Below are 57,671 nucleotides of genomic sequence, written 5' to 3'. Positions count from 1 at the left end.
ACGAAATACAGTGAAATTTAGTGCAGAAGTTTTATGCACTCTAAATGGAATTTTTTGAAAAAAACTTTTCTCTAACTCATAAAAAAGCCTCTTTAAAAGAGGCTTTGTTCATTACAAGTTATTTAACCGAGATTCAGCGAGGCGTTTAGCCGAAGAATCAGGGTAATCATTTACAACTTGTTGGAACAGCTGACGCGCTGTTGAACTGTCTCCCGTTCGCTCAGCAATGACACCTAGTTTTAATAAGGCGTCAGGGCGCTTGGCAGAATCGGTAAAGCGATTAGCTACAATATTAAATTGCTCACTTGCTTCGCTCCACTGCTGCTTATTAAACAACAGTTGCCCTAACCAATAGTGCGCGTTTGGTGCGTAACCACTGTTGGGAAAGCGCGAAATGAACGACTGAAATGCAGGAATGGCTTTATCGTACTCACGTGACTTAAGGATCAGATTCACTGCATTTCCATACGCTTCATCTTCACCTGCTTGCGGCGCTTGCGTTGGCGTAGATGCTGCTGGAGAGCTTACAGAGCCCGAATCAACACCTGCACTTGGCATAGCACTACCCTGTAGCGCACCACTTTGCTTGAGGGCTTCTACGCGCTTATCTATTTCAAGGTAAAGCTCACGCTGACGCTCAAGTACTTTTTGAAGTTCGTTGGTATTAACTTCAACCGCGCCACGCAGCTGGTCGACTTCCATTTGCATGTTATCTAACTGCGTTTGCAACCTGTGCTGCATTTCAGTTCGACTCTTAACAATACGCTCAAGCACTACAATACGCTGCTCTAATTCACTGCCGCCATTGGCGTCTACCACAGGCGCTTGCGCAAATGCGGTAGAAACAGCAAGGGCGGCACATAACGTGACGCCCATTTTTAATGTCTTATTCGTTAGAATAGTCATTAGCGGTAAACAACCACTCCGCGACGGTTTTGAGCAAATGCGTACTCAGTAGAACCCATCACTGCTGGTTTTTCTTCACCGTATGAAACTACTGTTACTTGGCTGCTGCTTACGCCAGCATTAAGTAGGTAAGTTTCAACAGACTGTGCACGACGTTCGCCTAGTGCAATGTTGTACTCTGGCGTACCACGGCTGTCAGTGTGACCTTCAATAGTCACTTTAGTGCTTGGGTTTTTCACCAAGAACGCCGCGTGCTTGTCTAGAATACGCTGAAACTCTGGCTTGATGCTTGAGCGGTCAAAGTCAAAGTAAACGGTTTGTTCGTTCTTCAGCGCTTCCATTTCTTGCTGAACCATTTCTTCTTGACGTTTCATACGCTGTGCAGCTTCTGCTTTAACACGCTGTGCTTCTGCTTCACGTGCTTCCGCTTCCGCAGCCGCTTGTTCTTGCGCAAGACGGTTACGCTCTGCTGCCAATTCTTCTTCGCTAGGGCCTGAAGAACATGCCATCATTGTCACTACTGGCAATGCGATAATGAAGCTCTTCATCACTTTATTCATTTGCATCCTACTAATCCTTAAATTTTATTGTTTAGTCGTTAAATTGTTAGAACAAAAATGGTGACCAACTTGGCGATTTAACTTGCCCATTGGCTGCTGGTAACCTAGCTTTAAAACGCCCATCTAAAGAGACCAGTGATAGTACTTGAGTCCCCTCGTGAAGGGTGCTGTAAATAATCATGCTTCCATTCGGCGCTACACTTGGTGATTCATCTAAGTACGTCCGTGTCAGTACTTGAGGAGATCCACCATCCAAAGACTGCTTAGCAATGTGATAGTTCCCATTAGTTTGGTTAACCATAATCATTTGCTTACCGTCAGGGGTTAGCGTACCGCCAAGGTTTTGCTCACCTACGAAGGTAACGCGCCTTACTTTCCCAGAATTTAAATTTACGCTATATATCTGGGGTTTACCACCCCGTTCCGAGCTAAATATTAAACCGCTGCCATCGGGTAGCCACGCAGGCTCCGTATCAATCGCTCTATTGCGTGTAACTCGGCGAAGATTTTTCGTCGCTAAGTCCATCACATAGAGTTCAGGGTTTCCATCTTTCGATAAAACCATTGCAAGTTGCTTGCCATCTGGTGAAAACACCGGGCTACTATTTATTCCAGGGAAATCAGTAATGCGCGCACGCTCGCTGGTGTAGATATTCTGAATGAATATTTGCGGTCTACGATTTTCAAAACTCACGTAGGCAAGCTTCTCGCCATCAGGCGACCACACTGGCGACATAAGCGGCTCGGGAGAAGACAGCAAGCGCGTTTCATTTTCACCATCGTAGTCTGCAATCACTAATTGATAAGGTTTTTCAACCGTATCGCGGTCGCGAACAATGACATAAGCAATTTTCGTTAAAAATGCACCGCGAACACCGGTCAATTTTTCATACACGATGTCGCTAATTCGATGCGCATACTGGCGAAAATCTCGGCCGTTTATCACTGCCTGACGGGCAGCTAGTACGTGGTCATTACTCGATACCAAATTACCGTCTTTGAGTACTTTAGCCTGGCCATTGTCAACCTGCCCTTTAAGTACATCAATCAACTCATAGGATACAAGAAAGCGGTCGCCTCCTTGTGGCTCAATGCTTCCTACTAATACGGTATCAACACCAAGTGTTGCCCATGCAGTGAAAGACACTTGCTCCGCTGTCTCTGGGTACTGTGGCATTTTATCGACAGATACCGGGTTAAACTTACCACTACGCATTAAGTCGGCCATCACCACTTTAGAAATATCGCCAGGCATGCTGCCCTGACCTTTCCATTTAAATGGCACAACCCCGATTGGACGTGCACTATCTACGCCCTCGGTTATCACAATTTCTAAGGATGCAAACACGTTGGCACTGAATGCCATCGTAATAAGCGCTATCCATAAACCTAGTTTTTTCATACCACTATAATTCCACTTTTAAAGTAATGTCTTTTAACTGCTCGTAAACGTCTGGCGCATCAGATACCGGTAACTTTTCGGCCCTGCGAACCGCGCTTTCAGCCGCTCTACACAGCGCATCATTGCCGCCGAGTACACGAATACTCGTAACAAACCCTGTCGTTGCTAACCGAATATTCAATCGACAGGTTTTACCTTGATAGCTGTCGTCTGAATACAAATTGCGCTTAATGGTTTGCTGAATAAGCGCGGTATAACGCTCTACTTCAGTAAGTACCTGTTTTCGCCTACGTTCTTGCTGAGCAGCTTGTTCTTTCGCTAACTGCTCTTGCATGATCCTTTCCATTTCAGCGCGTTCAGCGGCTTCTTTTTTCTTTCGCTCAGCCTCAGCTTTCACTTTTGCTTCGCGCTCCTTACGCTCTTGTTCCTTCTGCGCCGCTAAGCGCTCCAAGTCTTTTTGACGTTTCGCTTCAGCCGCTTCTGCTTCACGCTTTTCTTTCGCACGCTTGGCTGCTAGCTGCTGCTGGCGTTTTTTCTCTGCCGCGGCTTCTGCTTTTCTTTGCCTTTCTTGCTCTTCGGCTCTTGCTTGAGCTTCAGCTTGTGCCTGCTCCCTTTTTTGATCCGCAATCGCTTGCGCATCAATAAACGTCGCTTCTATCACAGGCGCATTCGACGGCATACTTGGCAAAGGGTCAGGAGAGAAACTGACGCTAATTAGCAACAGCGCAGCAATAAAAAGATGCAAACCAATGGACTTGTACAAACCTACTTGTTCTGGGCTTATACTGCTGGCTTGCTTGGCACTTTTGCCGTTCTTTTTATCACCACTTACACCGTTACTTGCGTTATTCGAGTGGCTAGCGGTTGACGTGCTTTTCGACACTTCAGGTTTCGACATATCTATATTACTCAACCGGATCCGTCATTAACCCTACTGAAGGCACACCCGCCTGCTGTAATAACACCATTAGCTGTATCACTTCGTTATACGCTACTTGTCCATCGCCTTTTACCACTACGGGCGTATTGGGCTCTTTGGTCAATTGTGCTTTTACAATAGCGCCAAGCTCATCTTCGCTAATTGGCGATTCCTGGTCCTCGCCTACATTAAGGAAGTAGCGACCTTTAACATCCACTGACGCAATAATAGGTGGTGTATCTTCTTGCTCTATCGGGTTGGCACTTGCTTTAGGCAAATCTACCTTTACCCCTTGAGAAATAAGCGGCGCCGTTACCATAAAGATAATAAGCAACACCAACATCACGTCGATGTAGGGCACTACGTTTATCTCTGATACGGGCCTGCGGCGTTTTCTTACATACATAACAAGTCCTCCGTTTGGAATGTAAACGCTTAGGCTTGTTGTTGTGCTTGCGCAGCAACGGCTTGGCGGTGAAGGATTGCAGAGAATTCTTCCATAAAGTTACCGTAGCTATTTTCAAGCTTCTCAACCTGATGGCTGAAACGGTTGTAGGCAATAACCGCAGGGATAGCAGCAAACAGGCCGATAGCAGTTGCAATAAGTGCTTCTGCAATACCCGGCGCTACCATAGCAAGGGTAGCTTGCTGTACTTCACCTAGTGCGATGAAGGCATTCATGATCCCCCACACAGTTCCAAATAGACCGATGTAAGGACTAATTGAGCCCGCCGTGGCTAAAAAGGGTAGACGACTTTCTAGTTCTTCGACTTGACGAGACATAGAAACGCGCATGGCACGGTATGTACCATCAACTATGCCGTTGGTAGCGGTGTTAGACTTGCGCAGGCGAACAAACTCTTTAAAGCCTGAGCAAAAGATGCTGCCCATGCCTGTTAGGTTAGTTCTGGCGGAAAGCTCTTGATAAAGTCGGTTAAGGTCAGCGCCTGACCAGAACTTGTCTTCAAACTGACGCATTTCGTTGCGTGCCGCCGACAAAGCTTTGCTGCGTTGGAAGATAAACGTCCACGACGCTATCGACACGCTTAGCAACAAAAGCATAACTAGTTGAACAATAAAACTCGCTTGTAAAAACAAGCCAATAAAAGTGAGATCAGATGACACGCGAAATTTCCCCTAACAAAGTACGTGGTAATCTTTTTGGCTTCATAACGGCCAAATCGACGCAGGCAACCTTGATATCTCCCGATACCAATGTAACGCCTTGTTCATTTTTAATAATTTGTTGAAACGTCATACTAGCGCCTTTCAATTCTACAACGCGAGTTTCAATACTCAACAGTTGATTGAACCGTGCAGGCGCATAGTTATGCATTTCAACGTGTTTGACGACGAAAGCGATGGATTGTTCCATCAGCGTGTCTTGTTCAAAACCTAGCTCGCGAAGCCACTCTGTACGGGCTCGCTCCATAAACTTTAGGTAATTCGCATAATAGACGATACCGCCTGCGTCGGTATCTTCGTAATACACTCTTACCTGATGTAAATGCATAACTATTCCTTTACCAAAAATTTAATAATCCAAAGCGAAGTTGAAATAACTAATTGGCGCGATAAAATGCAGAACAAAAACACTCCACAAGCCCCACCGACGCTAACATTTAATCAAAAGTAAACCAATATTAAACACCTGATTAACACATTAGTTTTTCTAATTCAAAAAAACAATTTTACTCAATTGTAGTTTTTTCTGCTCTCCCTATAATGCTCAGCATCAGTCGTACAGAGCGTGATGGTGCTTAGCACGGTCATGCAAGAGTTTTTCTCCTGTTAGACATGAGTTCCCTGGATTTATTTCCTTCAACACTTGTTGTTTTAGCCCGCTCAATGAGCGGGCTTTTTTTTGCCTGTGATTTAGCTTCTATACAAAGCAGAAATATTGGCTTCTTGTACTCATCAAACGCGTAACACTAATTGTTCAAATACGCTTCAACAGCGCAAAACTAATAACGTGCCCCATCCAAGCATTCACTTGTTACGTTTGAAACGCCTTCTGTATTTTCTGTGTGGCCAAAAAAAGCCCAGCAATCCTGCTAGGCCTTTAAAGCGAATCTAAACCTTTTTACAGCGGGACGGTAAATTATTCAGACGGAGCGAAACCAAAATGAAGATAAGCGCGCTGCGACACAATACGACCCCGTGGCGTGCGCTGTAAAAAGCCCTGCTGAATCAGGAAGGGTTCAATCACGTCTTCTATGGTTTCTTTCTCTTCACCAATGGCTGCTGCCAAATTGTCTAAGCCTACTGGCCCACCATCAAACTTTTCGATAATAGCTGTAAGCAATTTGCGGTCCATGTAATCGAAACCTTCTTTATCAACGTCAAGCATATCCAGTGCCTTCGCTGCCGTATCGGCTCCCACCGTGCCGTCTGCTTTAATTTCTGCGTAGTCTCGAACACGGCGTAACAAACGATTAGCAATACGCGGTGTGCCACGCGAACGACGAGCCACTTCTTGCGCACCTTCATCGTTCATGTCTAAATTCAGGTAGCTCGCGCTTCTTGCCACAATACTGGAGAGGTCTTTTACGTTGTAAAACTCTAATCGTTGAACAATACCGAAACGGTCGCGTAATGGCGACGTTAGCGAGCCTGCGCGGGTGGTAGCGCCTACCAGCGTAAAAGGAGGAAGGTCTAGCTTAATTGAACGGGCGGCCGGCCCCTCGCCTATCATAATATCAAGCTGGTAGTCTTCCATAGCAGGATAGAGAATCTCTTCTACTACTGGGCTTAAGCGATGTATTTCATCAATAAACAATACATCGTTGCGTTCAAGGTTGGTAAGCAGTGCAGCCAAGTCCCCAGCTTTCTCAAGCACAGGGCCTGACGTGGTTTTAATGTTCACGCCCATTTCATTTGCCACAATATTGGCAAGCGTGGTTTTACCCAGTCCTGGCGGACCAAAAATAAGTAGATGGTCTAGCGCATCGTCGCGATTACGCGCAGCTTGAATAAAAATTTCCATTTGCTCACATACGTGAGGCTGCCCCGTATAGTCTTCGAGCATTTTAGGGCGAATGGCGCGGTCGATGACCTCGTCTTCGGTGCTTGCTTCAGGCGTAATCAGTCTGTCGGCTTCAATCATGATAGTTCTACTTTAAACGGTGACGTGAAGACAGGCAGACTAAGAACCGCTGCCTTCGTTGAGTGCCATTATATGGCCGCTTTTAATGATTCGCGAATAAGGGCTTCACTTTCCATGCTCTCTTTGTATACGCTGTCGACTAACTTGCTCGCTTGAGCAGGTTTATAGCCTAGTGCAATAAGCGCACTTTGCGCTTCTTCCCGCGCGTCGTTCACTTCAACTATAGTATTGGTGGATAACAAGTCGCCACTTGGGGGCGGTACAGCAATACTCTGCGCCTTGCCAAATTTTGCTAAGCGGTCTTTAAGCTCTACCACTAAACGCTCTGCGGTTTTCTTGCCTATACCCGGTAAGCTGACGAGCGCAGAAACGTCTTCATTTTGTACGCTCGCCAAGAACTGGCTTGCCGACATTCCAGACAAAATAGCTAAGCCCAGTTTAGGGCCTACGCCATTGGCTTTGATCAATTCGCGGAAAAGCCCTCTTTCCATTTTATCAGCAAAACCAAACAGCAATTGGGCGTCTTCGCGAACCACAAAGTGTGTATACACCACCACTTCTTCACCTACCGCGGGAAGCTGGTAGAAACTGGTCATAGGCATATGAATTTCGTAGCCAACGCCGGCTACATCTACAAGAATTTCTGGAGGCTGTTTCTCAGCCAACGTACCGCGAATTCGTCCAATCATGAATTATCTCTGTAAAAGCGTGAGCTTTAAGCAGTACTAGCGCAAACGACCACGAACGGTTTTTCGGGCTTGCCCTGCCATGTTTATCAGGCTCTGTTCGGTGTGTGCATGACACAAGGCAACGGCTAATGCATCGGCAGCATCGGCCTGTGGCGTGCCGCTTAAGCTAAGCAGGTGTTTTACCATGTGCTGAACTTGCGTTTTATCTGCGCCACCTTTTCCAACTACCGACTGCTTAATTTGCCTTGCGCTGTATTCAGCAACAGGAAGTTGCGCTTGGGTGGCTGCCACAATGGCGGCACCTCTGGCCTGACCAAGCTTCAGCGCTGAATCAGGGTTTTTCGCCATAAATACTTGCTCAATAGCAAACTGGTCGGGTTTATATTGACGAATAATATCGCCAACCCCGGTAAAGATATTAGCAAGACGAGAAGGCAAATCTGCCGTTCCAACGCGAATGCATCCGCTTGCTACATACACCAGTTTACCTTGCTTGCGTGCAATTAAACCGTAGCCTGTGATCCGAGAACCTGGATCTATACCCAGTATAACCATTAAGGCACACTCGGTACAAACAAAGATACCGCTTCTTTATTCGAAGGAGACCATAAACGCGCGAGTGCTTCGTCTTTCGACACCCATTCGTACTGCAAGTGCTCTGTTAAGACAATGGGTAAATCGCTGTTTATTTGAAGGGAAAATACATGTTCTGTGTTGTGCACAGTACCAGGAGGATAGCGATGTAGCCAGCGGCTACGAATTTCATATTGGTTTTGCTTATCGTGGTCGTTAACCACAAAGCCGTGCGCTTTGGCATCGATGCCAATTTCTTCACACACTTCACGATATGCCGTTTCTAAGGGTAACTCCCCCTCTTCTAACGCGCCGGTTACCGACTGCCAAAAGGTAGGGTCGTCTTGTCGTTGCAAAAGCAGCACTCGGTAGTGTTGGTCATACAACACTACCAGTGCAGATTCAGGCTTCTTATACGCCATAAATTACGATTGCTTTTTCACCGTTGCAATAGCTAGCTCTTCAAGCTGCTGTGGGTTCGCAGGGCTAGGCGCCGATGTTAACGGACATGCCGCTGTGGTCGTTTTAGGGAATGCCATAACATCACGAATAGACGTCGCGCCAGTCATAAGCATTACAAGACGGTCTAGACCAAACGCAAGACCTGCATGCGGCGGCGCACCAAAACGCAACGCGTCAAGCAAGAAGCCAAACTTGTTCTTCGCCTCTTCATCGTCAATGCCAAGAATGTTGAATACCGTAGACTGCATGTCTTCATTGTGAATACGTACAGAACCGCCACCTAACTCAACACCGTTCAATACCATATCGTAAGCATCAGATAAGGCTTCAGCAGGGTTAGCTTTAAGCTCTTCTGGCGTTAAACCACGTGGCGCGGTAAACGGATGGTGGATAGCGTGAAGCTGACCGTCAAATTCTTCAAACATTGGGAAATCAACAACCCAAAGCGGCTTCCACTCGCCTTCAAGAAGCTCAAAGTCTTCACCAAGCTTAAGACGAAGTGCGCCCATCGCTTCGGTAACCACAGTGTAGCTGTCTGCACCGAACAATAAAATATCGCCGCTTTGTGCGCCAGTACGCTCTAGTATGGCGTTAGTGATGTCTTCCGTTAGGAACTTAAGGATTGGCGACTGCAGGCCTTCAAGTCCAGCACCAGCATCGTTAACTTTAATCCAAGCTAGGCCTTTCGCGCCGTAAATACCTACAAATTTGGTGTATTCGTCAATTTGCTTACGCGAAAGTGACGCACCGCCCGGTACGCGAATTGCCGCAACGCGACCTTTAGGGTCGTTCGCAGGGCCGCTGAATACTTTAAAGTCAACGTTAGCAAGCAAGTCGGCAACGTCTGTTAACTCTAACGGGTTACGTAGGTCTGGCTTATCGCTACCAAAGCGCGTCATGGCATCGGCGTACGTCATGCGCGGGAAGTCGCCAAGGTCAACGTTTAGCATTTTGTTGAACAAGTCGCGGATCATGCGCTCGGTAATAGACATTACGCCATCGGCATCTAAGAACGTGGTCTCAATATCGATTTGGGTAAATTCTGGCTGACGGTCGGCACGTAAGTCTTCGTCGCGGAAGCACTTAACAATTTGATAGTAACGGTCCATGCCCGACATCATCAGAAGCTGTTTGAAAAGCTGTGGCGATTGCGGAAGTGCAAAGAACTCACCTTTGTGCGTGCGGCTTGGCACTAGGTAGTCACGTGCACCCTCTGGCGTTGCCTTAGTAAGAATAGGGGTTTCAATATCAAGGAAACCTTCTTCTTCTAGGAAGCGACGTACAGCACCTGTTACTTTTGCACGGAATTGTAAACGTTGGCTCATTACAGGACGGCGAAGGTCTAGATAACGATAGCGAAGGCGCTGTTCTTCTGAGTTTTCTTGGTTCCAGTCCAGTGGAAGTACGTCAGATTTGTTGATCACTTCAAGGCCTGTGCCTAGGATCTCAATCTCGCCAGTGCGCATGTCTTTATTTACTTGACCTTCAGGGCGCGCACGTACTTTACCCGTTAGCTTTACGCAGAACTCGCTACGCAACGTGTTAGCTACCGATAGCACGTCTGGTAAATCTGGGTCGAACACCACTTGTACGATACCTTCGCGGTCGCGTAAGTCGATGAAAATTACACCGCCTAAATCGCGACGCTTATTAACCCACCCGCAAAGGGTAACTTCTTGTCCAATGTATGATGAATCGATATTCCCACAGTAATCTGTGCGCATGGTCCTTGACCCCTGATGTTTTTTCTTGCTTCGCATGCAGTGAATAGGCGTTTAAAACCGCTTACTTTTGGGCTTAAGACTTTGCCAAAAATCGCGTAAACTCGCTGGCCAATTAACTGGCCCGCCCACAACATGCATAATGTAATGATTTAAAGGCCGCATAGTATAAACAAATGCTTGATAAAGCCCAATGACAAATATGCACAAATCAGCCATATCACAAGGAAATCTCTACATTGGATTGCCAATGTGGCAACACAACCATTGGCCAAGCACCTGGTTTGCTAATTATCCCAAGTCTGATAATGGATTGTCGCTGTATGCCAAGGAGTGTAATACGGTTGAAGGGAATACCACATTTTACTCTCTTCCCCACCAAGACGCGGTAGCGAGATGGTGCGCTTCAGTACCCAGCCACTTCAGATTTACTTTCAAGTTTCACCAGAACATTACGCATGTACATCAATTACAGCACTGTGATGAAGAGGTTGCCCAACAGCTTGCTTTATTAAGCCCGTTAAAAGAAAAGCTAGGAGTCATGATGCTGCAACTGCCCGCTTCTTTCGGGCCAGAAAAGCTATCCATTTTGGATACCTTTTTAGCGGCGTTACCTCAAGAATTAAACGTAGCAGTTGAAGTGCGCCACTTGGCGTTTTTTGCAAAGGGTGACGAGGAAAAGGCGCTTAACCAACTTTTGATTCGCCATGGTGCGAATAGAATCATTATGGACACCCGAGCTCTTTTCACTGGCTCTTTAAACGCAGGGGGAACCGATAGAGGTGCGATGCTCGAGGAAGTACGAGAGAAAAAGCCCCGTGTACCGGTAAACGTTATCGCTACAGGCCATACTCCCATTGTGCGCTTTGTAGGCAATGATGTTGATGATGACAACCAACGCTGTTTATTGCCTTGGGTGAAAAAAGTGAAGATTTGGCAAAGTGAAGGAAAAGACGTGTACTTTTTTTGTCACCGCCCCGACAACAAAGACGCTCCCTGGTTAGCGCAGCAGTTTATCGATTTGTATAACAACGATAACCCATTACTCGTGCTAGAAAATCTGTCTATCAAAAGCCTGCCAGAGCAGAGTGCCCTGTTTTAATCAGTCGCCATTAGTGATTAATCGATTAAGTTTAATTTTTAATAGATAGCGTTTTTCTAATTTAGCGGTAAACTATTGCTCTTATCTATTTTGGTACTACACCATTATTTACCGTGAAATAACCTCAATGAACCATGAATATGAGAAAGCGCGTATTGCTGCGCTTGAATCGTTAGATATTTTAGATACTTCCCCAAGCGAACAACTTGACGAGCTCACCAAAGCTGTACAAGAAGAGTTTAATGCTAAAACCTGCTTAGTAAGCCTCGTTGCAGAAGATCGTCAATGGTTTAAGTCTCGCCAGTGTATGGATGCTACAGAGACACCGCGTAATATCTCGTTTTGCACCTACGCGATAGCCGAAGAAGAATACTTAATTGTTCCCGACGCTAAAGCCGATAAGCTATTTGCTAATAACCCGCTGGTCACTGGCAACCCTTTCATAAGAGCTTACGCTGGTGCTATCTTACGCAACAAAGATGGCTATGAATTGGGCACGTTATGCCTACTGTTTGATGAACCACGTGACTTTTTAGACGTTGAGATAGAAAGCTTAAAAAAACACGCTCGTGCTGTTGAAACCATTGTTTTTTCAGAACATCTTCCAGCATAACCCCTGCCTTACGCTTTTCCTATCGCAAAACAAAAACGCATCACTAAAAAGTGATGCGTTTAATAACTCTCTAAACTCGACTATGTCTATCTGAAATCAGCGGCGTCTAACTCGTGCTTTTTCATAAGTTTATGCATGTCTGTACGGTTTCTTCCTGCAAGCTCTGCCGCGCGCGTTACGTTGCCGTCGGTCATTTTAAGAAGCTTGTGCAAGTATTGCTGTTCAAAGGCATCGCGCGCTTCTGTAAGCGTAGGCCAGCTTTGTTTAGTGGCAGACAAGGCCTGCTCTACTAGGTGGAGCGGAATAACAGGCGTTTGCGTTAACGCAACACACTGCTCAACCACATTCACAAGCTGACGTACGTTACCCGGCCAAGATGAGGTTACCAGCTGTTGCATAGCGTCATCAGAAAATTGGCTTACATTCACGCCATGACGCTGTGCGCTTTGTTGCAGCAGAGAGCGAGCCAAAAGTGGAATATCTTCACTTCGCGATTTCAGCGACGGAAGTTTTAGGTTCACCACGTTTAGGCGGTAATATAAATCTTCGCGGAAGGTGCCTTCTTCCATTTCTTTATGCAAGTCTTTGTGCGTTGCAGAAATAATACGCACATCGATATCTACGTGCTTGCTGCTACCTACTGGACGAATTTGGCGCTCTTGTAATGCACGCAGTAGTTTTACCTGCAGCGTCATCGGCATATCGCCAATCTCATCCAAGAACAAGGTACCACCGTCGGCTTCTCTAAATAAACCTGGGTGAGCGGCTACAGCACCGGTAAACGCCCCTTTAGCATGACCAAATAGCTCAGATTCAAGTAAGTTTTCAGGCAATGCTCCACAGTTAATAGCTACAAATGGCTTGTCGCTGCGGTTACTGGCTTTATGAATGGCGTTAGCAAGCAGCTCTTTACCTGTACCGCTCGCACCGCTAATAAGTACAGATACTTCTCTTTGCGCAATACGAAACGCTTGGTCTAGTACGTTTAGCATTTCCGGTGAGCGAGTAATAATGTCTTTCGCCCAATCCCCCGGCTGTGCAGCCTGAGATTGACTTAACGCTTTTTGCAAGAGCGCACGCAGCTCATCGTGATCCACTGGTTTCGGTAAGAAACCAAATACCCCGCGCTGCGTGGCCGCTACTGCATCAGCAATGGTGCCGTGGGCCGTCATTAAAATTACAGGAATGTCTTTTCTGATCCCCATTATTTCTTCGAACAAGCTTAAGCCATCTAAACCCGGCATGCGCAGGTCACTTAAAACAACGTCATAATTGTCGTTTTGAAGCTTTCTTAACGCCGACTGACCATCTTCCACTGCGGTCACATGATAACCCTCGCCTTCAAGACGAATGGTTAACAAACGCAATAGGCTTTTATCATCATCAACCAACAATAAGTTAGGGTTACTACTCGCCTTTTCGCTCACTGTTGTGTACTCCTGTTTTTATCCATCAGTGTTGCTTCAATTTGCAACAATTCTTCTAATTTTTTGCGCAAGTTAACGGCATCTTTTTCAAGCGCTTTTAATTTCTCTCCACGAGAAGTATTTTCTTGCTCCAACACCACCATGGCAGACTCTAACTGCATAATGTGATTGTTGTGTGATGCGGCAATCACATTTATCACTTCCTGAGCGGTTTGGGTAAAGGTTCCCGCAATATCATTAAGCGCCAACTGCCCACGCAATCTATCTTGATAAGGGGTATCGGTGGGAAGCGTCAGTAGGTAGGCATGAAGCGTATCGAACGCTGAATCTCCTAGCGCTTCTATACTCTGCTTGCGTTTTAACCAAGGCTGGTTTGCCGCGGCAATCCACGAATTAAGCCAATAAGTCGTATCACAATTGTGATCAAAGCCTTTCGGCGGTTCGTCAAATAAACAAAAGCCACGTTCTATCTTTGCTACAGGGTTTACCGTTTCAGGTTCGCCTGCGTTGCCGCTATTTCTGGTTATACTCTGACATCCTGTCAGTACCAGTAAAGCGACAATTAAACCACTTGTTTTCATTTTATTTTTCCTGTCGCGGAATGGTCACTCTAAAGCAAACATCGGCATAGTCTACATCTACAACACGCACATCACCATGCATCAGTCGAGCGCAATCGGCAACAATTGATAATCCTAACCCCGTTCCAATAACGTTGTCGTTTCTTGGCTCGGTCCCTCGAATAAAAGGCTCAAATAGCGTGTGTACTGATTCTGGTGCAATGCGTTTACCACGGTTTGCTACGTCCAATACAAGGTTATCATTTTCGTTATAAAGGCTAATGTTAATGGGTCTTCCTATCGCTCCGTGCGCAACAGCATTAGACACCAAGTTATCAAGTATTCTTCTAAACAACTCCTCGTCAACTTGTACTTTAGGCGCAGAAATATTTACGTCCACCTCTCTTTCTTGAATGGCAAGAGCATAATCGTCAAGGCAAGCCGTAACCAGCTTGCGTGCATCACTTTCAACTATTTTGGGTTGCGCTTGTTGCAATAACAAATTGTAGTCGAGCAGTTTTTCAACCAAAGTATTGAGGCGCTGTGTGCTGCCGGTGAGTAATGACAACACTTCTCGCTGTGCATTATTTAATTCACCAACCACGTTTTCCGATAACAAACTACAGCCTTCTTTTATACTCGCTAACGGAGTTTTAAGCTCGTGAGCGGCATGCCGTAGTAAAGCAGTTCTGATGTGTTCTAGCTGTTGTAAACGATCATAGAGCCAGTGCAAATCCTTTTCGACATCTATAAGTTCTCTGGGGGCCTGCTTAGATAGTGGCGGAAGCTGGCCATCGCTATGCGCCATGATCCGTATTATTTTTTTGAGGTTATTGACAGGGTTCACAATCAATTGGCTCCCCATCAATATAAGCAGTAACGACACGCTTACCAACATTGCTGTAGACCATGCTTGTTTTGCCTGCATAGCATTCAGGTCATCTTGCTGAACTTTTACCCGCTCCGTAATAGCGGCTTCAACGTCGTCGCGCAATTGGTCTACGCTATCACCAACCGACGCTAAATACGCGTTAAGCAACAATTGATCTTCGATGGCTCGGTATTCAGCAAGTTGGTTGAGTTGTTCGGATAGTCGAGAACATGTTGCAGGAACAGATAGTGCCTGACATAAGTTATCAGCTGCAACGGCAAATTGATCGATTGCATTATCGGAGAGCTGCGCTACGCGCTCACTACGTAAAACCGTAAATTGTCTGATACTGCGCTCAACATCAACAACTGCGTTATCTAAACGCTGCATGTCGCTAACAACATCGACCACAAAACGCGTTTCAAGCGTTGTCATTTGACCAACTTTAGCCAAATCGCTTTGACTTTGCCATAGAAGCGCAATGAGCGGAATGAGGGCCAGTACAAAACTACCTAACGTTAACTGTCTTAGTGAACCAAGTTGTACCAAGCGTTCACCAAACGATACCTTGTTTATCAGAACCTTACCCTCATCGATGTTGATATTCTTATCTACTCACCTGCAGTGAGTTTTTCATTACCCGGAGTAAGCTTACTCTTTGCCATTTCTGCCTCAGAGAGCTTTCCGTCTTCGTTGTCGTCAATCAAACCAAAGTTACGCAGTAATCCCGTGTGTCTTACCGCTTCCTTAAGAGAAATCAAGCCGTCTTTGTCTGTATCTAACTGTTGCATGAGCGAACGCGCCGGTGTGGCATGCGCATCTGCTACTGAAATGGCTTGCACTGCTGCAACAGCACAAAGTGCTAAAAAAACTTTTTCGAGACGTTTCATCATGAATCCTCCGCTAAACGCTTGTTAAAATCCTTCTCAATTCGCCAATTTCTATCCTATGGCTTCTGCCACTAATGTATGATTAAGGCATATGGATATTACCATTAGTCTTCAATCAACCACATCATTAATGCATCTAAACTAGCTATGCTATTTTCAGACCACAATAAATATAAACTTTAAAAACATAAAGTTAAGAAAATAACAATGCTTTAATATGGGTAATCCATGGACAGGTGTTGCAATAAAGAAACACTGGTAGTGAGTGCATGTCGGCAACAATACCGACATGCATATTTCAGCATCAGTTGAATTGTTCAGCCTTATAGTGGCTGGGTGAAGTAACGAGCACATCAATTGGAACTGGCTTGCTGAACATGAAACCCTGTACATTGTCACAACCGTGCTCTTTGAGATACTGCCACTGCTCAAGATTTTCTATTCCCTCAGCGCACACTGAAAGGGATAACCGTTTTGCCAAATCAATTATAGCGCCTGTTACTAAGCGACTGCGTTCAGATGATTGTATTTCCGTCACAAACTGCCTATCGACTTTAAGCGTATCAATATTGATTTGAGTGAGATAACTCAAGGAGGAATATCCCGTGCCAAAATCGTCGAGGGCAATCGCACATCCCATATTACCAATGCGTCTGAAAAACTTATTGGAAAGCGCAAAGTTTTCAAGATACGCGCTTTCAGTCACTTCAAATTCGATGTTCTCGGGGTTTATATCGTAAAGCGTAAAAGTGTTGTAGATATAGTCGAAGAGTTGATTACTTCTCAGGTCGTGGCCAGATAGATTAATTGAAGCTCTAAAAGCGCCCACAGCCCAACGTCTGAGTTCAGGCATATCTATACACACACGATTTATTACCCATCGAGTAATCGCGGTAATTTTTCCACCTTGCTCTGCTATAGGAATAAATTCGTTTGGCATAACCAGGCCAAATTCAGGATGTAGCCAACGTATTAATGCCTCAACGCCAATAACATTTCCGTCGTTGTTGACTTTTACTTGGTAATAGACAACAAATTCATCATTCGCTATCCCTTGCTCTATGCCGTTAGCCAAATGAAGTTTACGTTTGTGAGATTCCACCATATCTGGCGTAAATAGTGTGTAACTTCCCCTTCCTCTCGCCTTCGAACGATACATGGCCAGGTCGGCATTACTCATAAGTTCACTTAAATCGTAGCCCGCATCAGAAGCAGTAGCCACGCCTACGCTCAAGCCAACAGTTAGAGAAAGTCCTCTAAGCTCAAAGGGTTCATCAAACGCTGTAATTAATCTCATTGCGAGACGTTTTGCCTGGTCGGTCGTTGCATCTCGATCTGGAAGTACTAAGAATTCATCGCCACCTAAGCGAGCAAACAAATCGCCATCTCTGAGTAGACACTGCACTCTATCAGCCACTTCTATGAGAATTAAATCGCCTGTCTCATGCCCTAAAGAATCATTTATTCCTTTAAATCCATCAAGGTCAAAAAATAAAAGCAACAAATCTTCATCATTTCTTTTCGCTCTTGCTAATTCCAACCTAAGGTTATCAAGAACAAATTGCCGATTGGGAAGGCCTGTTAGGCTATCAAAATTAGCAAGGCGAGACATAGTTTCTTGCTGGTCGACCAAGGTTTGCTTTTGTTCAAAGTTAACCAGAAGCTCAACTTCGATCGCGTCTAGTAAGCTGTTAATGTTGCTAGCTATTCTACCTATTTCATTAGATGAGTGAATTGAGCTTCTAAGCGCATAATCTTTGGTTTCAAAGACTTCCTGGGTAAATCGACCTAATGAAGCAAGCGGTGAAATCAAGCGATATAGAATAGAAATACACACCCCGGTACACAATAACCAAAGAGCAAGCATGACGGGGGCTTGTTCCAAAATTTGTCGAGCACTATTCGCAGACTGTAAATTGTTGATGTCAATATAAATGACAATGTGGCCCATAGGATAGAGGCTACTTCCCACGATTTGGTGATCAACGATAACCCCTTCGTATTGCGAGATGCCAAAAGGAACATTTTGTGGTGATGTAGGTAGGGATGCGTTGCTTATATCGAGCACTCTCTCAGGCTGAACAGCCGAAATCACATTAAAATGATTATCGTAAAGGAACGCGGATAAAAGATGCTCGTGCTCTTTGATTGACTGAAAAAATGAAGAGAACAACGCGTTGTTACCAGGGTTTCTTTCCATCATCACTGACAATTGTAGTGCGAGAGAGTTACTCAAGGCGGCGGTATTATTTTTCACGACGGTAACAACAGATTCGTGATGGTCTAGCCTATTGATCAAGGCAACTGCGATGATCAAAACAGACATGGATAAGGCAATAGTGAGCCCAATCGGAATTTTTAACGTTCTAAACACTCATGTGTCCTTGCTTTACAACTCTTCTTATAGCGGAATAGGCAAGGAATATTTATCCAAACCCTACCACTTATTTATTGTTCTGAGCGTAATAGTAAGTCACGTGCTTTGAAATTAACAACGTATTTTTGTTTAGATAGACAACACTGTTCTGGAAGTGGATTATTTAGAACCTTCTGCAATCTCAAGCTTAGTCTTAATGAATTGGCTATGAGGTACATACAACAATTCAGCTATTTGTCTTATGGTACTTTCTTCTAGTGGCGCTAAGGATTTATCGGCATAGGCTATTGCCCAAAGACCTTTGATTACGCTGACCTTTTCTTCTGCAGAGTAATGTTTATTGAGCACCTGAGTAAAATGCACAAGGTCAACAGCATCATCAGCCGTTTCCCGTCCTTGTTCTAATAGCAATGCCATTGCTTCATCATCAACATTAACAAGGCGCTTTAGCTGCTTTTTATATTCTTCCTTTTCAGTTTGAGTTACCTGATTGTCAGCGTTGACTAATTCGCTAAGTAAGGCAGCTGTGGCAAGTTCAATCGTGTAAGCAGGCTTTGCTTTGTTGTGTGACTCTTCAAATAGTTTCAAAAAAGATTTCAGCATGATGCCTCTGGTTAGTGGCTTTAACAGCGCAGCTATTCGATTAAGATAAATGAGTATTTAACTATTTATTACTAAGGAAAAGAGGATTTCGATTAGTTGTTTAAAAACGTGGATGGTTTAGCTTAGCTGCCGCTCCCTTTCCACGCAAAGCTAGTTTCCTTACTGCTAACGAGTACTAAGTAAGCAAATAACTTTACTACCATTCTTTTCAAACCAGACTCGCTCACACAGTGTTTGAATTAAAGGAAGGCCTCGGCCAAAGCATTCATCACTAGATAAACGCACTCCCGGTAAATACGCTTTGTTTTCCCACTGAAATCCATTTCCACTATCTTCTACCGAAACGAGCACTTTTCCCCTATCTGGTAAAGATTCTACTCTAACGATAATTCGACCACGGCTTAAAGCTTGTAGAGATGCCTCCCTATTTTCGTAGTATTGGTGAAACCCAGCGCTGTCTTGTTTAAGTTTCGAGTCAAGCTTTAAAATACCGTGCTCAAGTGCATTATTAAAAATCTCTGATAACACTGTGAATATAATCGAACGGATACCTTGCATCTCTTCACACTGGCCTGCCAGCTGCAGTACACGTGGAAGGACATCAGGCTGCTTTAGGTGCTCGGCATCCAGTGTAACCTCATGCACTGACGGAAAAGCGTACGCGACTTGGTTTCTCAGGTGCATATTTATTGGTTTTGAGGTGAATACCACTAAGGTTACATCATCTTGAAATGTAGACGTTGCACAGTTCGCCTTAGCTCGCTCAAATAATGATTTAGCGTCGACAACGCCTTCTTCTATCATTTGATTTTTCACTATCTCTGCAAGTCCTTCTTCCAGCAACATATCACCATCATCATTTGAGATTTCAATAAGCCCGTCACTGCAAATAATTAACTGTTCATTGTGTCCTAAATTAACAATGTCTATGTCGGTGTTAAGCTCATGTTCTTCCAAAACCCCTAGGGCCATGTGACGAGAACATATTTTACGTGCCCCCATGTTTGACGTCGCAGGAATAATCGCTGCTGGCATCCCGCCCTGCCACAAATTTATGCGGTTTCCCGCCGCGTTAATCTCACCGACTACGGCAGCCATAAACATGTCACTGGGCAAAAATTTAGTTAGGATCTGGTTTAATTCACTAACGATTTCAGATACCGATACACCTTGTTGACTTAGCTCTTGAAACACACGAGTAACGGGTAACGCACCAATAGCCGAAGCAAGACCGTGTCCAGTAAAGTCCCCCACAATGAAATAAATGCCCCCACTAGGGCTTGCTTCGCATAAAAATAAATCGCCGTTAAAGGTTTCGGCAGGTTGAAGAAAGCAATCGAAATGCGCCTGCACTTCCGGGTGGTTAACTATGGCATGACTGAAAATATGCTCAACAATGGCGTGTTCCCGTGCCACCCTTTGATTAAAAAGTCGCAGGCTCTTGTTCTGTTGTTCTACGTGCTCACTTAACGCACGTATTTTTAAGTGCGCCCGGATTTTTGCAATTAAGATATGACGGTCAAAAGGTTTTGTAGCAAAATCGTTACCCCCTACTTCTAAACAGCGCACTAAACTGTCTTTGTCCTCTAGGGCAGTGATAAACAAAATAGGAAGATAAGGCCCTTTTGCAAGTTTACGGATTTTTGGAGCAACATCAAAACCAGACAATCCAGGCATAACAACATCGAGCAAAACCAAATCTGGCTGCTCTTCAATAAATGTTTCAATCGCCTCTTTACCATCCACTGCTTCAACACATTCTGTATAGCCGGCGTTATACAGCATGTTGGTCAAAAGAGTACGGTTAATAGCCTCGTCATCAACAATGAGGATTTTCAACAAAAAAAGTCCTATTCAGGCTACTTAATTTCGAACTTTTTTTCGAACCGGGATATTTTGAGAATTTTTGCCACCTGAGGTCTGGCGTTCTCAATACTGTAAGAGAGTTCTTTGTCTGCCAATGTTTTCTGCATATTCAATAGCATGCCTAGTGCTGAGCTATCCATATACTCGGTACGAGACAAGTCTACAGCGATATGAGTTGCACCGTCATTTAGTTCGCTGTATGCGTTTCTAAAATCTTCAACTTTACTGAAATCAAATTTTGTTCCTACATCGATTACCAATACTTTCCCCTGATTCTGGTAGCTTGACGTTATTTCCATATGCTTTCCTTAAAATGTCAGCAGAAATGCTTCAATACATGCTTTTAACTTTGCTATCCTTATCTTAGTTGAACTTTTTCACATCGCCATCAATAAGTGCTTAAACTTTCGTATGATTGAGTTTTAACAAGCATAATAACGATGGTTTTACGGATTTTATTGAGGTATCTATGCAAGATTGGCAAGACGCTCTTTTGGTCTACAGTACAGAGAGCGGCAAAATAAAGCCTGAGCAAAAATCAGAGCAACGTTCAGTTTCTTCAGACGGCGTAGTTCGTATTCACAGAGAAACGAAAGGTCGCAAAGGAAAAGGCGTGTCGTTAATTAAGGGGCTAGACCTTCCTTCTGACGAACTAAAGAAACTTGGCTCAGAATTAAAAAAGAAATGCGGTTGCGGCGGAGCGGTAAAAGACGGCGTCATTGAAGTACAAACTGATGACAGAGAAAAACTGCGCTCGCTGCTAACTGACAAAGGGTACAAAGTTAAGCTTGCGGGTGGTTAGTGATTGAAGACCACTTGTACGCTCTCACTTTTTCATAAACATATAACAAAAAGAGTCTGAAATGGAAAAGCTGTCAATTTCTGATTTACATATTATTTTGGTTGAACCATCTGACACACAACGAAAAATTATCACTACGTTGCTGTTGAAAGAAAACGTTAAGGAAATTGACCCAGTCAGTACCCTTTCCGAAGCCCGTTCAGCGGTTAAAGCCCATGGCGCCGACTTAATAGTCAGCGCAATGTATTATGAGGACGGAACCGCACTAGAGCTTCTCAAGTTTATAAAAGAAGACGACGCATTTAAGAGCATTCCATTTATGCTCGTCTCTAGTGAAAATCGATTGAGCAAATTGGAAGAATTCAAACAGGCGGGTGTCGCAGCAATTCTTCCTAAACCCTTTGAGCCTCTTCATTTATCACGTGCCTTAAATGCGAGTCTCGACCTAATCAACCACGATGAGTTAGAACTAGAATTGTTTGATGTGCACGACGTTCGTGTTCTGCTTGTTGATGACAGTAAACTTGCTCGGAACCATATTAGACGAGTACTCGAAGGAATGGGATTACAGAGAATCCAAGAAGCTGAAAATGGCGCAGCTGCGCTTACTTTGATAAAAGACCAAGCTTTCGACCTTGTGGTTACCGACTACAATATGCCTGAAATGGACGGCCGAGAGCTGTCTGAATTCATTCGCTTTAATCCAGAAACCACGCATATCCCTATTATTATGGTGACATCTGAATCGGCAGACAGTGCCCATATGGCCAACATTCAGCAAACCGGTGTAAATGCATTGTGTGACAAGCCTTTTGAGCCAAATGAAGTACGCCAAATGCTGTCAGCGCTGTTAGGTAATTAGCCTTCACAGCATGCTTTTTAAACGAATGCTACATATCGGTGAAACTGCGCGATGTGTAGCAAACTCATTTTTAGTTCTTTTTCAAGACCCTCATATCAAAAACAACTATACATTTTGTAAAAATGGGTTGACACACATAGGGGTTCGACATACATTCAGGTTCATGAAACAGATAATAAAGCACGTAGTATTTTTCTTTTTTGCGTTTACATCCTTTTATTAGGGAGGCGCAGCTACATGCATGAAAACCTCCCACTTGGGAGGTTTTTTTTTAGCAACATTTATTTATAAGATACGCACGGGAATGATATGTCAGACAATGCATTAGATACTGTTAGAGAGCGCATTACCGCTCTTGACAGTGAGTTACTTACACTACTCTCAGAACGCAGAAAGTTAACCAACGAAGTGGCTGAGACGAAAATAAAGCACCACATTCCTGTACGAGATCAAAAGCGTGAAGAACAGCTATTAGTGCGGTTAATAAAAGAAGGCCAAAGCATTGGTTTAGATCCTCATTATGTAACACAAATTTTTCACGTTATTATTGAAGATTCAGTTTTGAACCAGCAGGCCATGCTTGCCGAGCGCGCGAACCCTGGCAGCACACTACCGTTAAACCGAGTAGCCTTTTTAGGCGACAAAGGCTCTTACTCATACCTTGCTACACAGAAATATTTTTCACGTAGACCTGGCGAGCTGTTAGAAATTGGCTGCCAAAGTTTCGCTGAAATTATTCATAAGGTAGAGAGTACAGAAGCCGATTACGCGGTGCTACCCATTGAAAACACAACCTCTGGCAGTATCAATGAAGTGTACGACCAACTTCAGCATACACAGCTAAGCATTATTGGTGAGCTTACCCACCCTATCCGCCATACTTTGTTAGTGGGAACCAATACCAGCATCGATAAAATTAAAACGCTTTATGCACACCCTCAAGTGTTCACTCAATGTAGCCATTTCTTAGCCGAGCTAGGTAACGTCGAAGTAAAGACTATGGACAGCACAAGCTCTGCCATGTTGACGGTTAGCGAACTTCAGCGCGACGACGTAGCGGCGATTGGAAGTGAAGCAGGCGGTAATCTTTATGGACTGATGGCAATTAAGAGTAACTTAGCTAATCAAAAAGAAAATCACAGCCGCTTTATCGTTGTTGCACGTAATCCAGTGGTGGTTCCACTTCAAGTACCAGCTAAAACAACCCTTGTTATGTCTACCATTCAAAAGCCAGGGGCTCTTGTCGAGGCCTTATTGGTGCTTCGAGAGAACAGCATCAATATGACGAAGCTTGAATCGCGCCCTATTCCTGGTAATCCATGGGAAGAGATGTTTTATATTGATGTAGAAGGAAATGTTGAAGATGGTCCTGTGCAGAATGCGTTAGATGCATTACGAGGCATTACGCGTTATATCAAGGTACTGGGCTGCTATCCAAGCGAAGAAATTAGCCCGACCAAAGTGGCTGCCGCGAGTGCGCTGGCTGACTAACATAAAAGAAGCGAGCTTTTAGCTCGCTTCTAACTCTTAACCCATCCTAATGAACACTACTTGTCTCTTAAAAGCTGACCATCATCGGCTTTTAACAACATCTGTTTGCTGTCTACTAAACACTTCTTCGCATAGTCTCCGAACCACGCGCCGACTTTCATAAACTGTTCTACAAACCCTTTTTTATCGCCACTTTCAAGTAATGATAGTGCAATCCCGAAGCGTTCGTAAAAGCGCCGTAGAAGTGCAAAGTTATCAGGGTTATTGAAGATAATGTCGGCATACAATTGAGGAGACTGTGCGAATAATCTGCCTACCATTGCCAGCTCTAAACGATATATTGGAGAGCTAAACATGGTAAGAGATTCAAGATTAGGATCTTCACCTTTTAGGTGTTGTCCGTACACAAAGGTGTTGAAGTGGCGCATAACCTGAATGTATGCCATGGCTTGGTCGTGTTCTTGCGCGCTGGAGTCGTGAATTGTGGCTCCCCAAATTCGCATTTGTTCAATCAGCCAACTGTACTTGTCGCTGTCACGACCGTCGCACACTACCACTACCTGCTTAATCATGCCTGGTGCGTCTGGACCAAACATGGGGTGTAATCCAACGACAGGGCCGCTATGTACGGCAAGCATTGCCTCAAGAGGCTTAGCCTTGATACTGGTTATATCGGCTAGCACACAGCCTTTTGGCAGCATAGTTAGCTTGCTAATCACAGACTCTGTTAGATTAATAGGTACTGCAACAACAACCAGCGAAGCACAGCTTAGTAGTGATGTTGCTCTGCCATTTTCCCAATCGTCTTTTTCAACGACCGAAACCTTGTAATTACTTCGTTCAAACAAGCTCACAAACACGCGGCCAAGCGCCCCTGCTCCACCAATAACAACAACGTTATCAATGTCAGGTTTTACACAGCGGTATTTGTTGTTTTGCGTGTGATAAGACTCTCGCATTACGCGGCGTAAAAGGTCTTCAGTGAGATCGGGAGAAACACCTAGCGCTTCGGCCTGAGCTCGGCGAGAGGCGATCAGCGCTTTTTCACGCTCTGGCACATATACGGGCATGCCTGCTTCGGCCTTTATTTGACCAACTTGGGTAGTAATTTTATTGCGTTTTGCGAGTAATTCGACAAGCTGGGTGTCCAGCTCGTCGATACCTTCACGCAGCGTATCTAACTGTTTTAAGTGCTGCGATAAATCGGCCATTCTGTCTTATCCTTGAATCAAATGGCACGGGCTTGTGGCCAACATTACCTGGCCACATTTGGCGTTACTTGGATTTACGCCACCGTGCGCTTATTTTGGCGTAAGGGTAACACAGTTATTAACTTATCTCTGGTTTGAGATATCAAGTTCTCTGTTGTTTCCCAATCGATACATCCGTCAGTAATTGAAATGCCGTACTCAAGCTCTTCGGGTTTCTTGCCTTCTGCTTTTTGATTACCAGGCTTCAAATGACTTTCCAGCATAACGCCGATGATAGATTGATTGCCTTCTAGAATTTGATTGACCACGTTCTGAGCAACCAACGGCTGGCGGCGATAATCCTTCGAGGAATTTGCATGGCTGCAATCCACTACCAAGCCTGCTGTCAAACCCGCACCCTGCAGTTCAATTTCGCATTCTGAAACGCATACCGAGTCATAGTTTGGCTGCTTTCCACCGCGAAGAATAATATGTCCATCTGGATTACCACTCGTTCCGATAATACTTACCTGACCTTGCTTGTTAATTCCCATAAAACGGTGGCCCGATGCCGCAGATTTAAGCGCGTTAATAGCAATATCCAAGCTTCCATCTGTGCCGTTTTTAAAACCTACCGGCATAGAAAGGCCGCTGGCCATCTCACGGTGAGTTTGCGATTCAGAGGTACGCGCACCGATTGCAGCCCAGCTAAATAGCTCAGCAAGATATTGTGGACTAATTGGATCCAGAGCTTCTGTTGCAACAGGAAGCTCTAGTTCAGCAAGCCAAATTAACAGCTCTCTCGCTTTACGCAAGCCGGTCTCGATATCAAACGTTCCGTCGATATGAGGGTCGTTGATTAAACCTTTCCAACCAGTCGTGGTACGCGGCTTTTCGAAGTAGACGCGCATTACGATAAATAATGTGTCTTTGCATGACTCGTGAAGTTCTTTGAGCTTAAGTGCATATTCTTTAGCTGCTTCAATGTCATGTATCGAGCATGGTCCACACACTACGAGTAGTCGATGGTCTCGGCGATGAATGATGTCAGATACGATTTTTCTAGACTCAGAAATAGCCTCTAACGCTTTGTCTGAAACAGGCAGTTCAGCACTAAGCGCTTCTGGGGTAATAAGTACGTCTTCTGTACTTACGTGAACATTATTTACGGTGTCCTTGATCATGGGAGCTCTCTTACTCTCTTAACTACAAATAAAAACGGAAAATTAAACGCCAAAAGAGTGTGCAATCTGCATGTAAACTTTATTGTACAACCAGTTTTTCTATATTTCTTTAACGTCATTGACTTTTTAACAACTTAAGCATAATAGCGCAAGCAATAACGAATAATACTTTAATCTAGGCTAGATTCGAAGTGAATGAGCATGACTGAATGGCAATAGCGCGCCCCAAAAGCTCATTTTTCAACCAACAGTGAGGTTTATTCCACATAACCTCTTTGACCAAGCACTTTGTATCTGTAATGTATGCTTGAGCGTCCAATCCCCCGAAGATTTAATGAGATAATTGACCAACATAAATAAGCTAAATTTCTCATCTATCGACAGACTTCGGTATCATAGCGCCATTAGAATAAAAACGAGAAAACGATGCAAAATTTAGCCCTCACGTACACTGGTAATGTCGCTATTCTAACCATGAAAAATGGTGAAAACCGTCACAACCCTCTCTTTGCGAAAGAGATGCTTTCAGCGTTAGAAACCATCGAGCAAAATGAGAGCTGTAAAGCGCTAGTGCTCACGTCAAACGATGAGAAATGCTTTAGTCTAGGTATAGACACAGACTGGCTTATGCCGGCAATGAAAACGGGCCGTACTGAAGAAATAAAGCAGTTCATGCATGACATGGACGAGGTATTCAAAACGCTGTTGCTTTACCCCCTCCCTGTTATAGCGGCTATCAATGGTCACGCTTTTGGCAATGGTGCGATTTTGGCGTGCGCTTGCGACTTCAGGTTTATGCGTTCAGATAAAGGTTTTTTCTGTTTTCCGGAAGTCGACCTTTCAATTCCCTTCCTGCCCGGTATGATTGAGTTCGTAAAAAAAGCGATGCCGTACCATAGATTTAACGAAATGAAACTTTCAGGAAGACGGGTTTCTGGCAAAGAGTTAGAGCAAGATCACGTGGTAGAAAAGGCTTATGATTCACAAGAAAGCTTACAGGAAGGCGCGCTGAATTACGCTAAAACTTTCGATAAGAAGCGCGGCATTTTTGGTGAGCACAAAAAACGTCTGCACAAACATATTATTGATACTATCGACAACGAAAATAAGCCTTTAATAGAAGCACTTTCACTTATGGCGTAGAGGTGAAACTTGATGGGGTGAAGTGCCTCTCGTGGTGCTTCACCGCACTCTACAGCTAGGACATGCGTGTTACTGCTTTGCTAGTTAGGTTCTGTTGGGTTTAGGCGTTCTTTTCCTGAACAGGTCTATTTTCACGCCCCAATGAAGTGATGCAATCCTTAGTAAAACAGTGATGAAAATTGAGCCTAGAATGCACCAAAGATAGGAAATATCTAAAGTAAACAGAGCGGCATAGGTAAGCCCTCCTGCAAAACATGCACTTGCATAAACATCGCCACGCATAACGTAAGGTACTTCTCTACACACCACATCGCGCATCAGACCGCCGAAGATACCGGTTGTCATACCCATCGTTAAGGCGACAATCATTCCGGTTCCACTAATTAAAGCCTTTTCAATACCCATTACGTTAAAGATAGCTAACCCTATCGTATCAATAAGAATAAAGTAAAAATTGGATGGCGACGGCATATAACGTACAAACAGCACGGTGGCGAAAACGGCAGAATAGGTAGCAAGAAGGTATTCTGGCGTTTCGACCCAAAAGATAGGTTTTCCTAAAAGTAAATCTCGTAGTGTGCCGCCACCGATCGCTGTCATTACGCCGACAACCACTATACCAAAACCATTGATGTTTTTATCGTGTCCAAGCAGTGCGCCAGATACGGCAAAAAAAGCGACACCAACAATGCCTAGCACAATAAAATAATCTGAGCTCATTCTTCACTCTATTAAAAAACATTAATCTTTGTATCCAATAAAGTAGAAAAAGGATCGAATTTCAGGCACAAAAAAGCCCGCTTGAAGCGGGCTTTTTCGAAGTTAACAATAACGCAAGGATTAGTAATCTTAGTTAAGCTTCTCTTTGATACGTGCAGATTTACCTGAACGCTCACGTAGATAGTAAAGCTTAGCACGACGAACCGCACCGCGACGTTTAACTTCAATTGAAGAAACTGCCGGGCTGTGTGTTTGGAACACACGCTCAACGCCTTCGCCGCTAGAAATTTTACGCACGGTAAAAGACGAGTGCAGACCACGGTTACGCTTAGCGATAACAACACCTTCATATGCCTGAAGACGCTCTTTGTCACCTTCGGTAACGCGAACTTTAACAACTACTGTGTCACCTGGACCAAACGCAGGAACATCAGTCTTTAGCTGTGCTTCTTCGATTTTTTTGATGATATCTTGACTGACTTTGCTCATCATATCCTCTCGTCCTAGTTAACTGTCATCTTGCTGCAGTTGCGCTTGGAATAATTCAAGCAAACGCTGCTGCTCCTCAGTCAGAGCTAGGTGATTTAACAATTCAGGGCGACGCTGCCAGGTTCTACCTAATGATTGCATCAATCGCCACTGCCTAATTTTTTCATGGTCCCCACTTAACAACACGTCAGGTACCTTTTGACCATTGAGTATTTCGGGCCGCGTATAGTGCGGGCAATCCAAAAGACCGTCAGTGAAAGAATCTTCAACTGCTGAAGCTTTATGCCCCAACACGCCAGGAACTAATCGAGCAACCGCGTCCATAAGGACCATTGCTGGTAGCTCACCGCCGCTTAGCACGTAATCACCAATAGAGACTTCTTCATCTACATGGCTTTCGATTACTCGCTCGTCGATACCTTCATATCGGCCGCAAATTAAAATTGTGCGGTCAATGTTAGCAAGGCGCTGTACGCCTGCTTGGTCAAGGGGTTTCCCTTGTGGTGATAAGTAGATCACCTTACTTTTTTCGCCACCAACTTTCTTGGCAGCTTGTATTGCGTCGGTTAGCGGTTTTACCATCATCAGCATACCGGGCCCGCCTCCGTAGGGGCGATCGTCTACTGTACGATGGCGATCATGTGTAAAGTCACGGGGGTTGAAGGTGTCAACCGATAACGTTCCAGACTTAACTGCTCGACCTATCACACCCTGTTGGGTAAAAGGGGCAAACATATCTGGAAACAGGCTAACAACGCCGAACCACTTTTCCGGTGTCACTTAAAACCCCGGGTCCCAGTCAACTTTAATGACCTTCGCTTCCTTATCCACCTCTTGTACGACTTCGTCGAACACAAAAGGTAATAGTCTTTCTTTTTGACCAAAAGCATCGCCTACATTCGCTTTAACGTGAATCACGTCGTTAGCACCTGTATTAAACACTTCTTTCACCACACCTAAGTCGTAACCTTGCGTTGTTACTACTTTCATGCCGGTGAGCTCACGCCAATAAACCCCTTCGTCGCCTAAATCAGGCAGCTGTGAAGCATTTATGTTGATATCCAAGTTTTTGATGCGCTCTGCATCATCTCGACTATCAACGCCCACAATCTTTGCAACGAGGCTTTTACCGTGCGGTCGCCACTGGTCAATTTGGTATTCATTTTCTTCACCAAGAAACCAAGGCGTGTACTCAAAAATACCTTCTGGCGTTTCTGTATAGCTGTTGATTTTGACCCAACCTTTAACACCGTACGGTGCGCCAATTTTGCCAACAATCACTTTGTCAGACGCTAGACTCATCTATACCACCAGTTAATAACAGCTTACGCTGCAGATTTTTTCGCTTCTTTTACCAAGCTAGAAACGCGATCTGATAAGCTCGCGCCTACGCCAACCCAGTATTCAACACGCTCTAGATCTACGCGAAGACGTTCCGCTTGACCTTGTGCAGTTGGGTTGAAGAAACCGATGTTTTCAATGAAACGACCGTTTCTTGCACGACGGCTATCAGCCACCACTAGTTGATAAAATGGACGCTTTTTCGCGCCACCACGCTGTAAACGAATAGTAACCATAAATGCCTCAAACTCGTTGTAGCGTTACCGTTAACTTAAGCCTTCAATCAACGTCTAAAAATTAGACGCCAATTGGAAGGCCGCCGAATTATACGGATATCGCCACCCAATGCAAGCAAAACCTGACTTTTCCTGTATTTAGATAAGCTTTTATTTACAAGCGCATTACTGACGCCGAAATGAGTTTATAACTAACCTATTTCTCGTGAATTTCTGTTAAACATGCGACTCTGGTGTATGGTTAATAGTGCACCGGTTTGTTGTGCTAATTGAACAGCCACATGCAGTTTTAAGGATGGCTGCTTAAGATAAGGTTAATTTTAACTAAAGCTTTTGTCTGTCGTAGACATCAGTTTAGGTTTCACGGAGAAGGATTATTCAAATGAAATTGCCATCGCTCTTACTCGCTACTGCCATTGCTCCTCTTTTCGCTTGTACATCAGTATCGGAAGTCATTGACCAACAAGCTAACGTTCAACCCAATGAAGCACGTATAGATTTTTTCGCGAATCGCGGCGAAGCTTTTGACAACAAGCGAGAGTACGTAAAACTAATGTGCTTTAATCAGCGTCCAACAAATGCATCAGCTCTGCGGGACGTTGAAGAAGGGGAACATGTTCTATTTGTTCGCGCCATTGTTGTAAATACTGATCTTACTGAAGGTAACACGCGAGAGGCTATTGTTCGACTCGATGTAAATCTAGAGGGCGGTAAGCGATACTCCCTTAACCAGACCCGCGACAACCGCGATATGAAAGTATGGCTCCAAGAGACGGATACTGGCGTTCCTGTTAGTGAAATTGTAACAACCCGAGTTGAATACCCAAAATCGGTGGGAGATTTACGCCTTGAACAATGCAAGGAAGGCACAGTTTAAAGAAGAAGCTTCTCGCTAGGCCGCCTTCTATCATGCAAGTCACGCAAAATGACGCAGGGTTGCGCTTGCGTCTTTACCTACCCCAAACAGGTAAATTTTTCACTCAACTAAACGCTTCGCGTATTTTATTCGCCACTTCTTTTGTTCATTTGATTCTCATCCCAGCGTAAATACTGTCGCTGTAGTCGCATTGGTTACGTCCAATGTACACGCTTTACCGTATAATCCAATCATCAAAGTCGAATGGCGCTATAGAGACAGCGCTATAAAGAAGTAACGCACGCAACGAGGTAATTTTGACGACACAGCTACCAACCGTATCAACGAAGCAAGTCTTACAGTGGATTGGCTCACATTTACTTCAATATAAAACGCGAGTTGTAGGCGCTGTCTTTGCCCTTTTTACCGCAGCTATCGCATGGCTTCTGCTTGGACAAGGCATTAAATACGCGATAGATAGCGGCTTTATCGAAAATGCTGCTGATACCTTAAACAAAGCTACGGTTATGGTGCTTGCTATAACTATCATCGCCTGCCTCGCGACCTATGCGCGCTTCTACTTAATGACCTGGCTTGGCGAGAGGGTTAGCGCTGACATTAGAAACCAAGTATATGCGCACCTTCTCTCACTGCCTCCATCATTTTTCGCGGAGCTTCGAACAGGTGAGGTAATTTCTCGATTTACCAGCGACACTACAATCATTCAAACCGTAGTGGGAATGAGTTTATCGATGACCCTACGCTCGGTTGTGACTTTTGTCGGCGCACTCGCGCTTATGACGTTTTCTAGCCCCCTACTCACATTTTGTGTGATCGTCGCCGTACCTGCGGTACTCGTTCCAATTAAGGTACTCGCCCCCCAGGTCCGTCGCTATGCAAAAGAAAGCCAAGACAAAGTGGCAGACCTAGGCGCGCGAATAGATGAAAGTCTCCATGAAATCATGACCGTACAGGCCTATACTGCTGAAAATGCCGAACGACTGCATTTCTCCAAAAAAGTAGAGCTTGCCATGGACGTAGCTAAAAAGCGTATTCACTATCGCTCACTACTAATTGGCTGCATCATGTGCATCAGTATGACGGCAATCATCTTTATTGCTTGGGTAGGGGCAAGACAAGTATTAGACGGCACTATGACCGTAGGTGAACTTTCAGCTTTCCTTTTCTATGCCGTAATGGCGGGCGGCAGCGTGGCCACAATCAGTGAAGTCATTGGTGAAGTACAGCGAGGAGTTGGTGCAAGTGAGCGTTTGTACGAGCTATTTACCACTGAGCCTTCTATTCGATCTTTGAATGCTGACACAGCTGAAGACTATGCTTCTTCAACGTACTCAGCATCAAAAGGAGCAAGTGCTAAACCGGTAATTTCCAAAGCGGCACCAAAAATAGAATTAGAAAATGTCAGCTTTGCTTACCCCAACAGCAAACCACTGTTTGATAATTTGAACATTAACATTCGAGCAGGAGAACGTCTTGCTTTGGTAGGAGCAAGTGGCGCAGGCAAAACAACGCTATTTCAATTATTAATGCGCTTCTACGACCCAAGTGCCGGACAAATACTGTTCAATGGTGCGCCAATCAACAAGATGCCCGTAGACGTTTTGCGCCAACATATTGCCATCGTTACCCAAGAGCCCGTGGTCTTCGCTGATACCGTGTTGGAAAACATTCGCTATGGCAGCCCACATGCAAGTGACGACGCCGTGATAAATGCGGCGAAGCAGGCATTTGCCCACGAATTTATCGATAACCTCGATGAGCGCTACAACACACAGTTAGGTGAACGAGGCGTAAAACTTTCTGGGGGTCAAAAACAACGTATAGCTATTGCTCGCGCTATTTTGGCCGACCGTCCAATTTTACTTTTAGATGAAGCGACGAGCGCGCTTGATGCGATGAGTGAGCGTATGGTTCAACAAGCCATAGATAGGCTTATGGTAGGAAAAACCAGCATTGTGATTGCTCACCGACTTGCAACGGTGCAACATGCCGATCGCATATTAGTTATGGATAAAGGAAAGATTGCGGGTAGCGGCGACCACGCATCATTAATGAAAAACGATACCCTGTACAGGGAATACGCTGAACTACAATTGCTTAGCTGAACCGCCTGTGGTGCTATACGTTACAAATAACACGGTTAACCAATCGGCTACGAATCATCCGGTTTGGTAATACAAAAATAAAGAGCCAGCAGGTTTTTCTGCACAGGTTCCAATAACGCTACGGGTTTAAAATGAAAAATTCATTCTATGGTGCAATGAAGACATGGACAGGTCTTTGCGCTCTTTTTTTAATGATGGTGCCAACTGCAAATGCGCAGTTTATGGGAGACAGGCAAGCAAAGCTTGTAGTAACCAAGCCTATTGAATTTATGAACGAAACGCGAAAAGTGGAAGCAGTAGGTAGTGCAGAAGCCGTTCGCTCAATTGTGTTGTATCCTGCCGTCGCTGATGAAGTAACAGAAATTAACTTTGTCCCTGGGCAAACAGTAGAAAAAGGAAAGGTGCTTGTTCGTCTTGATGATAGACGTCAGCAAACGGCATTAAAACGAGCCAAACTCACTTTGGAAGACGCACAGCGCACCGTAGAACGATTAGCATCAAGCTATAAGCAAGGCGCTGTGCCGGTCAGTGAATTGGACTTAGCACGCACTCAACGTGACCTTGCAGAAGTTGCATTGGAAGAAGCTCAAGCCGATTTACAAGACAGACACATTATTGCTCCTTTTGACGGTATAGTTGGCATTACTGATGTTGAAGTGGGTGACCGTATTAACGAGCAGACGGTTATCACTACCTTGGACAATCGAAGCAAGCTTTTTATCAATTTCAAAGCGCCTGAAGCTGCGCTTCCGGTTTTACTTAATGCACCTAACGTCACGCTGGAACCATGGAGCGATAAAGAGCAAAAGGTAAAAGCCGAAATAGCACAAATTGACTCTCGCATAAACGAAGCAGACCGCACACTTCGTGCTCGCGCATTGTTAGATAACTCGTCTGACAAATTTCGCCCAGGTATGAGCTTTAGGGTTAATCTTAGTATTGAGGGCGAACGCTACGCAGCCGTTCCTGAAGCTGCATTACTGTGGGGAGCAACAGGCGCCTATATATGGCTTGCTGAAGATGGAAAGGCTAAACGTGTAGATGTAAGCGTTCATCAACGCTTAAGAGGAACCATCTTAGTTTCAGGCGATATTAAAGAAGGCGACACATTAATTTCGGAAGGTGTTCAGCGCTTACGCACTGGACAAGAAATTACCACCGAACTGGCCGGAGGACCCAAAGGTGAGTGATCCAAACCTTTCTTCTTCGGTGAGCGATTTGCCCTCACTTTCTATACGACGCCCAGTTTTAATTGTCGTTTTAAATTTGCTTATTGCTATTGCAGGTCTTGCTGCGTTAAGCGGTCTCGAAGTGCGTGAACTTCCTGATGTTGACACGCCTCGCGTCACGGTAACAGCGCAATTTCCAGGCGCGTCACCTGAAACTGTAGATGCCGAAGTGACGGGTCGCCTTGAAGGTGCCGTAGCGCGAGTAAGTGGTGTGAAAGACATTTACGCGCAAAGTGAAGAAAACTCAGCCCGTGTTCGCGTTGAGTTTCGCCCCGGTGTTAATTTAGAAGATGCCGCCAATGAAGTACGTGAATCAGTTAGCCGCGTACAGCGTCAACTTCCCGATGACGTTGAACAAGTAGCGATTATCCGCGCAGACAGCGACGCTCAAGCGGTAGTTAGCCTTGCCATCTCTAGCGACACACTGGATATGGAAACCCTCACTGAGCGCGTTGATACCGACGTAGCGCCTCTATTTTTAAGTATTCCCGGCGTTGCCGATGTTACGTTAAATGGCGACAGAGAACGCGTATTGCGCGTGTCAGTTGACCCGTTGCGTTTAACCAGTTTCGGGCTGTCAATGAGCGACATAGCAGATGCACTCGCACTGGCTCCTTTTGATGTACCCGCTGGCAGTATACAGTCGGCTGAACAGGCGCTTATCGTACGCGCTGATGCAACATCAGTATCAGCAGAAGATGTGGGCAACATTGTGGTTAGCGGCGACATACGTGTTAATGACGTTGCCAGTGTTTATTTCGGTCCGGCCGACACCACTAGTGTAGTTCGCTTAGATGGCACACCAGTAATAGGGGTTGGCGTTATTCGCCAAGCAAGCTCTAACACCATCGAGATTTCTGATGAAGTGCTAGCTATGGTCAAAGACCTCGATAAGCGTTTTGCCGACATGAACATCGTAGTGACAGCAGATGACGCAGAATTTATTCGTGATTCTGTTAAAGAAGTCGTGATATCGCTTAGCCTTACTGTAGCGTTAGTAGTAGTGACATTACTGATATTTATTGGTTCGTGGCGCGCTACCATCGTTCCTGCACTATCTATCCCTGTATCATTGGCTGGCGCGCTGGCAATTATTTGGGGCATGGGCTTTTCAATTAATATCCTTACCCTACTTGCCCTTGTGCTTGCCACTGGCATGATAGTGGACGACGCGATTGTCGTGTCTGAAAACATTCAGCGACGCAGAAGTATGGGTTTAGGTGCTCGCGCTGCCGCCGTAGTTGGCACCCGGGAAGTGTTTTTCGCTGTAGTGGCAACTACAGCCGTGCTCGCTTCCGTATTTATTCCTATCGCTTTCCTTCCATCAACTGCAGGCCGACTATTTAGAGAGTTTGGTGGCGTGTTAGCTGGCGCTGTCGTGATTTCTTCTTTTGTTGCGCTTTCCCTAGTGCCTGCGCTTACCGCACGCCTTAAGGTGAAAGGGACCAAAAGCGGCGGGTTATTTAGTAAAACCTTTGGACGCTTTGGTAATGCATGCCTTGATGTATATCAAGCGTCGCTACTAAAAGCCCTTAAATACGGTTGGGTAGTTGGCATACTAAGTCTAGCCGCTGGCGGTGGTGCTTATATATTGTCACAAAATATCGATAACGAGCTTCTGCCAAGTGAGGATAGAGGCACAATTCGTATATTTGCACGCGGCCCTGATGGCGCAGGTCTTAACTTTATGGATAGACAAGCTGAAAAAATGGAAGAGCTACTGTTACCTTATGTGGACAATGGCACCATTGACTCTATTTACACCGTGGTTGGCTCATGGGACCCGAACATAGTATTTATCACTGCTCCGCTTAAACATTGGGATGAACGGGATAAATCATTGCAAGATGTCGTAAACGAAATACGGCCTAAATTACAGCAAATACCCGGCGCACCCGGCAATGCTTTTGGCGGCAACAGTCTTAACTTGCGCGGCCAAGGCGGTGGTTTAGAAATTGCTCTGACTGGCGATACCTATGAGAATATCTTTCTAGCAGCGCAAAATTTTTCTCGCCAACTAGAAGAAAACTTACCAGAACTCGGTAGACCGAGAATTAGCTACGACCCAACTCAACCACAAATGCGCGTAAACATTGACCGTCGCCGTGCTGAGGAATTAGGCGTACCGCTAACTGATATTGCCAGCACGCTTCGGGCTGCGGTTAATGGCGATGATATCGCCGACTTAAATGTAGGCGATCAAGCAATTCCAATTATGCTACAAACCAACAATCGTAGCACTTTAGACCCGTCTGACCTTACCAGTCTTTTCGTAAAAAGCACCGATGGAAACCTAGTGCCTCTATCAAGTGTGGCCTTTATTAGTGAAGAAGGCGTTGCTGCTGAGTTAGAGCGTCAAGCGCAGCGACGGGCAATAAAAGTTGAAATGGAGTTGCCAGAAGAAGTGGCACTTAGCGAAGTGGTAGATCAAATACGCACGCTAGCGTTAGATACTTTGCCCGATGGCATTGGACTGGTCTTTTTAGGTGAAGCGCAAACCTTTGAAGAAACGTCTAAGCAGGTTGCCCTCACCTATATTTTAGCATTCGTTATTGTATTGCTTGTATTAGCAGCACAATTTGAAAGCGTAAACAGTGCAGTTGTGGTTATGCTTACCGTTCCGTTTGGTATTGCTGCTGCGGTCTACGCACTATTTTTAACAGGCACGAGCATTAATATTTACTCGCAAATTGGACTGGTTATGTTAATTGGTCTTCTCGCTAAAAACGCGATTCTTCTGATTGAATTTGCCGACCAGCTTCGCGATAAAGGCTATGAAATTTATGACGCGATTGTTGAGGCAGGGAAAGTGCGTTTACGCCCCATTATGATGACCTTAGTTTCTACAATTCTAGGTGGCCTACCGTTGATACTATCAACAGGAGCAGGTGCTGAAGCACGCAATGCGATTGGTTGGGTTGTGTTTGGCGGGCTGGGTATCGCGGTGGTATTTACTCTTTACCTCACGCCAGTTTTATATCTAGCTCTTGCCCGCTTTACCAAGCCTCGTGCGGATGAAAGCGCTAAGCTTGAAAAAGAAATGGAAGAAGCGAACGCACAGCACTCATAGTATTGCACCGCTTAAGTTAGCAATCTGTTGGCTTACATGGCGCTGTGGCGACCGAACTGTTCAATGTACAGCCAAATTTGCTTTAAGAAAGAGAAGTACGCCCAACCTCATTAAGGATTAACAGCCATAAACGCTGTTACACGCTTTTTGGCTTGGGCGTTTTTGTAAAACCTTGTAAAGGGGGTTGCAAGAAAATGAACCTAACAATTAGCTCCCTAAGCACCTAATAAGTTTTACAGAAGGCTTTGACTTTAGCTTTACCAGTGAAAGCGAGTAGCTGATCGACCATCCTATCAAAGTAAGGATTGTAGGTTAACCTTGCATACACCTTGTCTTGCTCACTGTTAACTAACGCTTCATCAGCGTTGTCGGGCTCAAATCCCCAAGGCCCGTACCACACTTCTTCGCCAGCTTTGCAGCGCGCTTCAGCGTCGCTACCTTGGCCGTTATCACATATGCGAAAGTCACTCGCAGTTCCATAGAGTGAGTTCTTATCTGAGAAAAGTGTACTCATATGAGAAGCAGCACTAATCCGCTGATCGGGAACATTCATGATTTGCATGATGAGCTTATTTGCAGGCACATCGGGGGCGTTCTCACCCTGCCAAATTAAACACTTTTGTGGGTGAGTAAAGTTATCTCTGAATTGCTCAGCAATCTTTGTAGTATCAACGACACTATCTTTTTCTGCCACTACCATTAGCACGGGCAGATTTATTGTTCGCTTTGCTATTTCCGATTGAGAAAATAAGTCTTGAAGCACATTTACACTCTCTTGATAGGCAGCGAACCCCGGCATTGCAGTGGAGTTATAGCGGCTTGGATTGTCTTCTTCTTCGACATTAGGCCAAGGAAATAATGAGTCGATATAGGGCGCTAAACGGGACACAAAGAAGCGTGACTTAAAGGCTGGTGAAAAATGCATTAGCCCTTTTATACCAAGTTCTTCAGCCATCGAAAAACTTGCTATTGTGGTCAAATTAGCCCCCGTCGAAAAGCCACCAATGTAGAGGTTGTCTACTTCTTCAGAAAACAGCCGTATGTGATGATTCGTTTCTGACTGCCACTGCTCGTAGCTTACGGATAGCATGTCTCCGGGTTTTGAGCCGTGTCCTGGTAACAGGATGGTTCTAACGTGAATACCCTCACTACACATGGCGTTGGCAACATCACGAAAAAAGTAAGGTGAATCGCCCAACCCATGAACTAACAAGACGCCAATATTGCGATATTTAGTGCCGCATTCAAATGGCATGTTCATGGACATTTCTTGTGCTTTATTGTCAGTAATGAACGTCCTGTGCTCGTACAAGTAACGTTCTACTTCATCAAGGTAATTATCGAAAGGCTGCACACCAACCGGAAAGGCCTGTGCACTGGCGCTGAACTGAGAACTGTACGACGAATGGCATCCGCTCATAAAGAACAGCGCGGAATAAGCAACATATGCACATGCTGCTTTAATAGTGAAGTTTGGCATGTTTACCGTGTAAATCTATAACAATAAAAAGATTATTGTAGTGTATCTTTACCCGAAACTAATGCCTTAGCGAGTAGTTTATGGGTTAGCAATGATAGCAACTCGGTTTCTTCTTCGCTTCGCTCGCCATCCACACCGGTAATCGCCATCGCAACTTCTAGTGTTTTTTCTGCGTTAAACGATAGGTCGTTTTTAAGACTTTTTAAGAAAGTAACAGTGTCGCCTGTGTCGATGGCCTTTCGAGCTTGATAAATTGTGTCGTTTAGAAAGGCTTCGCGGCAGATTGGGCTTTGCCAATCTAAAGATTCAACCATTGCGTTTAGGTAGTCTTGCTCAGTCAATGTGACCATTCCATCAACCTGATAGAGTAACACTGAAAGTTTGATAAGGGCTTGGTTAAAACTTTGTTGTTCTGATAATTGCATAACACTCTTCCTCTTCGTACTGTACGCGGCAGTACCACAACATGCTCTGCATCCTAGCAGTAGCGATAAATTTCAGTGTCTACATTGCCAATTAAACATAAAAAGTACTAAAGCCGCTGATTTACTGCCAAAGGCTTGAAACCCGTAAACATGGTACAAGGCTTAACAGCGCTGTTAATGTAGACCACTGAATTGACGGTAACATTACGCAGCGATGAAGCTTTTAGTTCACTATGTTAAATAAGTGTAAACACCTATTGCATTATAGGTCTTTTTTGATAGGTTCCAAGTGCCACACATCGCAAATCTTGGTGTATAGAGAATGAAAGCGTAAGTGATAAAGCACAGAAACTTTCGTTTAGCTTTGGAAACCTGGTGTTGAATGAAAGTCTAGCCCTTTATAAGAAAGGGCCAGACCTACATTTGAAATGGATGGGAAAAACTAAGTCTGTGCCTATCTCAAGCCCAGAGTGATATCATTTATGTAGAAATTGCCCGTATAGATTTTATCGTTATTACCGTGAGATTCTAATGCAAAAAACTGCTTATCTTCATCGTTTAGGGCTTGATACCCCCCAATCACCTGATAGATCCACACTTCAGGGTCAAAGTCTAAGGCGTGTTCTTCAAAGTAATCCAGCGCAGTTTTAGGCTGACCAGAATCGATGACGTCACAGAAATACGCCTCTACCGCTTTCTGCAACGGATCTTTCTCAAGCGACAAGGTCGATTGCTCAGTCACATCAATATCGACCGGCTTCGTGTCTTCGTGCTTAGTCTGACGTTTGTGTACGTGGGTTAACGACGCCACTATATTTTGGTAATCGGCTTCATGCTCAACGTTGTTCACGTCTGGAGCAGCGTTAGCGATAATCGCGTCCGATTGGTTAAACAACACAGGTACGTTAGTCAGGTTAGCGTAGTTGCCTGGCGCAAAATCAGGCTGCTGCTCCATGTGTAGCAAGAAGCCTTTAAGCAAACGTGTCCGACCTTGGAACTCTCTGAACCGGCCCAACAAGTCTAATAAGCGTGCCTGTACGACTGATAACTCCTGCGCGGCTTTGGCAAAGCGCTGCTGCAGTGACACTACCAGCAAGTGACGAAGCTCACGGTTAGAACCTGCCAGTTCACTCAACTCATCGAAGCGGAAACACTCAAGCTGGGCAAGTAAGTCGGTTACCTGCCCTTGCGCTAGTTCATTTTCGCGAATTTTAGCTTCAACCGAAGACACATAACCGAATTCATTGTTAATACGGCCAAACATGACACGCACGCTATTACTCAATGATTCTGAAAGTTGATAGACATGCTCGGTCAAATCGCCCATGTGGGCTGCCGCTTCATTGTACTTGTTGTAGTGAAGGGCTTCCTTATAGTGCTCGGTTAACGTTTTAAGACTAGCCAGCGACGCACCAATATTCGCATTAATTGTACGGTTACGTTCGTCTTGCAAGCTTCCTTCTAAAAGCGTTCTTACCGCACTTTTTAAGCGCAATTCACTTTGCGCTTCGGGACGCCATAAGACTCCCAACTGAATAAGCTGCTCCAATACCTTTGGGCTGTGGTCGCGCTCTTTCACTGAACCATTTACATACGCCTGCATGATAAGGTCGCTGTGACGACCCAACGCATTTAATAGTTTAGTCCCCGCCTGAATTAACACCTGGCTCATATCAAGCTACCTTGCGAAATAGCGGCCTCCGCCTGCTCAGATAAACTCAGCGCTTCAGTTTCATCAATGAAACGTAGCATTTCGTAAAGGTGTTCAATTTTACCGGTGCCCAAATAAATCTGTTTATCTGGGTTTGGCTTGATCAGATAACCCATTTCGGTCAAGCGTTTAAAAACCTGCTTTAGCTGTCCATCTAAGTTCACGCTGGTAGAGCCGAACATACGATAGCGCGAAATTTTCTCTAGTTGCTCTGCATAAGCCGGCGTGTCTTCAATGGTTGTTTGCAGCTCGTTTAATCGAATAGCGCTACCCATGGTAATTGGCATGTCAGATTCATTGGCTTGCTGAACCAGCAGCAACCACTCTACCAGAGGTACTAGGTTAGATGCTGTATCTTGGAACTGCTGTGTAAGCACTTTGCGCTCGTTCTCACCAATGGTGAGAAAGCTGGCAAAGAATACGTCACCCTCAGCGGTGGTCGATAATGTACGATTTAATAACGCTAAATGAGGTTCTAACTGCGCAGCGTTGTCTCTTGATTTAAGAAAACGCCATGCCTCTTCATCGGTCACCTGACAAATAAACGCGCCTTGTAAAAGTGCACTCAGTACACGGCCTTGCTCTGTCATCATGCTGATGTCTCCTCACCTGCTACTTCACCGTTCTTTTCTGCTTCTTTTTTCTGTTTAATGCGCGCCCCTATAGAACTTGCTTTGGGCTGAACCACCTGCAGTTGACGGGTTACCTTATCTATCAAGTAGCGGTTTTCAAACAGTGTCAGTACTTCCGATTCTGGGTTAGGGAATGCGCCGACTACACTAATATTATTGTTTTGACACGCTTCAAAGATTTTCTTCACGTTGTTTTGGTGAAGTGTACCTAGTTCATCGATCGGCCAATGCACTGTGGCGTCAGCATCGCCGCGCAGAAGACGGGTGAAAGCGAGTAAGAATTTACACAAAATAAGGTAGGCCATACCGTGGCTTGATGACTCGTTAAGCTGACGGTCGGTACGAATAACAAGGTCACTTTTACCCTCACGTAGGTGTAGCTCGATATCAAGTAGCTTGCTAATGCCGCCCGTAAGCGCTGCACGGCCAAGAATATCAAGAACCCGGCGCATACTTTGACCGTACTCTTCCTCTGGTAACTCGTTAGCCCCCTCTTCCATCCAGTGCTCATAGAGCTTTCTGAATTGCTCAAGTTCGGGCCAGAATTCAAGTTCACTTATACGTGAGCGAATTTTAACAGCCGAGTCTGATACACCGTCAAGAGAAAGGTCGCCGTCGACCTCTTGGGTAATACGGCGGCTTTGCGACACAATGCGTTTGTCGATATCGGCAAGTACAAAGTAGTATTGCGAAAGATCGGCACCAAAGATACGGCCTTGCTCACGCAAGCCCTGTAGCTTCTGCGGAACAATCACGTTTAGAAGCTGTGCTAAATGCGACACCATACGGCGGTGATCAAAGCTCTTCACGCCATGGGCGTTCAGCGTTGCGCACTCTTCACGGGCGCGCTCCCAAGTGTCAGATAGACCTGTGCCTGCTTGCGCTGCTATAAGCTGATCAAACCGTTCTACATAAGCTCGCACATCGCTCAATAAATTTTCGCGCTCTTGAAGCTGGCTTTGCACTTCAGAGATACGCTGACCAATACTGACATCGTCGTGCTTAATTTCAGCCGTTTCATCACCTGCCTGAAGCGTAAGCTTGGCAAGAGATTTACTTAAGGTTTTAACCTGTTCCAAGTGCTCACTGGCAGTTTTAAGCGTAGTTTCAAGCTGCCCGTGCTGCTCTTGAAGCTGTTCGCGGTTAGCTTTATAGGTTGCTTGTTTGCTGGCTAAATTACGCTCAGATTCGCCCAATAACTTACGCGACTTAGACAAGCCTTCCTGCCATACCACTTTTTGCTTGGTAAACACGTTAGTGTACCAACGCTCGTAGTCGGCTACTTTATGACGGTGGGTTTCAGTGCGTGTGATATCTTCCTTCAGCTTATTGATTTGCTTTTTAAGTTGACCTATCTCATCAACATCCACACCGCGATTACTTAATTCGCTTTCCAGCCAATCCTGCATATCTTTTCGGTCTTGAGCAGCACTGTCCTTTGCTTTTCGCATATCGCTATCAAGCTGAGAAATCCGCGCTTCACTGTCAGCGATGAGCTGCTGCCAATGGAACTTGTGCTCAGTTTCGGCTTCACGCTGCTGATCTTTGATTTCGTCCCGGCTAAGCTCAAACTGTGCTTTCGCTTGCTTTTGCGACTGCTGATTAGCTTCGAGTTTAGTTTTGGCTTTTTGCTTACGAGTAGAAAGCGCCTGCTGATATTCGCTAAGTACCGTATCGCGGTCTTGCTGTGCACGTTTACGGCTGGCTTCGGCACTCTTAACAGCGTTGTCTTTTTGGGTAACCACAAGCTCGGCGTTGCGCACATCTTCGTTCGCTTTCGCCAAGCGCTGTTCGCATTCGTTTTGCGCGGCAAGGGCAGCAGCTTGACGAATTTCAGCTTCTTGCAATTGCTGCTTAAGTGCTTGTTCAGTGAAGGCGTAGTCTGGAGTGTCAAGTTCAGTAAGTGCTAACTTAACGCCCATAAAGGTATGGCTGTCGCCTTGTGCATCCTTTGCCATAGCAGGCGCTAAATCAGTGCGCTCTAGTAGCTCAGGGCGAACAACTTTACCTAAGGATAACTCCCAGTCATCGACATTGGCGCGCAAGAACTCAAGTAGCGAGCCTTCGCCAGGGTAAAGAAGCGCATTAATTTTGTTAACCGCTTTTTCTTCTTGTTGAAAGGCGTTGCGCGCTTTATCTAACGCATTTGAATATTCTTTGCGAAACTCGACTGACTTACTGTGCGCCTGCTGCGCTTGTCGCAACTCACCCCGCGCTGCATCTTCATTGATAGATGCTTCTTTAATGGCCGCATCAAGAATATCTAGCTGGGATTGTTCAAACTCGTTGTAGCCTGCATTGCTAAGTGACGCTTTAAGTTCAGCTTCAGCAACTTTTAGCTCATTCAAACTATTTTGGTAATCGTTCTGAAGCGCGCTTAGCTGGCTATTGTAGTCGCTCTGAATGCGACTTAATGCTTCACGCTCGCTCTGCTGCTGCTCAGCTTTATTCTCTGCGGCTTCTTGGCGTGCGGCTGACATTTCTTCTAGAGTAATTGACAGCTTTTCACCTAGCTCAGCCAAGCGCTTGTTGTAGGCCGACTCAATATCTTGGTGTTTTTCAGTAAGCAGTACATAGCGACTATCGGCCATGGCCTTTTCATTTTGCCACTGCGACAAATTTGCTACATCTTCTTTAAGCTGCTCAATATTGTCGTCTTGCCACTTATCGAATTCACGCTCTACCGTATCAAGTTCACTGGTGAACTTCTCAACATCAGCACGGGCAGAGGAAATAACCTGGTTTAGGTGATCGCGGGTATCACCCCACTCGCTGTCCGTTTGTTTGCGCTGGAAGCTATTCTCATCCAGTTCATTCTTTGTTGTTTCAACGCGCGCAGCCAAGTAGGTCTTATCAAGCTCGAAGCTATGCTTAAGGTTAGCAAGCACTTGCTCTGTTGTGGTTAGCGCCATGTCAGCTTGTTCGAGTTTAGAAAATTCAGGACGAATTTTGTCGAATTGTTTAATTAAGTGACATTCTTTAATCCAGTCATCGACGCGGTGGCGGCTTAGGCCTGAAGTAGGTGGCGTAACACCATCCTCTTCTAAAATGGCGGCAATCATGGCCTTGATAGTTTCCATCTTGCCTTCTTTAGAGTGAACCGCTTTAGCCAACTTCTCAATGTGGCGCATGTGTTTCGACGGTTCGCAAAGGCTAAAGATTTTAGCGTAGCCTAATAGCTCTCGGGCATTATTACTCTGGTTAAGCACACCGTGATCGTTTTGAATGATTGCGCGGAAGTCTTTCGTATTAAGTAAGCTCGTAACCAATATGTTGTTACGCTTCATGGCACGTGCAAGCTCAGCGCTGCTTACACTAGCGTGTTTGCCGTTCTTTTGCTCTATTAAATAGTCACTGATTTCAAATGGCTTGCCGATTAAACGATAATTGACGCCGGTACCATTTGAGCTTAACACTGCTTGGCACAGGTCACCTTCAGCACGCGTGTATTCATAAATAATAAAGCTAGATAAACGAGGCAAATACCAGCGTTCAAAGCTGTCACGGGTTGCCGGCACCACGCGACTTGGGTACTCGCCGTAAAACACGGGAATAAGTCGTTGAAGCGTGGTTTTACCCGACGCATTGGTACCACAAATATTGGTATGTCCATCAAGCTTTAGCTCGACTACGCCTGGTAAATGCGTGTCGATAAGAATAATACGTTTTAAGCCTGCCATAGTGTTCCTGTATCAATAACTCTGCCGCGTGAACGCTCACACAGCACAAAACTGTACCTGCTTTGATAGGGTAAAAGTTGCATACCTGAAAGAAAGCGAGCACATGCGCACGATGTAGCCCGTCAGTGTATTATGAATTCATGAATTTGCACAGATGCGCGGCGATTTGTTGGTTACAAAGCATGCTATTGTTTAAAAGTTAAGTTAGCCAAGCTTTTGAATATGCTAATAACACCACATAAATATAAAGCGGCACGTACTGATTAGGTACGTGCCGCTTTAGCGAAAGCATTGAGCTTTCATTGAACAGCTAAGAAGTGAACTGTTCCTATAAGGCTGTTCATCAGCTATTTTACTTCACTGACAATACATTTACCGACTCAGGCGCGGGATACATCATGCTGAAAGTCGGCGCGATGTCACCCGAGGCTGAATTTAAAATGTTATCGAAGCGAAGGATCATACCGTTTGATTTTTCCGCTACATAAACATGACCATTGCTGAGCATTAGATCTACTGGGTTACCCAACATCGAACTAGGACCTGCGATATTAACCGATACATCAGTTAAGCCATCTGCATTGCCAGCACCAGGAATGACATAAAGTTTGCCGTCTGTTGCATCTGCAGCGCTACCAACGTCAGAGATAACAAGGCTATCGCTTTGGCTATCGTAGTCTATACCATGAATGTTTGTTGGCGCCTCAAATGCAGCACCGCCGCTAGCTGGTACGATTAATCTATCCTCACCGGTAATAACGGTCTCACCGCTTTGCAGTCTGCGCATTACTTCTTCAAACACGGCAACCGAACCGTTGGTTAATGCTAAATAAGCGCTGTCAGTCGATGGGTCGTAATCCACATCCCAAGGGCGAGCCCCGTTAGCGGCTTCAAGTGTTAATAGAGGCGCGACATTACCCGATGCGCATGGCGAAAAAGCTCTTACAGCAGGCGTGCTTTCATTAACATCAGCCACGAATACCACACCGGCTTCAGAAGCAATGTCTAACCCCTTCGGTGCAATCAGTCCGGTTTCGCTACCCATAATCATGTGGTCGTAGCTATCGCTATACGTCATTCCATCGCGCATAGTTTTCAAGCGATTGATGACTAGTAAGCCGCCTGTTGATGTATCCACATCATCAAAAGTGATAACACCGTCACCTCTTGCCGTAAACGCGGCACTCTCAATGCTCATACCTGCGTCAAAAGAACTCAGGTCACTAGATAATGTAGCGCTGTATTGGGCAACCTCACCTGTTGTCGCCCCTTCTGTTGAAGGGTTACTTGATACCGAGAGCCCCATAATAGGCATAGTCGTTATCCCGTCGTCCGAAGCGTCTTTCATTTCATCTAATTCTTTAAACTCAGCCAAAGACTCTGGTTTCACAGAAGGTGTAGATAAAGTTGGTGCAATATCACCGCTCTCTCCGTTGAAAATATTTGAGAAAACCAGAATAGCGTCGTTTGATTTTTCCGCCACGCGAAGGTCAGAGCCCGTTAGAATAACATCTACAGGATTTCCAAGCTGAGTCGACGCTCCACCGATGACTCTTGTTGGTACGACAGCCCCGTCAGCCGACGAGATATCTTCTAAAACAAAAATTTGACCGTCGTCTGCAACTGCTGCATCACCCACATCAGAGACTACCATGCGGTTAGACATAGGCTCATATACAATACCATGAAGGTTAACTGATATTTGATTGCCATCTGCATCAGAAGGCACCACCGAGCGCATTACTGTGGGCGCAAAGCCCGAACCAGCTACGTTGTCGTATACCGCTAACGTACCATCGGTTAGAGCCACAAATAATCTATCGTTTTGTTCGTCGTATGCCAGGTCCCATGGTTTTGCGGAAACCATAATCTCAGCTACAGGCGCAACATCTCCCGACGCTTGCCCTCCAAAAACGCTTACCTTTTGACCGTTAAAATCAGCTACCATTACTAGGCCAGCATCTTCAGCAAACGCGATACCTTTGGGGTTAACCAGACCTGTTGCTGTACCGGTTATTTCGTTACCCGTATTCATCATGTAGTTGGTTTGGGTATCGAATTTACACAATGTCCTCAGTAAGGGTAAATCACTGTCACCAGCTTGCACCAAGGCACCGCTTCCAGTGAAAACAATGCCTTCATTAGCACCTGTAGTAACCGTGCTGAGTGCATTGGCATTTTGATCTACTACAGTTACCGTATTGCGATTATCATCGCCATTATTCGCAACCAAAAAAGTACCCGCAGCGAAGCCCGGAGCTCCATCTTGTCCTGGCGCGCCATCGACGCCATCGACGCCATCGACGCCATCAGCACCATCCAAACCGTCGGTCCCGTCGTCACCATCACAGGCACTAAGTGCGAACACCATGGCTGTAGCTAATAGTGACAGTTTTAATTTTTGTTGTGATGTTTTATTGAATTCCATCTTCATCTCCATACTTGTTGTTTTTGAAGAGACGCTGTCAACCGCGAATCTGTGCGATAGATACTGCTCACGTCCTATTCAATAAGCCTTACGAGCCACATTTGATATTGGATGCAATAAAAACAAAAAAAACCTCAATGCATTGCTGCTATTAAGGTTTTGGTAGTTTTTTAACTATAGCGAATTAGCGTGGTGGGAAGCCGCCGCCTCCGCCGAAGCCGCCCCCGCCAAATCCACCTGGACCGCCCGGACCACCCGGGCCTCCAAAGCCGCCACCACCCGGTGGCATCATGCCTTTCATCTGGCGCATCATTTTCTTCATCCCGCCGCCGGACATCTTCTTCATCATTTTTTGCATTTGCGTAAACTGCTTAAGCAAACGGTTTACGTCTTGAATTTGCGTACCTGAGCCTGCCGCAATGCGACGCTTTCGTGAACCTTTGATCATGTCAGGGCGCGCACGCTCAGCTGGTGTCATTGAATTGATGATGGCTTCCATTTGATTGAACTGCTTGTCGTTCGCCTGATCTTTAATTTTATCAGACATACCGCCCATGCCAGGCAGCTTATCAAGCATTCCCATCATGCCGCCCATGTTCTTCATCTGCTCGAGCTGATCTTTAAAGTCTTGCAGATCAAAGCCTTTACCTTTCTGTACCTTTTTGGCCAGCTTTTCGGCTTTTGATTTATCTACTTTACGCTCAACCTCTTCGATAAGGCTAAGCACGTCACCCATGCCCAAGATACGAGACGCAACACGCTCAGGATGGAAAGGCTCAAGTGCATCAACCTTCTCCCCCATACCAATAAACTTGATGGGTTTACCGGTAATGTGACGAACCGACAGCGCAGCACCACCTCTTGCGTCACCATCTGCTTTGGTCAGTATTACACCGGTTAGCGGTAGCGCGTCGTTAAACGCCTTTGCCGTATTCGCAGCGTCTTGACCTGTCATGGCATCAACCACGAACAGAGTTTCAATTGGCTTAACAGCAGCGTGAAGCTCTTTAATTTCATCCATCATGTCGTTGTCGACGTGTAAACGACCTGCTGTATCCACTAGCAGTACATCAAAGAAGTTCTTCTTCGCTTCTACGATGGCATCGTTAACGATATCAATGGGCTTTTGTAAAATCGTAGATGGATGGAAAGCAACATTCACTTCACCAGCAAGAGTTTCAAGCTGCTTGATAGCGGCGGGACGGTATACGTCGGCACTCACTACCATTACTTTCTTTTTCTCGCGCTCTGTTAAGTATTTGGCAAGTTTACCTACAGAGGTGGTTTTACCCGCACCTTGTAGGCCCGCCATAAGAACGACAGCCGGAGGTTGAGTTGCGAGGTTAAGCTTTTCGTTTGCCTCCCCCATCACCGACTCTAGTTCAGACTGAACGATTTTAATAAATACTTGGCCAGGCTTGAGGCTTTTGGTTACTTCGGTACCAACTGCACGCTCTTTTACCTGTGCAACAAACGCTTTTACTACGGGTAGCGCAACGTCGGCTTCAAGTAGCGCCATACGCACTTCGCGTAGCGTTTCTTTAACATTGTCTTCAGTAAGACGCCCTTTACCGCTGACATTTCGTAATGTCTGGCCTAAGCGTTCTGATAAATTCTCAAACATAGTATGAAACTTCTTTTTATTTCAGACGTAATGCCCGCATTGTAACGTAAAAGCGAACGGTAACGTACCCACAATTGCGGTTAAATTTTTAAACTTTTGCGTTAAGGGTTGTCGAAATTAGATGTACGAATTTCGAAGTAGGTATGGAATTAAAATTGCCTTTCCATGCTCCTATACCCACATTAAAAATGGGTGTGAAACAAACAAAATCAAGGAGATGGTTGAATTTACTTGCAAGTTGCAGTATCAATACCGACTCAGTCGGTGAAGACGTCACCTACCTATTACAGGACGCATCATGAACACCCTTTTCGCCATTTCTGCCGCTTTACTCTACGCATTAGCTGCGGCAGTACTTATTGGCAAATTCGTACACCAAGACGGCCCGAATAAGCGATTAGGGCTATCCATCGCTAGTGTTGGGGCAATTGCACATATCGCTTTTCTAACCAACGCAATTATTGTCGCCCCTGGGCAAGACATGAGTGTTACCAACGTGCTTTCATTAGTGTCGTGGATAATCACTGTTTCCATGCTTATATTTGCCCGCGCCATCCCAAATCTTATTTTACTTCCGGTTGTGTTCGGCTTTGCAAGTCTCACGGTACTCGCCTCACAATTTATTCCCGTGTCGTACATTATGCATATAGAGCTTCAGCCGGGTTTGGTTATCCATATTAGCTTGTCGTTGTTTGCTTACTGCACTTTGGTTATTGCATTCCTATATGCGCTTCAAATGTCCTACATTACTTACCGACTAAAGCAAAAAGGTGCGGCGTTACTCCATTCATCGCTACCGCCTTTGATGCTTGTAGAAAACATTTTGTTCAAGCTGTTGCTTGCAGGCACTTGTCTACTCACTGTCTCACTTATCAGTGGGTTTGTTTTCTTAGAAGATATGTTCAACAAAACTTACGCGCATAAAACGGTGCTATCAGCGGCCGCTCTGGTTGTTTTTCTTATTCTTTTGATAGGCCAGAAACTTCGAGGTTGGCGCGGGCGACAGGTCATTGTGATGACAGTGTTGGGTGTTAGCTTATTGTCCCTAGCTTATTTCGGTAGCAAGTTAGTTCGCGAGTTTCTACTTTAATAAGGGCGTTATTTAGCAAGGAATTTCTTGCAAAGATTTTTAGAGACGCCGCGCAAAGCTCGGTAATATTCCTCACTTACTGAGCTTTTCTCGTCAATTAGGGTCAGATCGGTAATTTCTCCTTGAAACTCGGACCTCAAATCAATACATTTGAAGCCTAAGTTAAGACAGGAACCCATTAATTGGACGACATATCAACGAGTACGCTGTTTATCGCGCTCGGCGTACTCATATTACTATCTGCGTATTTTTCAAGTTCAGAAACTGGCATGATGTCGATAAACCGTTATCGACTCAAGCACTTGCAAGGAGAAGGCAATCGTTCAGCTATACGTGTTGCTAAACTCCTAGAGCGACCAGACCGCCTTATCGGCCTTATTCTCATCGGAAACAACTTAGTTAATATTGCAGCGTCATCGCTTGCAACCATACTCTGTATTCGTTTATTTGGTGACTATTGGGGGCTTTTTGCTGCGACGTTCGGCTTGACGCTGGTCCTGCTTATTTTTGCAGAAGTAACGCCTAAAACGTTGGCTGCACTGTATCCAGAAAAAGTGGCATTCCCGAGTTCTATTATCCTGCTTCCACTACTTACTTTGCTGTACCCTTTTGTGGCAGCCATTAACGGTATCACAAACGGTATTCTAGCCTTGCTAAAAATTAGTCCTGCAAGTGGAAGTGATGACTCGTTAAGTCGAGAAGAGTTAAGAACCGTGGTGTTCGAAGCTGGTGCCATGATTCCTAAGCGACACCAAGATATGCTAGTTAGTATTTTGGACTTAGAAAGCGTAACGGCCGAAGATATTATGGTTCCACGCGCTGAAATTTTTGCTATCGACATAAACGACGATTGGAAGAAAATTCTGAAAGCGTTAACCCATGCTCAACATACCCGAGTTCTGTTATACAGAGACAGTGTCGATGATGCGGTAGGCTTTGTGCACGTGCGTGACGCCCTACGTCTTTTATCAAAAGATCAGTTTACTAAATCGAGCTTGCTTCGTGCAGTTCGTGAGATTTATTACACACCTGAATCTACACCACTGCACACATTGATGTACAAATTCCAAGCCGAAAAAGAGCGCATTGCTCTGGTTGTTGATGAGTATGGCGACATCATGGGCTTAGTCACGCTAGAAGATATTCTTGAAGAGATTATCGGTGACTTTACAACGAGTATGGTTCCAGACCACAGTAAAGAAGCGCACGTTCAGCAAGATGGCTCGGTACTGGTTGATGGAAGCGCCAACGTACGAGAGTTGAACAGAGAAATGGATTGGAATTTGCCGACTGAGGGCCCTAAAACTCTAAATGGATTGTTGCTTGAGTACCTTGAGGATATTCCTGAGAACAAGGTAAGCGTACGTTTGGCGGGTTACCCATTAGAAATTGTAGACATTTCAGAAAGCATGATAAAAACAGTTAGAATCATGCCCGAATACTACGTACCACCAAGAGAATCGAATAACGACTAAACTCCTAAGGCTAGCAGTTTCAAACGCTAGCCTTTTGCTTCATCAGCGAGTCGCTGCGCTCGATTTGCCAGCGCTCTCGCTTTCGCAGCAGCGACTTTATCTGACAACTCAGATAACTTGGCAATAATATCCTGCGTCTCCTCATCTTCACGTAAATCAGCCTCCGCCATATGCGATTGCAATGAACGCTTAAGGAGCTCAGGAATAGATTTGCTGTCCATTTCCCAACCCTTCAGTAGAATAAACTTTGACACTCTCAAAGAGGCTATCGACCGAAGAGAAAGATACTTAACTACTAATTGTTCAGTTTTTGCAAAATTGGGGATGAATTAACTACACGCTTTAGACGCCTTGGTAGTGGGTAATTAAGGTGCCTTTATGCTCGTTCAATGAATACTTGATAACAGCAATTGATGCTGTAGAAAACAAGCTGGTAGTGTAAGACTGGCAAAGTTCATCTACCAGATAGCTAACCAGCGGCATGTGGCTTACCACTAGCAGTTTTTTGATTGGCTTTTTTGAATTAACCGCAGAATGAAGAAGCCCATCAATATAGTCACTGACTAAACGAGGGGAGCCTTCCGGAACAATATCTTCATTGCTTTCCACTTTGTCAGCTACTATGTCTAGCGACACCATATCATGGGTTTGTTTGGCTCGGCGGTATGGGCTAACAAGCGCTAAATCAACACTACCTTTCGTGCAATACTGTTTTTTCAACCATTGTGCAGCTGACTTCGCTTGCTCTCGTCCAAGTGACGTAAGCTGCCTACTCTTGTCATCGAGTCTGGGTGCTTCTGCTTCACCGTGACGCATAATGAAAAGATAAATGTCGTCGTTGCTACTTTGACCTGACATAACATTGCGCATAGTATTAATGAAAGTATGCTAACGATATCAGAGAGCTGATTCTACGCCTAGCGCTAAACTATGAATAATGAGAATTTTCGACCATTATTTAAGGTTTTGTGAAGATTATCTTAATAGACGCTCCAGCAGTAAGGTGCCTTTTATCAAATATGAGACGATGTGAATAACACAATAAACCTAGAAGACGCGCACCACGTTACTTTACCTAACGGGCTACGCGCTATGTTATGTTATACGCCTGAGGCAAGTGAGTCGTTTGTTTCTATGGCGGTAAGAGCCGGGCACTTCTACGACCCTGATGATTGTCAGGGGTTAGCTCACCTGTTAGAGCATATGTTGTTTATGGGAAGCCGTCATTTACCCAAGCCTAACGCAATAAATGGTTTTATTGAGCAGCATGGGGGCACGATAAACGCTTGGACAGGCACCGAGTATGCAAACTACCATTTTAACTGTAGCGGTGACGCTATTGCGCAAACCTTGCCCGCGTTCGCCGATATGCTTAGACAGCCTTTGTTTGAAGACGAGGCGCTAACTAACGAAATCAAGAATATTCATGCAGAGTTTGAATTCAAAAAGAAAGACGACCTGCGTCGACTTTATCAAATTCACAAAGAAACCTGTAATCCACAGCACCCCTTTGCTAAGTTTTCAGTAGGCAATAGTGATACCTTTTCTCAACATGGATGCGCCGCACTTAAACAACGCCTTAAAACACTTCATCAAACCTATTATTGCGCAAAAAACATGTGCTTGTGTATCGTCAGTAGCATGCCGCTCCCGCAGCTTGAAGCATTAGTGCACCAATGTTTCGGTAGTATGCCAGAAGGTGAATTGGCAGCTGATGATTGGCCACCGCTTTACACCGATAATGAGCTAGGAATACAAATAAACATTCACCCACTGCAGTCAGCTAAGCGAATGATAGTAACGTTCGCCCTACCCGCTTTACAGAATGACTACAAAACAAAACCATTGAACTATATTAGTCATTTAATTGGGGATGAAGGTGAAGGAAGTTTACTTGCCTACCTTAAAGAAAAAGACTGGGCGCTGAACCTGATTGCTGGCTCAGGTATAGAAGGAGACAACTTTAAAGACTTTAATGTGAGCTTTCAGCTGTCGCAAAACGGGCTCGACAACAAAGACCGTGTATTAGAGGCACTTTTTAGTTATATCTCAATAATTCGAGACGCTTCTAATGAGGATTGGCGTTTTCACGAGAAATCGAAGCTAAATACGCTAGCCCTTGAGTACGAAGAAAATATCAAGCCACTTAGCTTGGTCACTGAATATGCGCAGCACCAGTTTATTTTTAGTCCAGACGAATTATGTAAACTGCGCTCTACTATAGGAAGCTATGATAAAAGTGTCATTGAGCATGCTTTGTCCTATTTCACACCGGACAACATTCGTCTGAAAGTTATTTCGAAAGACGTAAAGACAACACAAGTTTGTGCATTCTACGAAGCTGAATATAGCGTAGAGAAAATCAGTGCTGCGTTATTGCAAAAACTTGCTTCGCCTTCAGCTATAAGTGAATTACAGCTTCCTCCGCCCAACCCTTATTTAGCAAACGAGTACAGCCTTATTCTGCCTGAAACTGGGTTTAACATTCCGAATAAGTTAGTCGACACGGGCGGTTACCGGTTCTGGTTTGCACAAGACCAGCAGTTCCACAGCCCTAAAGGCGATATTTATATTTCTTTTGATGCCGCAAAATTTTCTGACTCTTTACTGTCTGTTGCCGCCAAACGCATTTGGCTTGGCGCTTTAAATGATCATTTGCAGGCAAAATATTATAGAGCTGAAATTGCCGGTCTTCACTATCGCATATATGGCCATCAAGCTGGCTTTACGCTTCACACGCGAGGCTTTACTAACCAGCAAACGTTTTTGGCCAACCAACTTCTCGATGCCGTACTTGATTTTGTACCTGACGAAAGAGCGTTTGAGCATCACAAAACGATGCAGCTCCAAAGCCTTCACAACTCGCTATTGAACAAGCCAACTAACCGTTTATTTTCTAGATTAAGTGTACTTATTCAACGTAACACCCAGGCTCCGGTAGAGCTATTAGACGTGATAGACACTATCACTTACGAGCAAATGCTTAATTTCAGAGCCCGTGCTTTTGAACATTATTTTATTGAAGCATTTATTCATGGAAACTGGGCAAGTGAAGAAGCAAAAGCCTTTTCAGCAACCCTACAAAAACAATGTAAAAATGCAGGTGGTGGTCCACTGTCACGTGCCGTATCTAAGCTTCCAGTTGGCGGAACACTTTATCACGAAGTGCTTTGTAATCATGACGACTCCGCGGTTGTGCTTTATCTACAGGCCCCGTCCCCAGGTTTAACCGATACCGCGTTATGTATGGTGTTAGAGCAAATGCTAGCCGCGCCATTTTTCAATTCTTTACGTACAGAGCAACAACTGGGCTATATCGTAGGAACGGGCTATGTTCCACACAACCAGCACCCCGGCATGGCGTTTTACATTCAAAGTCCACAGTGCAGCCCCAAACACTTGTTAGATGCGATGACCGACTTTTTATTTCAGCAGTTAAACGAAATAGAATTTTACCGCTTCTATTGGCCAACTATTCAACAAAATCTCATAAAGCAGCTAGAAGAACGCGACCTTACGCTTTCGATGAAGTCTCAACGATTATGGGTGAGCTTAGGTACCCAAGATTTAGGTTTTAATAGAAACATTAAGCTTGCCGAGCGCGTGAAATCGCTGAGTTTTGAAGAAATTCAAGATTTTGCACACCAACTCGCTAAGCGCGAACGTTGCGGAGAACTCGTTCTGTTTTCAAGAGGAAAGTTCGAAGCAATCTCAACCCAAGGGAAACGAACTATCAACAGCATTTCTCACTTTAAGCAAGAAATCCCGTACTACTAACCAACGTATTACTAATAACACAGTGTTAAACATATCCGTCGATTTGTCTGTCTATTCACGGAATGTTTAGCATCTTGTTTGCGCAGTAAGTACACTGCGCCCATAAATCGCTAACTTAAAAAGTTGCTGGCAACACCGCCAGTTCTTTCAACATCTTGTGGATAACAGACTCGAACCTGCAATATAGTCAGAATATAAACGTCAAGTTTTTGACCACGGTGTCGATAAATAGACACCGAATTCACCCTCGGTTGCTTAATAAGTAACCCATCATCCCTGCTATCTCTAAAAAGTCCTTGTAGAGACTCGGTTAATTCGGCATATTTATTCTTCTGGTTGTTAGGGATGCTGCCAGTAAAATTAAAAAAAAATAATAAATGGCGTATGCCAAAGGTGTATAGGTGCGCTCAACCCTAATTTATTCAATGCTGCTTCTCTCGTTGGCTTTGTCAGGAATTGTCTTCAATTCTGCAAAGGCGATAGAAGTTTCTGATCTTCACTTCACAGAATTAAATAAGCAACACGGCCTATCAGATACCGCAGTGTTAGACATTGTGGAAGACCATATGGGGTTTATTTGGCTAGCAACGTCGAATGGCCTCAATCGCTACTCGGGTTATGACGTAAAGCAGTACCACCCGTCAGATGTTGATCCCAACTCCCTGCCCTCTGGTTTTATAAAAACACTATTCGTAGATTCGGAAGGCAAGTTGTGGGTTGGCACCCACTCTGGATTAGCACTTTATCTGCCAGATACCGACAGTTTTAAAATTTTTAACAAAAGAAACTCTGTTATAAAAACCGATTTAATCACTGCCATTTCAGAGTCAAAAAATGGTGATTTATTGTTTGCAGATAAAAAGTTTCTTTACCGCTATTCAAAACAAACTTCACAAATAAGCGTTCTCACTCAAGTCTTTAAAGAAGAAAGCTTTATAAAAGTGATTTTTGAAGAGGCCAACCGTATATGGGTAGGCTCCAATAAGTTTGGCGCAGCGTTAATAGATGCTGAAACGCTGGATGTTTACGACGCAAGCAAAGTCAACCCCTGGGGTGTTTCTTTAGATATACGTGCACTGCACGATATCAAAGTAATTAACGGGAATTATTGGTTAGCAACCAACGAGGGCGCAATCGTTTTAGCCTCAAATGGGCGCATTTTAAAGCGTATTCAGGGCGATGAATTGGGCGTTTCCGAAGAAGTTAATTCTTTTTCACTCTCTGTGGTTGGTGAAGATATATGGGTGGGCACTTATATTGGACTGTTTTTATTATCAGATGCTGCGAAAGCGACAATATCTCCCGATTATCGCCCTGATTTCTTGCATTTAAACTCAGATACCTACAGTACTACCGGCATACCCTCTGCAATAGTAATGCGAGTGATTGAAGATCGTACAGGCGTGGTGTGGGCCGCCACTTTTCACCGCGGCGCTTTCAAATACCACCCTGAGTATGCCAGCGTACATTTTCAGCCTGTGTATAATTCCGATCGCCATAGCGAAGACAACTTTTCTACCCTGTGGGGCTTTGCTGAAAGTAAAGACGAGTCGCTTTACTTAATTTCGCAGCAAAAAGGGCTAGGCAAAATATCCCGAGAAACGGGAAAGGTATCATTTTTCGATTTTTTCGAAAAAATGGATCCCGCTATACACTATTGGGACATCGAAATTGATGACCAGGATAATATCTGGATTGCCTCCTCTGCTGGCTTGCTCGTGCTCAAAGACACTGCAAACGGCTTGAAGCTAGTAAATGAGTACTTTAAAGGCATATTTATCGATTATATCTTCAAGAGCGAATCTGCCATTTGGTTGCAGGAAGCAGTTGGTCACGTCTATTCCATAAGAATTAATTCCGTCTCTTCTAAATCACAAGGCAGCGATACAATAAGGGCAGCATTAAACGAAAAATCTGAGGACATGTTAGCAATATATGAGGATAGCGATAGTAATATTTGGTT

At 44.9% G+C, this 57,671-nt stretch carries 50 protein-coding genes (1 of these 50 running past the window's edge); 14 read left to right on the top strand and 36 right to left on the bottom strand.

The window, feature by feature from the left end; translation table 11 throughout:
* Positions 1 to 111: 111 nt before the first annotated feature.
* The 12 genes from ybgF to aspS form a co-directional block, all read right to left on the bottom strand.
* A complete protein-coding gene (ybgF, locus tag ACXAGV_RS14135; RefSeq protein WP_474873798.1) occupies positions 112 to 906 on the bottom strand; it encodes a tol-pal system protein YbgF in 795 nt (264 codons plus the stop codon).
* The gene (gene pal, locus ACXAGV_RS14130; protein ID WP_014948870.1) at positions 906 to 1,472 is read right to left on the bottom strand and encodes a peptidoglycan-associated lipoprotein Pal; all 567 of its coding nucleotides are present in this window, start codon (positions 1,470 to 1,472) and stop codon (positions 906 to 908) included. The genes ybgF and pal overlap by 1 nt, the downstream gene beginning before the upstream one ends.
* Positions 1,473 to 1,512: 40 nt before the next feature.
* The gene (gene tolB, locus ACXAGV_RS14125) at positions 1,513 to 2,868 is read right to left on the bottom strand and encodes a Tol-Pal system beta propeller repeat protein TolB (protein WP_474873797.1); all 1,356 of its coding nucleotides are present in this window, start codon (positions 2,866 to 2,868) and stop codon (positions 1,513 to 1,515) included.
* Between the two features lie 4 nt (positions 2,869 to 2,872).
* Positions 2,873 to 3,766, bottom strand: a complete 894-nt coding sequence (tolA, locus tag ACXAGV_RS14120) for a cell envelope integrity protein TolA (protein ID WP_474873796.1) — start codon at positions 3,764 to 3,766, stop codon at positions 2,873 to 2,875.
* A gap of 7 nt (positions 3,767 to 3,773) precedes the next feature.
* Positions 3,774 to 4,193, bottom strand: a complete 420-nt coding sequence (tolR, locus tag ACXAGV_RS14115; RefSeq protein ID WP_061485248.1) for a protein TolR — start codon at positions 4,191 to 4,193, stop codon at positions 3,774 to 3,776.
* Between the two features lie 29 nt (positions 4,194 to 4,222).
* Positions 4,223 to 4,912, bottom strand: a complete 690-nt coding sequence (tolQ, locus tag ACXAGV_RS14110) for a protein TolQ (RefSeq protein WP_014948866.1) — start codon at positions 4,910 to 4,912, stop codon at positions 4,223 to 4,225.
* Positions 4,902 to 5,300: a tol-pal system-associated acyl-CoA thioesterase gene (gene ybgC / locus ACXAGV_RS14105; RefSeq protein WP_014948865.1), complete on the bottom strand. Its 399-nt coding sequence runs from the start codon at positions 5,298 to 5,300 to the stop codon at positions 4,902 to 4,904. The genes tolQ and ybgC overlap by 11 nt, the downstream gene beginning before the upstream one ends.
* Before the next feature lie 588 nt (positions 5,301 to 5,888).
* On the bottom strand, positions 5,889 to 6,893 hold the full coding sequence (gene ruvB / locus ACXAGV_RS14100) for a Holliday junction branch migration DNA helicase RuvB (RefSeq protein WP_474873795.1): 1,005 nt from the start codon (positions 6,891 to 6,893) through the stop codon (positions 5,889 to 5,891).
* A gap of 68 nt (positions 6,894 to 6,961) precedes the next feature.
* The gene (ruvA, locus tag ACXAGV_RS14095) at positions 6,962 to 7,582 is read right to left on the bottom strand and encodes a Holliday junction branch migration protein RuvA (protein WP_474873794.1); all 621 of its coding nucleotides are present in this window, start codon (positions 7,580 to 7,582) and stop codon (positions 6,962 to 6,964) included.
* Between the two features lie 36 nt (positions 7,583 to 7,618).
* On the bottom strand, positions 7,619 to 8,137 hold the full coding sequence (gene ruvC / locus ACXAGV_RS14090) for a crossover junction endodeoxyribonuclease RuvC (protein WP_061485246.1): 519 nt from the start codon (positions 8,135 to 8,137) through the stop codon (positions 7,619 to 7,621).
* A complete protein-coding gene (nudB, locus tag ACXAGV_RS14085; RefSeq protein ID WP_014978753.1) occupies positions 8,137 to 8,577 on the bottom strand; it encodes a dihydroneopterin triphosphate diphosphatase in 441 nt (146 codons plus the stop codon). Before nudB ends, ruvC begins: the two co-directional genes overlap by 1 nt.
* 3 nt (positions 8,578 to 8,580) lie before the next feature.
* Entirely contained in the window at positions 8,581 to 10,341 is a 1,761-nt protein-coding gene (aspS, locus tag ACXAGV_RS14080) for an aspartate--tRNA ligase (RefSeq protein ID WP_474873793.1), read from the bottom strand.
* A gap of 247 nt (positions 10,342 to 10,588) precedes the next feature.
* Between aspS and ACXAGV_RS14075 the strand changes: the two genes are divergently transcribed.
* On the top strand, positions 10,589 to 11,440 hold the full coding sequence (locus ACXAGV_RS14075) for a DUF72 domain-containing protein (RefSeq protein WP_474873792.1): 852 nt from the start codon (positions 10,589 to 10,591) through the stop codon (positions 11,438 to 11,440).
* A gap of 127 nt (positions 11,441 to 11,567) precedes the next feature.
* Positions 11,568 to 12,053, top strand: coding sequence for a GAF domain-containing protein (locus tag ACXAGV_RS14070; protein WP_474873791.1), 486 nt, complete (start codon positions 11,568 to 11,570; stop codon positions 12,051 to 12,053).
* A gap of 86 nt (positions 12,054 to 12,139) precedes the next feature.
* On the opposite strand, the gene ACXAGV_RS14065 is transcribed toward ACXAGV_RS14070, so the two are convergent.
* The 8 genes from ACXAGV_RS14065 to ACXAGV_RS14030 form a co-directional block, all read right to left on the bottom strand.
* Positions 12,140 to 13,480 carry a sigma 54-interacting transcriptional regulator gene (locus tag ACXAGV_RS14065; RefSeq protein WP_423078434.1) on the bottom strand — a complete coding sequence of 447 codons (1,341 nt, stop codon included), beginning with the start codon at positions 13,478 to 13,480 and terminating at the stop codon, positions 12,140 to 12,142.
* Entirely contained in the window at positions 13,477 to 14,061 is a 585-nt protein-coding gene (locus tag ACXAGV_RS14060) for a hypothetical protein (protein ID WP_474873790.1), read from the bottom strand. Before ACXAGV_RS14060 ends, ACXAGV_RS14065 begins: the two co-directional genes overlap by 4 nt.
* 1 nt (position 14,062) lies before the next feature.
* Positions 14,063 to 15,460, bottom strand: a complete 1,398-nt coding sequence (locus ACXAGV_RS14055) for a sensor histidine kinase (RefSeq protein WP_474873789.1) — start codon at positions 15,458 to 15,460, stop codon at positions 14,063 to 14,065.
* Between the two features lie 62 nt (positions 15,461 to 15,522).
* Positions 15,523 to 15,804 carry an EF-hand domain-containing protein gene (locus tag ACXAGV_RS14050; protein WP_474873788.1) on the bottom strand — a complete coding sequence of 94 codons (282 nt, stop codon included), beginning with the start codon at positions 15,802 to 15,804 and terminating at the stop codon, positions 15,523 to 15,525.
* Between the two features lie 301 nt (positions 15,805 to 16,105).
* The gene (locus ACXAGV_RS14045; protein WP_474873787.1) at positions 16,106 to 18,175 is read right to left on the bottom strand and encodes a putative bifunctional diguanylate cyclase/phosphodiesterase; all 2,070 of its coding nucleotides are present in this window, start codon (positions 18,173 to 18,175) and stop codon (positions 16,106 to 16,108) included.
* A 162-nt stretch (positions 18,176 to 18,337) separates the two neighbouring features.
* Positions 18,338 to 18,781 carry a tellurite resistance TerB family protein gene (locus ACXAGV_RS14040; protein ID WP_474873786.1) on the bottom strand — a complete coding sequence of 148 codons (444 nt, stop codon included), beginning with the start codon at positions 18,779 to 18,781 and terminating at the stop codon, positions 18,338 to 18,340.
* A gap of 165 nt (positions 18,782 to 18,946) precedes the next feature.
* Positions 18,947 to 20,623, bottom strand: coding sequence for a SpoIIE family protein phosphatase (locus ACXAGV_RS14035; RefSeq protein ID WP_474873785.1), 1,677 nt, complete (start codon positions 20,621 to 20,623; stop codon positions 18,947 to 18,949).
* Positions 20,624 to 20,640: 17 nt separating this feature from the next.
* Positions 20,641 to 20,946 carry an STAS domain-containing protein gene (locus ACXAGV_RS14030; RefSeq protein WP_474873784.1) on the bottom strand — a complete coding sequence of 102 codons (306 nt, stop codon included), beginning with the start codon at positions 20,944 to 20,946 and terminating at the stop codon, positions 20,641 to 20,643.
* A 170-nt stretch (positions 20,947 to 21,116) separates the two neighbouring features.
* On the opposite strand from ACXAGV_RS14030, the gene yciH reads away from it, so the two are divergent.
* The 3 genes from yciH (at position 21,117) to pheA (ending at position 23,802) form a co-directional block, all read left to right on the top strand.
* A complete protein-coding gene (gene yciH, locus ACXAGV_RS14025; RefSeq protein ID WP_474832170.1) occupies positions 21,117 to 21,449 on the top strand; it encodes a stress response translation initiation inhibitor YciH in 333 nt (110 codons plus the stop codon).
* Positions 21,450 to 21,510: 61 nt separating this feature from the next.
* Positions 21,511 to 22,311, top strand: a complete 801-nt coding sequence (locus ACXAGV_RS14020; protein ID WP_039216762.1) for a response regulator — start codon at positions 21,511 to 21,513, stop codon at positions 22,309 to 22,311.
* A gap of 309 nt (positions 22,312 to 22,620) precedes the next feature.
* Entirely contained in the window at positions 22,621 to 23,802 is a 1,182-nt protein-coding gene (gene pheA, locus ACXAGV_RS14015; RefSeq protein ID WP_039216761.1) for a prephenate dehydratase, read from the top strand.
* 56 nt (positions 23,803 to 23,858) lie between these two features.
* On the opposite strand, the gene tyrA is transcribed toward pheA, so the two are convergent.
* A complete protein-coding gene (gene tyrA / locus ACXAGV_RS14010) occupies positions 23,859 to 25,013 on the bottom strand; it encodes a bifunctional chorismate mutase/prephenate dehydrogenase (protein WP_474873783.1) in 1,155 nt (384 codons plus the stop codon).
* A gap of 74 nt (positions 25,014 to 25,087) precedes the next feature.
* Positions 25,088 to 26,176: a 3-deoxy-7-phosphoheptulonate synthase gene (locus tag ACXAGV_RS14005; protein WP_474873782.1), complete on the bottom strand. Its 1,089-nt coding sequence runs from the start codon at positions 26,174 to 26,176 to the stop codon at positions 25,088 to 25,090.
* A 426-nt stretch (positions 26,177 to 26,602) separates the two neighbouring features.
* Between ACXAGV_RS14005 and ACXAGV_RS14000 the strand changes: the two genes are divergently transcribed.
* A complete protein-coding gene (locus ACXAGV_RS14000) occupies positions 26,603 to 27,319 on the top strand; it encodes an enoyl-CoA hydratase/isomerase family protein (RefSeq protein WP_474873781.1) in 717 nt (238 codons plus the stop codon).
* 84 nt (positions 27,320 to 27,403) lie between these two features.
* Here ACXAGV_RS14000 and ACXAGV_RS13995 read toward each other — a convergent pair whose 3' ends face one another.
* From ACXAGV_RS13995 to rpsP, 5 genes are all read right to left on the bottom strand, one after another.
* On the bottom strand, positions 27,404 to 28,039 hold the full coding sequence (locus tag ACXAGV_RS13995) for a trimeric intracellular cation channel family protein (RefSeq protein WP_474873780.1): 636 nt from the start codon (positions 28,037 to 28,039) through the stop codon (positions 27,404 to 27,406).
* 129 nt (positions 28,040 to 28,168) lie between these two features.
* Positions 28,169 to 28,528, bottom strand: coding sequence for a 50S ribosomal protein L19 (rplS, locus tag ACXAGV_RS13990; protein WP_024015986.1), 360 nt, complete (start codon positions 28,526 to 28,528; stop codon positions 28,169 to 28,171).
* Between the two features lie 18 nt (positions 28,529 to 28,546).
* A complete protein-coding gene (trmD, locus tag ACXAGV_RS13985; protein ID WP_474873779.1) occupies positions 28,547 to 29,308 on the bottom strand; it encodes a tRNA (guanosine(37)-N1)-methyltransferase TrmD in 762 nt (253 codons plus the stop codon).
* Complete coding sequence (gene rimM / locus ACXAGV_RS13980; protein WP_474873778.1) at positions 29,309 to 29,830, bottom strand: ribosome maturation factor RimM; 522 nt, start codon at positions 29,828 to 29,830, stop codon at positions 29,309 to 29,311.
* Positions 29,831 to 29,853: 23 nt separating this feature from the next.
* Positions 29,854 to 30,105, bottom strand: coding sequence for a 30S ribosomal protein S16 (gene rpsP / locus ACXAGV_RS13975; RefSeq protein ID WP_014948832.1), 252 nt, complete (start codon positions 30,103 to 30,105; stop codon positions 29,854 to 29,856).
* Between the two features lie 382 nt (positions 30,106 to 30,487).
* Between rpsP and ACXAGV_RS13970 the strand changes: the two genes are divergently transcribed.
* From ACXAGV_RS13970 to ACXAGV_RS13955, 4 genes are all read left to right on the top strand, one after another.
* Positions 30,488 to 30,982 (top strand): hypothetical protein, encoded by a 495-nt coding sequence (locus tag ACXAGV_RS13970; RefSeq protein ID WP_474873777.1) that lies wholly within the window; start codon positions 30,488 to 30,490, stop codon positions 30,980 to 30,982.
* Between the two features lie 296 nt (positions 30,983 to 31,278).
* The gene (locus ACXAGV_RS13965) at positions 31,279 to 33,087 is read left to right on the top strand and encodes an ABC transporter transmembrane domain-containing protein (protein ID WP_474873776.1); all 1,809 of its coding nucleotides are present in this window, start codon (positions 31,279 to 31,281) and stop codon (positions 33,085 to 33,087) included.
* 131 nt (positions 33,088 to 33,218) lie between these two features.
* The gene (locus ACXAGV_RS13960) at positions 33,219 to 34,277 is read left to right on the top strand and encodes an efflux RND transporter periplasmic adaptor subunit (protein WP_474873775.1); all 1,059 of its coding nucleotides are present in this window, start codon (positions 33,219 to 33,221) and stop codon (positions 34,275 to 34,277) included.
* Complete coding sequence (locus ACXAGV_RS13955) at positions 34,270 to 37,386, top strand: efflux RND transporter permease subunit (RefSeq protein WP_474873774.1); 3,117 nt, start codon at positions 34,270 to 34,272, stop codon at positions 37,384 to 37,386. Before ACXAGV_RS13960 ends, ACXAGV_RS13955 begins: the two co-directional genes overlap by 8 nt.
* Positions 37,387 to 37,609: 223 nt before the next feature.
* Here the strand turns inward: ACXAGV_RS13955 and ACXAGV_RS13950 are convergent, their stop codons facing one another.
* The 7 genes from ACXAGV_RS13950 to ffh form a co-directional block, all read right to left on the bottom strand.
* Entirely contained in the window at positions 37,610 to 38,866 is a 1,257-nt protein-coding gene (locus tag ACXAGV_RS13950; RefSeq protein ID WP_474873773.1) for an alpha/beta hydrolase, read from the bottom strand.
* 32 nt (positions 38,867 to 38,898) lie between these two features.
* Positions 38,899 to 39,291, bottom strand: a complete 393-nt coding sequence (locus ACXAGV_RS13945) for a TerB family tellurite resistance protein (protein ID WP_118489827.1) — start codon at positions 39,289 to 39,291, stop codon at positions 38,899 to 38,901.
* A 454-nt stretch (positions 39,292 to 39,745) separates the two neighbouring features.
* Positions 39,746 to 40,963 carry a phosphoenolpyruvate carboxylase gene (locus tag ACXAGV_RS13940; RefSeq protein WP_474873772.1) on the bottom strand — a complete coding sequence of 406 codons (1,218 nt, stop codon included), beginning with the start codon at positions 40,961 to 40,963 and terminating at the stop codon, positions 39,746 to 39,748.
* Positions 40,960 to 41,595, bottom strand: coding sequence for a condensin complex protein MksE (locus ACXAGV_RS13935; RefSeq protein ID WP_014978725.1), 636 nt, complete (start codon positions 41,593 to 41,595; stop codon positions 40,960 to 40,962). Before ACXAGV_RS13935 ends, ACXAGV_RS13940 begins: the two co-directional genes overlap by 4 nt.
* Positions 41,592 to 45,314 (bottom strand): ATP-binding protein, encoded by a 3,723-nt coding sequence (locus tag ACXAGV_RS13930; RefSeq protein ID WP_474873771.1) that lies wholly within the window; start codon positions 45,312 to 45,314, stop codon positions 41,592 to 41,594. The genes ACXAGV_RS13935 and ACXAGV_RS13930 overlap by 4 nt, the downstream gene beginning before the upstream one ends.
* A 352-nt stretch (positions 45,315 to 45,666) precedes the next feature.
* Positions 45,667 to 47,742: a YncE family protein gene (locus ACXAGV_RS13925; RefSeq protein WP_474873770.1), complete on the bottom strand. Its 2,076-nt coding sequence runs from the start codon at positions 47,740 to 47,742 to the stop codon at positions 45,667 to 45,669.
* A 184-nt stretch (positions 47,743 to 47,926) separates the two neighbouring features.
* Complete coding sequence (gene ffh, locus ACXAGV_RS13920) at positions 47,927 to 49,366, bottom strand: signal recognition particle protein (protein WP_474873769.1); 1,440 nt, start codon at positions 49,364 to 49,366, stop codon at positions 47,927 to 47,929.
* 298 nt (positions 49,367 to 49,664) lie between these two features.
* Here ffh and ACXAGV_RS13915 point away from each other — a divergent pair, with 298 nt between their 5' ends.
* A complete protein-coding gene (locus ACXAGV_RS13915) occupies positions 49,665 to 50,456 on the top strand; it encodes a cytochrome C assembly family protein (protein WP_474873768.1) in 792 nt (263 codons plus the stop codon).
* Between the two features lie 182 nt (positions 50,457 to 50,638).
* Positions 50,639 to 51,931 carry an HlyC/CorC family transporter gene (locus ACXAGV_RS13910; protein ID WP_474873767.1) on the top strand — a complete coding sequence of 431 codons (1,293 nt, stop codon included), beginning with the start codon at positions 50,639 to 50,641 and terminating at the stop codon, positions 51,929 to 51,931.
* Between the two features lie 26 nt (positions 51,932 to 51,957).
* On the opposite strand, the gene ACXAGV_RS13905 is transcribed toward ACXAGV_RS13910, so the two are convergent.
* A complete protein-coding gene (locus ACXAGV_RS13905) occupies positions 51,958 to 52,152 on the bottom strand; it encodes a hypothetical protein (RefSeq protein ID WP_014997798.1) in 195 nt (64 codons plus the stop codon).
* A gap of 121 nt (positions 52,153 to 52,273) precedes the next feature.
* Entirely contained in the window at positions 52,274 to 52,789 is a 516-nt protein-coding gene (gene sixA, locus ACXAGV_RS13900; RefSeq protein WP_474873766.1) for a phosphohistidine phosphatase SixA, read from the bottom strand.
* A 171-nt stretch (positions 52,790 to 52,960) separates the two neighbouring features.
* Here sixA and ACXAGV_RS13895 point away from each other — a divergent pair, with 171 nt between their 5' ends.
* Both ACXAGV_RS13895 and ACXAGV_RS13890 read left to right on the top strand, forming a co-directional pair.
* A complete protein-coding gene (locus tag ACXAGV_RS13895; RefSeq protein ID WP_474873765.1) occupies positions 52,961 to 55,708 on the top strand; it encodes an insulinase family protein in 2,748 nt (915 codons plus the stop codon).
* A gap of 401 nt (positions 55,709 to 56,109) precedes the next feature.
* Positions 56,110 to 57,671 carry the beginning of an EAL domain-containing protein gene (locus tag ACXAGV_RS13890; protein WP_474873764.1) on the top strand. 2,995 nt of this gene lie beyond the right edge of the window, so the window shows 1,562 of its 4,557 coding nt (coding positions 1-1,562); it begins with the start codon at positions 56,110 to 56,112; the stop codon falls past the right edge of the window.

Source organism: Alteromonas sp. ABH4_453 (assembly GCF_056160665.1).
This window is presented reverse-complemented; position numbering and strand designations above follow the sequence as displayed.

Coding starts and splice junctions, on each gene's coding strand:
- yciH (WP_474832170.1), top strand. CDS start 21,117: ATGCAAGATTGGCAAGACGCTCTTTTGGTCTACAGTACAGAGAGCGGC.
- ffh (WP_474873769.1), bottom strand. CDS start 49,366: ATGTTTGAGAATTTATCAGAACGCTTAGGCCAGACATTACGAAATGTC.
- ybgC (WP_014948865.1), bottom strand. CDS start 5,300: ATGCATTTACATCAGGTAAGAGTGTATTACGAAGATACCGACGCAGGC.
- ACXAGV_RS13915 (WP_474873768.1), top strand. CDS start 49,665: ATGAACACCCTTTTCGCCATTTCTGCCGCTTTACTCTACGCATTAGCT.
- ACXAGV_RS14070 (WP_474873791.1), top strand. CDS start 11,568: ATGAACCATGAATATGAGAAAGCGCGTATTGCTGCGCTTGAATCGTTA.
- ACXAGV_RS14060 (WP_474873790.1), bottom strand. CDS start 14,061: ATGAAAACAAGTGGTTTAATTGTCGCTTTACTGGTACTGACAGGATGT.
- ACXAGV_RS14000 (WP_474873781.1), top strand. CDS start 26,603: ATGCAAAATTTAGCCCTCACGTACACTGGTAATGTCGCTATTCTAACC.
- ACXAGV_RS13925 (WP_474873770.1), bottom strand. CDS start 47,742: ATGGAATTCAATAAAACATCACAACAAAAATTAAAACTGTCACTATTA.
- ruvC (WP_061485246.1), bottom strand. CDS start 8,137: ATGGTTATACTGGGTATAGATCCAGGTTCTCGGATCACAGGCTACGGT.
- ACXAGV_RS13950 (WP_474873773.1), bottom strand. CDS start 38,866: ATGCCAAACTTCACTATTAAAGCAGCATGTGCATATGTTGCTTATTCC.
- ACXAGV_RS13945 (WP_118489827.1), bottom strand. CDS start 39,291: ATGCAATTATCAGAACAACAAAGTTTTAACCAAGCCCTTATCAAACTT.
- pal (WP_014948870.1), bottom strand. CDS start 1,472: ATGCAAATGAATAAAGTGATGAAGAGCTTCATTATCGCATTGCCAGTA.
- ACXAGV_RS13935 (WP_014978725.1), bottom strand. CDS start 41,595: ATGATGACAGAGCAAGGCCGTGTACTGAGTGCACTTTTACAAGGCGCG.
- tolA (WP_474873796.1), bottom strand. CDS start 3,766: ATGTCGAAACCTGAAGTGTCGAAAAGCACGTCAACCGCTAGCCACTCG.
- ACXAGV_RS14040 (WP_474873786.1), bottom strand. CDS start 18,781: ATGCTGAAATCTTTTTTGAAACTATTTGAAGAGTCACACAACAAAGCA.
- ACXAGV_RS13960 (WP_474873775.1), top strand. CDS start 33,219: ATGAAAAATTCATTCTATGGTGCAATGAAGACATGGACAGGTCTTTGC.
- tolR (WP_061485248.1), bottom strand. CDS start 4,193: ATGTATGTAAGAAAACGCCGCAGGCCCGTATCAGAGATAAACGTAGTG.
- rimM (WP_474873778.1), bottom strand. CDS start 29,830: ATGAGTCTAGCGTCTGACAAAGTGATTGTTGGCAAAATTGGCGCACCG.
- tyrA (WP_474873783.1), bottom strand. CDS start 25,013: ATGGCCGATTTATCGCAGCACTTAAAACAGTTAGATACGCTGCGTGAA.
- ACXAGV_RS13995 (WP_474873780.1), bottom strand. CDS start 28,039: ATGAGCTCAGATTATTTTATTGTGCTAGGCATTGTTGGTGTCGCTTTT.
- sixA (WP_474873766.1), bottom strand. CDS start 52,789: ATGTCAGGTCAAAGTAGCAACGACGACATTTATCTTTTCATTATGCGT.
- pheA (WP_039216761.1), top strand. CDS start 22,621: ATGTCAGACAATGCATTAGATACTGTTAGAGAGCGCATTACCGCTCTT.
- ybgF (WP_474873798.1), bottom strand. CDS start 906: ATGACTATTCTAACGAATAAGACATTAAAAATGGGCGTCACGTTATGT.
- ruvA (WP_474873794.1), bottom strand. CDS start 7,582: ATGATTGGACGAATTCGCGGTACGTTGGCTGAGAAACAGCCTCCAGAA.
- ACXAGV_RS14005 (WP_474873782.1), bottom strand. CDS start 26,176: ATGATCAAGGACACCGTAAATAATGTTCACGTAAGTACAGAAGACGTA.
- ACXAGV_RS13970 (WP_474873777.1), top strand. CDS start 30,488: ATGAAATTGCCATCGCTCTTACTCGCTACTGCCATTGCTCCTCTTTTC.
- ACXAGV_RS13905 (WP_014997798.1), bottom strand. CDS start 52,152: ATGGACAGCAAATCTATTCCTGAGCTCCTTAAGCGTTCATTGCAATCG.
- ACXAGV_RS13930 (WP_474873771.1), bottom strand. CDS start 45,314: ATGGCAGGCTTAAAACGTATTATTCTTATCGACACGCATTTACCAGGC.
- ACXAGV_RS14075 (WP_474873792.1), top strand. CDS start 10,589: ATGTGGCAACACAACCATTGGCCAAGCACCTGGTTTGCTAATTATCCC.
- ACXAGV_RS14020 (WP_039216762.1), top strand. CDS start 21,511: ATGGAAAAGCTGTCAATTTCTGATTTACATATTATTTTGGTTGAACCA.
- tolB (WP_474873797.1), bottom strand. CDS start 2,868: ATGAAAAAACTAGGTTTATGGATAGCGCTTATTACGATGGCATTCAGT.
- ACXAGV_RS13940 (WP_474873772.1), bottom strand. CDS start 40,963: ATGAGCCAGGTGTTAATTCAGGCGGGGACTAAACTATTAAATGCGTTG.
- rpsP (WP_014948832.1), bottom strand. CDS start 30,105: ATGGTTACTATTCGTTTACAGCGTGGTGGCGCGAAAAAGCGTCCATTT.
- ACXAGV_RS14030 (WP_474873784.1), bottom strand. CDS start 20,946: ATGGAAATAACGTCAAGCTACCAGAATCAGGGGAAAGTATTGGTAATC.
- rplS (WP_024015986.1), bottom strand. CDS start 28,528: ATGAGCAAAGTCAGTCAAGATATCATCAAAAAAATCGAAGAAGCACAG.
- aspS (WP_474873793.1), bottom strand. CDS start 10,341: ATGCGCACAGATTACTGTGGGAATATCGATTCATCATACATTGGACAA.
- ACXAGV_RS14050 (WP_474873788.1), bottom strand. CDS start 15,804: ATGATGAAACGTCTCGAAAAAGTTTTTTTAGCACTTTGTGCTGTTGCA.
- nudB (WP_014978753.1), bottom strand. CDS start 8,577: ATGGCGTATAAGAAGCCTGAATCTGCACTGGTAGTGTTGTATGACCAA.
- ruvB (WP_474873795.1), bottom strand. CDS start 6,893: ATGATTGAAGCCGACAGACTGATTACGCCTGAAGCAAGCACCGAAGAC.